We start from the raw sequence: 57,671 nt of genomic DNA, 5'->3' as shown, positions 1-57,671 counted from the left end.
GGGTTCGGTTTTGAATTCCGGCTTCGAATTTTCAGTCAATTCGAGAAACACTGTTGGAGCAATTTCCTGGAGCACCAATTTCAATATTTCATTTAATAAAAATGAAGTATTGGATATAGGTACAAATTCTATTGGAGAGTCACTGGAAATTCCAGGACAAAATATCCCTCTTTCTAACCAACCTGCCAATCTATCCAGGGCTGGACATCCGGTTGGATCCTTTTACATGTGGCAATATGATGGGGTCTGGCAATTGGGAGAAGAAGATGAAGCCTCAAGCTGGTCTGGTGCAGTACCTGGAGATCCCAAGTACAAGGACAATAACGGAAATGGAGTATTCGATGCAGGCGACAAGACCTTTGTGGGAAATCCCCATCCAAAATATTTTGGAGGAATAGATAATACTTTCAATTATAAGAATTTTAATCTTTCCGTGTTTTTTGATTTTGCCGGCGGATACCAGGTTTATAATACGGCAAGAAACCTTTTGGCCAGAGGAGTGCCTTTTGTTCAAAACTTTGCCGAGGTAAATGGTTTCTGGACACCTGAAAACCCAAGTAGCACAATTCCCAGGCCTTCACAAGGTGGAAATACCACCACGCTTGTAACCATGGTGTCAGACCGGTTTTTGGAAACGGGAGATTTTGTTAGGTTAAAAAATCTTAGTTTATCCTATAATTTCCCCTTGGAATGGTTTGTTGGAAAGTCCATTCAAAGTACCAAACTAACCTTGACTGGTACCAATTTGTTAATGTTTACTAACTACACGGGACTGGATCCGGAAGCTTCCAGCAGGACCAGTTTGTTATCATCTGGAATAGATTATACCCCTTATCCACAAACCAGATTGGTTTCGTTGTCTGCCCAGGTGACCTTCTAAATTTTCTAATTTTCCATAAAACTAGAAATCAAAAATACGATGAAAAGCAATAAAATTTTCAAAAATATAGGAATAGTATTAACTGCTTTTTCCATGAGCTGCGAATCTATTCTGGAACCAGCACCTGAGGGCCTTGTTCCTATGGCCGATCTGTTTACGACAGAAAGTAATATCATCACTGCCGTCAATGGTGTTTACCAGCCTTTAAATCCTTTGTATCAAAACGTAATGTTTCAACTTACTGATCTGGCTAGTGATGATGGCTGGACCTGGAGGAAGGAAACTGAGCCGGATATTTTTAACGTAGATCCAACTTTAGGCTATATCGAAACAACCTGGGGTTTGCACTATACTGGAATTACCCGTGCCAATACTGTCCTGGATAATATATCCAGGGTCGAAGATTTCTCCGGTCCTGTAATGGAAAACGCCATAGAAGGTCAGGCTAAATTCATGAGGGCTTTGTATTATTTTAATTTGGTCAGGTTATTTGGAGAAGTACCCTTAATTATCAACGAAATAGAAACAAGAGAGGACGCTGAATTACCAAGGGAAAGTTTATTGGATATTTATAACCAAATAAAATCTGATTTAAACGATGCCATAAACTTATTGCCAGAAAATTATTCCGGTGGTATAGGAATGGAAAACGGCAGACCAACCACATATTCGGCCATGGCACTTCTTTCCGCTGTACATTTGGAATTGGAGGAGTGGAATGAAGTCTCCCAGGTTACCAGTAGCCTCATTGGTGCCGGTTCCTTGTTAGCGGATTATGCTGATCATTTTAATGGCTCCCAGGAAAATAGCGAAGCCTCTTTTTTTGAAGTGCAATATGGTGGGGTAATAGGGCAAACTACCTCCTCCAAGAGCGTTGCCTTTGCGCCACCTGATTTCCTCAATGGTTTGGCTTTCATTTTACCAACAGATGATAATTTAAATGGTGAAGGTGGAGGATTGTCTTCAGGAAATGGTATCATTCAACTATTCGAAGCCGGTGATAACCGCAGAGCAGTAATCGTCCAGGATTATGGATTGTCTAATTTCATAGATCCTTCCAAGCCAGATGGCAGCCTCAATTTTGTCAATAAGTATTTTAATACGGATGATCCCCAATCGTTAAGTACCTGGAATTTTCCCTTGATCAGGTATGCTGAAATTTTACTGAATCGGGCTGAGGCGTTGAATGAAATCGGCTATCAGGCTGATGGGGAAGCTTTTGAATTGCTCAATCAGGTCAGGATCAATGCCGGTCTTCCTGCCCTTGATGCTGTTGACCTTCCTAATCAAGATGCTTTTAGGAATAGATTACGGGATGAAAGAAGAATAGAGTTGGCTTTTGAAACCAAAAGGTATTTTGATTTAAACCGGTATGGGATTCTTAGAGAAGTCATTCAAAACCAGATGGGATTTACAGGACTTAATTTCCCTCAACAACGCTTGATAGACCATCCTATTACGGGCAAGAAATATTTTCTTTACCCGCTTCCTTCTATAGAATTTGTAAATAATGCTCAATTGGGAGAACAAAACCCGGGATATTAAAGAAAGGCAATATGAGAAAAATCATTTATGGGATGGGTCTATTGGCTTTACTGGGTTGGGGATGTAATTCCCAACCCAGTAAGGAGGCCCATTACAACCCAGAAAGGACCCTACCCAATGTAGTGCTTATTATGGCTGATGATATGGGTTTCAATGACCTGGGCTGTTATGGAAATTCTACGGTCCATACCCCAAATATTGATCGTCTGGCCGCTTCGGGGATAAGGCTCACCGATTACCATTCCAATGGGGTGGTGTGTAGTCCGACCCGGGCCGCTCTTTTAACCGGCCTTTATCCTCAGGAAGCTGGAGTAGAAGGAGTTGTAACTGCCAAAAGCCATAGGAAGAGCGGTATGTCTCCCGATAAACTTACATTGGGGGAATATTTAAAAGAATCTGGCTATGCAACAGCTATATATGGAAAATGGCATTTGGGTTATGAGCCGGAATTTGGGCCCAATATACAAGGCTTTGATCAATTTAAAGGATTCGTGAGTGGGAATGTGGATTATTTCAGCCATATCGATCAAGAGGGATATGAAGATTGGTGGATCAATCAAAGCCTTCAAAAGGAAACCGGTTATTTGACTGACCTGATATCCGATAATGCCATGGCGTTTTTGGAAAAAAAAGAAGCTGATAAACCTTTTTTTCTGTATTTGGCCCACGGAGCTCCACATTATCCCTATCAGGGACCCAATGATCAGGCAGATAGAACGGTTGGCGGTAATTTTCAAATACAGGGAAGCCGTGAAGATAAAGCAGCTGCCTATAAGGAGATGATTGAATCATTGGATGAGAATGTTGGAAAGTTAATGGAATATTTGGAAAAGAACCGGCTGGCAGAGCAAACCCTTGTAATTTTCTGTTCAGATAACGGAGGCACTAAAAATGTAGGATCAAATGCTCCTTACAGTGGCTTTAAAGGTCAACTTTATGAGGGAGGGCACAGGGTGCCGGCAATTTTCTCCTGGAAAGATAAAATTACTCCCGGAGAATCTGATGCATTGGTATTGTCCATGGATTTATTTCCCACTATCGCCAGCCTGATGGGTTTGGAAGTACCAAAGGATTTGTCCGGAAAGGACATGTCAGAAATATTTGATGGGCCCATCCCTGATATTGAGGAAGAAGCGAGGACTGTGTTCTGGAGGTTTAAAAATCAGGCTGCTGCAAGAAAGGGACAATGGAAATTATTGATCATAGATGGGGAATCATCTTTATATAATCTGTCAACTGATGTTCAGGAATTAAATGATGTCAGCGATGAATATCCGGATATTTTTCAGGAATTAAATAAAGCTTATAAAGAATGGGAATCAGGTTTAAATGAAGAAACGATACTGACCTGATCCCTCTTAGACCTGCGTAACTAAAAGAATTATCAGTTAACAAATAATAACAAGCATGCTTAAATTAATAAAATTCCGGTTTTTATATTCTATTGCTTTTTTGCTATTGTGTTTTCAAATCAATGGGCAAACATCAAATTCGACGGACCATCCGAATATCGTATACATATTGGCGGATGATTTAGGGATTGGAGATGTGTCCGCTTATAATCCCGATTCCAAAATCATTACCCCTAATATAGACAGGTTGATTAAAGGAGGATTGCAATTTACTGATGCGCATACCAGTTCTGCAGTATGCACTCCTACCCGTTATGGGATCCTTACCGGAAGGTACAATTGGCGATCCACCTTAAAAAGTGGTGTATTGGGGGGGTATTCCAAACCGCTGATACCCACCGATAGACTTACGGTCGGAAAGCTGCTTCAGGAAAAAGGATACCATACCGCTTTTGTTGGGAAATGGCATCTCGGATGGGATTGGACATTTAAAGAAAATGCACATGGAATAGACAACCTTAACAATAACTTTGAAGTAGATTTCACCCAGCCCATCGAAAATGGTCCTATGGACCTGGGATTTACGTATTCTTATGGATTTAGCGGTTCTTTGGATATGCCCCCCTATGTATATGTGGAAAACAATAGGATTACGGCTGCTCCGGATAGGGTTACGGTCAATGTAGATGATAAGGGATTTTGGAGAGAAGGACCAACAGGAAGTAATTTTGATCATGTTCAGGTATTGCCTCACCTTACCCAAAAAGCAGTGAATTATATCCATGACCAATCCAATACTGCGGGCCCGTTTTTCCTGTATTTTGCCCTTCCTGCACCGCATACTCCGATTTTACCCACGACTGAGTTTATGGGGAAAAGTAATACCAATATGTATGGGGATTTTATGCTTCAGGTAGATGATGTGGTAGGCCAGGTGATACAAGCGCTGGAAAACCAGGGTGAACTGGAAAACACCATTCTTATTTTTGTTAGTGATAATGGCTGCTCTCCAAAAGCCAGTTTTCCCGAACTTGAAAAGGTAAATCATGATCCCAGTTATATTTATCGGGGTCATAAGGCCGATATATACGAAGGAGGGCATCGTGTTCCTTTTATTGTTCATTGGCCGGAAAAAATAAAGAAAGCGAAAACCACATCCAGCACCATATGTACCACCGATTTGATGGCAACGGTTGCAGAACTTGTTAATTACAAATTACCAGAACAGGCAGGGGAAGACAGTTTTAGTTTTTTACCACTATTGACCAGTACTGATGAGCCTGAACCATTGAGAGATGCAACTGTACATCATTCCATAGATGGGAGTTTCGCGATCAGAAAAGCCGAATGGAAACTTATATTATGCCCGGGGTCTGGTGGTTGGAGTTTTCCGAGAACCCCTGAAGAATTAGAAGGATTGCCAGCCATGCAACTGTATAATCTCGACAGTGATCCGGGAGAAGAGCAAAATCTTATCGCTAACCACCCGGGCAAAGTGGAGGAGTTGAAGTCCCTCCTTACTGCTTATGTACAAAATGGCAGGAGCACTCCGGGAGCACTTCAGAAAAACGATGGACCGGAAACCTGGAAGCAACTCTATTGGATGACGGATTGATCTGACTGGAAACAAAAAAGGATGTATATAAAATGGTACCAACTTAAGGCGTCAAAAATGTTAAAAAAAAATATTTTCGTTTCATTTCTTTTCGTGGCTACCGGTTTTCTGTCCTGTAACCTGGAAAACAAAGAAAAACAACTTCCCAATATTGTTATTATATATGCCGATGACCTGGGTTATGGTGACGTCCAATCCTATAATCCGGAGAGGGGAAAAATACCTACTCCCCATATTGACCGATTGGCTTCGGAAGGAATGTCTTTTACAGATGCTCATTCTTCATCGGGGGTGTGTTCTCCCTCGCGATACACACTGCTTACAGGCCGGTATCATTGGCGTAGTAGGTTACAGAAGGGAATTGTAGGATTGTTTGAAAAACCTTTAATCAGCCCGGAAAGGCTAACTTTTGCTGGATTGGCACAGCAATACGGATACCAGACTGCTTGTATCGGTAAATGGCATTTGGGCTGGGAATGGCCCATTCCTGATGGACAGATGAATTTATTTCGGCCGGAAAAGAAAGATGTTAGGGCCACAGATGAGCACCGCAAAGCCTGGCAAGAGGTTTTTTCCCTTCCCATTCCGGGAGGACCTTTGGCTGTTGGGTTTGATGAGTATTTTGGAACGGCGGTCCCCAATTGGCCTCCCTATTGTTTTATCGAAAACGACCGGACTGTAGGCATCCCCACTGAATTCGGAGCTCCCCGTTTATTTGGACGTAACCATGCCAGTACGCAGGGACCGGCACGTGAGCTTTGGTCCCTTGAAGATATATTACCTGCTTTGGTTGCCCGGTCGACCGCTTATATTGAGCGGGAAGCGGAATCCTCCCATCCCTTTTTGCTGTACCTCTCCCTAACATCACCCCATACACCACTTTCTGTTAATAATGAATGGTTGGGTGAAAGCAACCTTTCGCTTTATGCTGATTTGGTGATGGAGACTGATGCGGTGGTGGGCAGGGTGCTCGAAGCATTGGAAAGAAGTGGGGTAATGGAAAATACCCTGCTGGTCTTTACCAGTGATAACGGTTGTGCTCCCTATGTGGGTAATACCACCCCGGAGGAAGCCAATGACCTGAGCATGAAAGCATGGCCCTGGGACCGTACCCATCCTCCTGTTGCCGCCATGGAAGAGAAAGGCCACTATCCCAGCGGACCTTTCCGGGGATATAAATCGGACGTTTGGGAAGGCGGACATCGTGTCCCTTTTATAGTACGTTGGCCTGGCAAAGTACAATCCGGGAGTTCTTCTGAACAGTTGGTTCATCAGGCTGATCTGATGGCGACTATTGCAGAGATCATAGGAGCCGAGATTCCCGACGATGCAGGCGAAGATAGCTTCAGCCTGCTTCCCTTGTTAATGGGAGGTAATCAGGCTGTACGTCAAAATGCAGTAAGCACTTCGATAAGCGGCTTACCTGGTTTGCGCCATGGCAATTGGAAATACATCGCAGGTCCGGGATCTGGTGGATGGACACCCGGGGAGAGCGAGCAGCCCGTACAACTCTATAACCTGGATGCTGACCCAGGTGAATCCCAAAACCTGGCCGATCAGGAACCCGAGCGGGTAAAACAGCTGGAGGAACTTCTGGAAAAACTCATAACGGAAGGTAGAAGCTCTCCTGGACCCATCCAGCAAAATGACGTAGAAGTGATCCGTTATCCTGAAAAACAGTAAATTAGGAGTTTCGAAGATTAAACAATTTTAAATAATTGAAAAGAGGTAATATATATGAAGTACATGGAAGTAGTAATTTATACTTTCTTCATTTTTTGTTTTAATAGCATTGGTTCTTTTGGCCAAACCCCAGATCCCCCCAACATCATCCTGATCATGGCCGATGACCTGGGGTTGGGGATTTATTCTGTTCACCCACATTCAAAAATAAAAACCGTGTACCTTGATTCTATGTATTTTCAGGGAATGCGTTTTACTAATATCCAATCTTATGCCTCCATTGGAATGTGGCTCTGATATGCCCATTACACCCGCTACCAATTTTAAGAATATAAGTGACCACTTAATTTTCAAATGCAAAATTGAATTGAATAGATGGCAGGCCTTGTAAACAATTTCATTGCAGGTCCTGCCGGGAATCAGCGCATGTAAAGTTTAAGCACAATAACCATAAAATGAAATGATGAGTAGCGGTGAAGATGGATGATTGCCTTGGACGTGCCATTCCTTTTCCTATAATCTATTTTTTTGGGTTTAAGCATTTTTGACCTGCATGTGAACCTTCTAAACAACCTATTTGGTGAATCAAAAGTACTTCCTTTTTTTAAAAAACTACTTTACCACAAATAATATTGGTATCTTACCAAATTTTTTTCTACTATTGAATAGTAAACCCAAATTAACTCAAAAGTGAGCCAACCTCATTCGCATATTGTTGATAGGACTGTTGCTGAAAGCAAGGATTGCTGGATGCGTATTCAGCAGGATGATAAAACGGGTTTAGAGGGTCTTTATGCGCTATTTGCCAGTGAAATGATGGCTTTTGGCCTTTCCATTGTCCCTAACCGGACTCTGATCAAGGATTGCATTCAAGAACTTTTTATCGAGATTTGGCGGTACAGGAGAAACGGGGCAGCCGTCAAAAATGTGAAAGTTTATGTCTTTAAGGCCCTTTCCAATAAAATCAAAAAGGAATTGGCCAGAGAAAAAAAGAGACATGCCAACGATCAGGAACTGGGTGCAAATTCGCTTTATTATCAAAATGAAGCGGAGTCTGGGATGATCCACATCCATCCGGAAGAAGCCAACAACCGGAGATTGTCAGAAGCCCTTTCCAAACTTTCACCCAGACAGATGGAAGTAATCCGCTACGTGTTTTTCGAAAACCTTCCCAATGAACAGGTTGCCAAGCTGATGGGGATCAATGTTCAGTCCGTATATACACTGAGCTGGAAGGCCTTATGCAAGTTAAGAAAACTTTATATCCTCTTTATTTCACTTTATTTTTCCCTTTTAAGCAACTTCAATTAATTTTTTTGAAAATAGTCCAAAAATAAAGGATAGATTTTTGGTTTGTTTGACACCTATCCATGAAAACATGCCTAAATGGATATTTACAACGATACAGTCAAAGGCCTGGTGCTAAACCCGGAGTTTAGGAAATGGGTATTAAATCCAAGTTCCGAACGTAATAAGATCTGGAAGCAGTATTTGTCCGATAATCCCACCTCTGTGAAGGATGTGGAGCTGGCCAGGGAGCTTATTTTGGAGTTGTTTTCAAATCAATACCCGCTTCAGGATAAGGAATATAAGGAGATCTGGGACAATATAGAGACCAAAACCACTAAAGAAGACCAACAAAAGCAACTTACAAAGGTGGTGCCTATCAGGCAAGGGGTTGTAAAAGAGAAGCCCAACAGTACTCAGGACTCTTTTCAGGTAGGCTATTTTTGGCGAATTGCCTCCATATTGCTGATAGCATTGGGGGTAGGTTTTTTTACGAGCCGCTATACGCTTCCTGAACCAACGGTAGAGATTCCCCAACCCGTGAAGAAGGTCGTTTTCAATAACCCTCCAGGTGTAAAATCTAGTATTTCCCTGGCTGATGGAACAAGAGTAATGCTAAATGCGGGAAGCAGTTTATCCTATGAGGAGAGTAGATTCAAAGAGGCTCGGGATGTCTTTTTGGAAGGGGAAGCCTTTTTTGAAGTGGCACATGACCCAGATCGGCCCTTTACGGTAAATGCAGGAGGAGTCAATACCACTGCCTTGGGTACTTCCTTTAATATCATGGCCTATAAAGATGAAAAACAAATGGTTTCTCTGGTTGCTGGAAAGGTATCCATAGCGCTGCCAAATTCAATAGATGAAAAAATTTTATTGGCTCCAAAAGAGGCGATAAGTATCAGTCCGGATAAAATGCTGGTTTCCAGGACTAAATTTGATGAGGATGCCATCCTGGCCTGGACTAGAAAAACCATTGTGTTTGAGGATACGAAGTTGGCGGAAGCCATCAGGGCTTTGGAAAACTGGTACGGGGTCAGGTTTCATTTTCAAAACCAACCGAAACCCGGAAAGCGCCTTTCGGGGAAATTTCATAATGAGACGCTGGAAAACGTGCTGGCAGGCCTGAGCTATACGGCAGGGCTTGATTTCAGGATCGAAAAGGACCAGGTCAACATAACATTCAACTAGTAAACCAAAACTTCACTGCCCATGGAAAACTAATTCAGATTGAAAGTAAAAAAAACCGAAGGTGCTGTAACACCTTCGGAAGTAGTAAAACATCGGGCCATTTGACGCTAATCAGTACCCGATGCCCGTTTATTCAACCATTTACACAATAGCCAAAATAAACCATGTAAAGATATGAAAAATCTTATACTTAGGCATGTTATACGCATGAGCAAATTATTTACCTATGCTTTTCTTTTCCAGTGTTTGACCATGGGCTTTTTAGTTGCCTCGAATGGCAATGCCCAGATCAAAAGTATAGAAGAGGTGGTGGTCAGGCTGCCCCTGGAAGGAGTCCCGGTCAAGGATGCATTCAAGAAGATTGAAGGAGTATCCGATTTCACCTTTGTTTATCTTACAAAGGAAGTCAGGAGTTTGCCTCCCATTTTCGTTGAGGACAAGGACCAAAGCCTTTATGAGGTATTGGTGGAGATAGCCCGACAATCCGGATTGGATTTCAAGCAAATAAACCATAATATCCATGTAAAGGCGGACCGAAAAGGACAGGAGAAACCCGTTGTGTCCGTTTCTACCGTAGCGGTAGAAATAAGGGGAACCGTAACCGATGAAAACGGGGAGCCCATTCCCGGGGCTACCGTGCTGGTAGAAGGAACCAATACAGGCACGGCGACCGACATCGATGGAAAATTCAGTTTGGATGCGGAGGAAGGAGCTGTATTATTGGTTTCCTTTATCGGCTATGAATCTCAGCGCATCACGGTGGGGAATCAAAGTAACTTTTCCATTACGCTGGTAGAAGATCAGGCATCGCTGGAAGAAGTAGTGGTGGTGGGGTATGGAGCTGTGCGAAAAAGGGATTTAACCGGGGCCATTGCAAGTGTTGATGTGGAACAACAACTTGAACTACCGAATGTCAGTGTGCTTCAGTCGCTGCAAGGACGGATACCGGGACTAAACGTAGGGGCCATCACCCGATCCGGTCAAGATCCAAGGATTGAAGTGAGGGGACAAAATACGATTTCAAGCAGTGCGGGAGACAATGCCCCATTGATAGTGCTCGACGGCATAATTTACCGGGGAAATATCATCGATATAAACCCTGCCCAAATCCAGTCAGTAGAAGTGCTGAAAGATGGGAGTGCTGCGGCTATTTATGGCTCCCAGGCAGCAAATGGTGTTATATTGCTTACTACTAAAAAGGGAGTTGATATGGGTAAGCCTGTTATCAATTATTCCGGCCAGTATACCGTTCAAGTGCCAACAAAAAATATACGGCCCAGGAATACCGCTGAAAACAAAGAATTTTTACCTCATATTTATTGGGAACAGAGCCGACTGCCTCCAGATTATCTGCAAACGAACCCAGACTTTACGGTTGTCCCATTTTTGAAAACCAATGATCTTTCACAGGGCTTTCAAAACGATTTGGATAATGATTGGTGGGGAATGTTTACAGGAAATGGCCATATCCACACACATGACCTAAGCATAAGGGGTAGGACAGAAAATTCAGGGTATTTTGTAGCTGCTGGGATTACAGATCAAAAAGGCTTTATAAAAAATGATCTTTTCAATAGAATAAATCTCACAGCAAACTTTGATACCAAAATCACGGAATGGTTGCATTTTGGGATGGAGACCTTTTTGACCTCGAGTGATTATTCAGGCCATTCCCCATCTGTTCAAAATATATTTCATTTGCAGCCTTTTGCACCCATTTATGACGAAAATGGGGAATTTATCCCTCAACCTGAGGGTTCATGGTTGAATCCTTTTATGCAGATTGAGAGAGAGGATGAAAACAAAAGAATTAATCTATTTGGCAATTTCCATTTTGATGTAAAACTCCCATTTTTACCGGGCTTTAATTATCGGGTAAATTATGGTCATAATTACAGAAACAATACCCACAATCAATTTGACCCCCATGGGGCTAATTTTACTGGTTCAGGATTTAAAAACTCCAATCATTACTACAGTTATATTCTGGATAATATTTTTAGTTATGACAATACCTTTCGAGACGACCATAGGTTGAGTTTGACCTTTTTGTACGGTGTTGAAAAAATACAAACCAGTTTCACCAACACTGCTGCGCAAAATTTCGCAAACCCTACTTTGGGGTTCCATCGAATGCAAGCAGGTGACCCCTCCCTGAACGTCATTAATTCAGGAGCTGAAGAAGAGACGAGTTTGTATAGTATGGGAAGAATCCTTTATGGTTATAAGGATCGGTACTTATTAACGGCTACCCTACGAAGGGATGGGTTTTCTGGTTTTGGAGAGAACAACAAATTTGGAATTTTCCCATCTGTTGCCCTTGGCTGGGTACTTAGTGAAGAAGGATTTTTTACCGCCGATATTGTAGAATTCCTTAAGGTAAGGGCCTCTTACGGGCAGACTGCCAGGCGGGGTGTGGGAAGGTATGAAACCCAGGCAAGAATGAACGCTGCCCCCAGCAGGGTGTTTGGTGACGGGGGATCGGCAACTATTGGACAATGGATTACCACCATGGCAAATCCAAATTTGGCCTGGGAGACCACTACCGGACTTAATTTAGGAGTTGATTTTGATATGTTGAACTCCAGATTGTTTGGGAATATAGAATATTACAACAATAACACCGAAGATATTCTTTACAATATCCAGATTCCTCAAACAACTGGTTTTTCTAATATTGCCACTAATATCGGAGAAGTTTTTAATTATGGTATTGAATTTTCTCTCACAGGGGAATTGGTTAGAACCGGAGATTTTTCCTGGCAGTCTACTCTAAATTTCACCAGAAATAGAAACCAAATTAAGTCTATTTTAGGAGTAGACAATGATAATGATGGAGTGGAAGATGATATTGTTACCAACCAACTTTTTATTGGAGAACCTCAGAATGTTGTTTTTGATTACGAGGTGGTCGGTATGTGGCAGCTGGAAGATGAAGTCCCACAAGGATTTTTTCCAGGAACTTATAAGTTAAATGATGTGGATGATGATGGTATCATTACACCGAATGACAGGAAAATCCTTGGATACCGGGACCCCTCCTATCGGTTTGGGATTGGAAATACCCTAAAGTATAAAAATCTATCCCTTTATGTGTTTATCAATTCCATTCAGGGGGGGAGTGATTTCTATTATGCCGACGGAAGTCCCTACGCTTCAGGAGCCTTTTTCAAAAGGGATCAACTTACCTACTCCAATGCCATGCCTTTTGATTATTGGATGCCTGAAAACCCCAATGCAAAATACAGAAGATTGGATACGCCATCAAGTTTCGAAGCTAGACCTTATGACCAAAGAAGTTTTATAAGACTCCAAGATATTTCATTGGCCTATTCTTTTGACCCTGGATTCCTCGAAAAATGGAAAGTCAGTAATCTGAAGGTAAATCTAAGTGCCAAAAACCTGATTACCCTGACCAATTGGGAGGGATGGGATCCCGAAACCGGAACAGGGCTGGTGGCAGGACTACCAGTTATGAGGACCTTTACCTTGGGATTGAATGTTCAATTTTAACCATTATTTGTCATGAAAATAAAATATATTTATATATTAACCTTCTTCTTATTTACATCATCTTGTAGCGATAGTTGGTTGGAGGAAAAGCCCCTTGATTTTTATTCACCGGCCAATTCTTTTACGAATCCCAGTGATTTTAATGCAGCTATTGCCCGATTATATGAAAATGTACACAATGACCTTTATCAGGTAAATGATCTAACGGTTAGATCCATGTTTTATCCTACCGATGTGGCTGTTGATGCTATTGACCCAACCCATCAATTGAATCTTTACGCTGATAGGCTTACACCTGTTACTGGGCAAGTCCAGAATATGTGGTCCAATTTGTATCGGATTATTTTCGATGCCAATGTGATCATAGAAAGGATCGAAGATGAAAGTGTGGTTTTTACTCGCAGTGAGCAACGCAATGAATTTAAAGCTGAAGCCATGTTTTTCAGGGCATTTGCCTATCGAACCTTAGGTATAATGTATGGGGGAGTACCCATCGTTTTGGAAGAAACCCAGGAACCCAAAAGGGACTTTGTTCGTGCCAGCCGTGAAGAGGTTTTTCAGCAGATTATTAGCGATTTAACCTTTGCGTCTACCCATTTACCTGGAATCAATGAAGTTCCTCAAGAAGGCCGTATATCCAAAGCTGTCGCGGATCACTTGATGTCCGAAGTATATGTCATTTTAGAAAATTGGGATGACGCAATAGCAGCAGCCACCAGAGTCATTGACGACCCAAATTTCCACTTAATGACAGAAAGGTTTGGTTCCAGAATGAATGAACCGGGAGATGTGTATTGGGATCTGTTCCGCAGGAACAATCAAAATAGATCCAGCGGTAACCGGGAAGGGATTTGGGTCAGCCAATTTGAATATTTGGTAGAGGGAGGAGGAACGAGCATAGGCTGGCCGAGATTTCTTGTACCCCTATACTGGCAATTATCCGATCCCGATGGGGTAAGTTTGTTTACAGGGCCTATGAATCAGTATGGAGGCAGAGGGATCGGCTGGTTTGCACCTACTCCCTTTTTGATGGATGAGGTTTGGGAAAGTGATTTTGACAATGATATCCGAAATTCAGAGCATAACATTATTCGAGATATTAAAGCCACCAATCCCAATTCCGAATATTTTGGGCAGTACATTGTGGAAAGCGGTGCCATTTCAAATTTCCCCAATATCTGGGATCGCTGGTGGAACGTCATTTTTGCCAAAATTGCACCCATCAACAATTTCCCCGATGAGTTTGTACTGAATGCAGAATCAGGACTTTTGAACAACCAATCCAATGATATGATGACAGATAATTACATATTTCGTTTAGCGGAAACCTATCTTTTGAGAGCGGAAGCCCATTTGGGCAAAAGGGATATGGCCAGTGCAGCGGCAGATATAAATGTGGTTAGGGAAAGATCGAATGCCAATCCTGTTTCTGCTGCAGAGGTGAATATCGATTACATTCTAGACGAAAGAGCCAGGGAATTGTGTTGGGAAGAATTGCGGTTGCTCACACTCATGAGGTTAAATTTATTGGTTGATAGAGTAAAAAGATACAATACCATGACAGGCGACAATATTTTAGACCATCAAAATTTGTGGCCGATTCCTTTTAGAGAGATTGAAACCAATACCGAAGCTGAATTGACCCAAAACCCTGGGTATTTCTAATGATATCGGACTTGGTATCGGTGGATCAATGTATTTGGGATCTTCGGAAATAAGGACTTCTCGGGTGCATTGATCCTAACTTTTAGGAGAAATCAGCACTTATGGATATTTCCACGGTGGAGGACAGCCATGTTTTTGAATTCAACTCCAAAAAAAATATTTGATTGTGGGAGGAAAGGTTAACCTGAAATAAATCAGTGATGCCTAGTAAATTACAACGAAAATTAATCAAAATCCATGAACTTGAAATATGATCTTCTGGTCTTTTTAATACTGTGCATCCATATCATCGGATGTCAAGGTCAAAAGGCAGATGGAATTGAAAACCGAAATTTGCCCAACATTGTATTGATCGTGGCCGATGATATGGGCTACGGCGATCCGGGCTGTTATAATCCCGAATCCAAAATACCGACCCCCAATATGGACGAATTAAGTAAATGGGGTGTAAGGTATACGGATGCCCATGCTGCCGCCTCGGTATGTACCCCGGCACGATATGGTATTTTGACCGGTCGGTATTGTTGGCGATCTCGCCTGAAAAAGGGGGTTTTGTGGTCCGGTTATGATGATCCGCTTATCCCTTTGGAGAGGGAGACCCTTGCCTCCTTACTCAAGAATCATGGATATAAAACCGGTGTGGTGGGGAAATGGCATTTAGGGATGAATTTTCTTCAAAAGGACCAAATTTCTTTTGTTAATCCAAAGGATTACCATTTCAGTGGATTGAACGGGACCAGGGATGTCGATTTTTCTGCCCCCATTTATAACGGGCCTAATTATTTGGGGTTTGATTATTCCTTTGTCTCTGCCGCGGGACATAATATGGAACCTCATTGTTTTATTGAAAATGATTTTGCTTTGGGCATTCCAGATATTTGGAGAGAGGCAAAAGTACCACTTTGGCAAGGGGTATCCGCTTCAGAGGTGCATGAGGGTTGGATGGTTGACGGATGGGACGACAGGCAAGTCGGTCCTGATCTCACCGAAAGTGCCATGAATTTTATAACCACCGCTCATACGGAAAATCCCGATGAGCCTTTTTTTCTTTATTTTCCTACCGTCTCTCCCCATAGACCTTGCACCCCTCCGGATTTTATCAAAGGGAAAAGCCAAGCCGGTGAAAGGGGGGATATGGTCGCTGAATTTGATTGGAGTGTCGGAGAAATCATGAAAACATTGGCCAGGTTAGGAATTGAAGATAATACCATCCTAATCGTTACAAGTGATAATGGGGCTACGCGGGTAAGTGACGATGGTAAAGATTATGGCCATAAGAGTTGTGGGGACCTCCGCGGTTACAAAGGAGGGCTTTATGAAGGAGGACACCGGGTGCCTTTTATCGTTTCCTGGCCTAATCAATTGCAAGCTGGCACGGTTGAGGATCGGCTGGTATGCCAAACCGATTTTTATACCACCTTTTCAAAAATTGTTGGAGAACCCGTAAAAAATGGCAGTGGGGAAGACAGTTATGATTTTCTATTTACGGCCAAAGATGATCGGGAAGCTCGAAATTCATTAATCATGCAAAATTATGGTGGTGATTTTGCCATTCGACAGGGAGATTGGAAATTATTATTGAACGGAAACCAAACCGTAGGAAAAAATGAGTTGTATGATCTCAAAAATGACCCCAACGAATCAGTCAACCTGGTACTGGATAATCCCAAGAAAATCAATGAACTTACAAGCCTTTTAACCCGCCAAAAACGGAAGGGATACAGTAATGAAATCCTGATAGCTGGAGATAATAATCAATTTTCAAAATTTAAAGCACCATAAGTATATAAAAGTCATGAATAATGAGAATATCATTTCCCTGTTTTTTAAAAGAAGGGCTCCTTTCGTTTTCGTATTACTGAGTCTGGGATATCTTACTTTTAACATGGCTTGCAGTCCTGAAACGGAATGGAAACAAATTCCGAATCCCTACACGATCACCTGGAATACCCAAAGTAAAAATGCTTCCGAATCCATGCCGCTGGTCGGAGGAGATATCGGTTGTAATGTGTGGGTGGAAAATGGGGATTTGCTTTTCTACGTTCAAAGAAGCGGCAGCCTGAGTGAAAACGGAGAATACCTGAAACTGGGTCGGTTCCGTGTTCAGATTAATCCAAATCCGTTCGCTAAAGGCAATTCATTTCAACAAGAACTAAAACTTCAAGATGGTTACATTGAAATTGAATCGGAAAGTGATGAACTGGATAATACCAAGATCAAACTTTGGACGGATGTATTTAGTCCGGTTGTTCATGTGGAGATAGAATCGGCGAAAAAAGTGGATGTTAATGTTGCTTACGAAAGCTGGCGTACGGAAGATAAGGAATTGGCCTTCGGAAAAGGCCGTTTTGGGGCATTTGGTCTGGAAGGTTATCCAGGTAAGGTAATCCGTTCAAAAGACATCATTGCGCAAAATGATGATGGGATTTTATTCTATCACCGAAACCCAAAAGAAAAACTGGTTCCTGAAGTTTATATCAAATTGCAGGAACTTGAAGAATTCGCTAATGAAATAAATGATGACTTAGAAAAGTTGACTTTTGGCGGATTATTATCAGGCCAGGGTTTAGTTTTTGATGGGATAGAGGATGGAGTTTATCAGGGGACACCTTATAAGTCTTGGAAACTGAAAAGTGAATCACCGCGAAACAGATACCAAATTCGTATCGCTACTCACATTGAAAAAGCGGAGAAAATTGAAGACTGGAAAGATGGGTTATTAAAAACGGCAGATCTGTCTGTACAGGCACCGGAGAAAGCATTCAAAAAAGCGGTTAACTGGTGGAGCGATTTCTGGAATCGAAGTTACATTTATATTCAACCCGATAATCCTGATCAAGAAAATCCAGTTTGGCAAATGGGGCGAAACTATCAACTCTTTCGTTACCAGCTCGGCGGAAACGTTTTTGGGAAATATCCTACCAAATTTAACGGTGGTAACTTAACCTACGATGCGGTTCTGGTAGATTCAGCGAAGGTACACGATCCGGACTGGCGACAATGGGGTGGGGCCGTCTTTACGGCACAAAACCAGCGGCTTTTGTACTGGCCGATGTTAAAGTCAGGTGATTTTGATGCCATCTTACCCCAATTTGAACTGTATCGGAAAGGATTGCCGGGCGCAAAGGCCAGGGTGAAAAAACATTTTGGGCACGAAGGTGCGGTTTATTGCGAATATACAAGTGTTCCGGGAATTGCGTTTGGTGACGGCTGGGGCTGGCAAAATGAACAGAATTACCGTATACGGGGTGAAGAGATACCTTTTGGCGACCCGCGCGCCAATGCAGCCACCGGTTTTAATGACCCTGTAGAAAAAGGAGTGATGGCGAATGGTGCCATTGCATACCACTGGGAGTCACAGATTGAACATTCATATATGATTCTGGAATATCACCGTTTTACAGGTAATGATGTTTCTGAATACATGCCTTTCATCGAGCAGTCGCTAATATTTTTTGACGAACATTACCGTACACGCCAGAAAATGCGCAACGGAAAAGAGCTGGATAAAGACGGCAAACTAGTCATTTATCCTTCGACTTCATGTGAATCTTATCGCGGGGCAGAAAACCCGGCTGATGTACTTTCCGGACTCAAGGCTTGTTTAAACGGACTGCTTGAATTGGATGAAAAGTACCTGTCGGAGGAAAGAAAAAAATACTATCGTGAATTCTTGAGCAGCGTTCCTGATTTTGATTATGAGGAAATTGACGGGTTGAAAGTGATTAAACCGGCAAAAAGCTGGATCAGGGAATCCAACCAGGAACTTCCCCAGTTTTACCCACTTTTCCCTTTTAACCAATTTCAGTTAGGCGATGAAGAGATTCCGTTTTTCAAAAATGCCTATGAAAAAGCAGATGATTTCAGAAAGGGTAAAGTACAGAGCTGGCATCAGGATGGAATTCAGTTTGCCCGAATGGGCATGACACAGGAAGCCGCTGATTATAACACCAAAAAACTACAGGACAGTCCCCGCCGTTTCCCCACTTTCTGGGGCCCAGGACATGACTGGGTACCTGATCATAACTGGGGTGGATCGGGTATGATTGGCCTTCAGGAAATGCTGATGCAGACCATCGGTGACCAACTTGTGCTGTTCCCGGCCTGGCCAAAAGCCTGGGATGTAGATTTTAAATTGCATGCGCCAGGCAATACTATCGTTGAATGTAGCTTAAAAGAAGGAAAGATTGTCCGCTTAGACATAACTCCCGAGTCGAGAAGGAAAGATATTATTACCTCTTTTTTATAAAAATTGTGTTATGATTAAATCAATTTTATTAAATTATTGTGCTGGGGCGGCATGCCTTCTTCTGACCATCGTTTCCTGCATGGGACAAAACGATAAACCCAATATTGTAATTATATATGCCGATGACCTGGGTTACGGCGACGTTCAATACTATAATCCGGACAGGGGAAAAATACCTACTCCTCATATTGATCTTCTTGCGACTCAGGGCATGTGGTTCACAGATGGGCACTCGTCTTCTGCAGTCTGCACCCCTTCCCGCTATTCAATCCTCACCGGGCGCTATCATTGGCGTACTCGGCTGCAAAAGGGAGTGATGAATGGTTTTGGCAAGCCGATCATCACATCAGACCGCCTGACTCTGGCCAGCCTGGTCCGGAAATGCGGTTATGAAACGGCCTGTATCGGCAAATGGCATTTGGGCATGATAATGCCCGATCCAATAACGGAAGGAAGCATCGAAGAAGGTCCCACAACGATCGGTTTTGATTATTTCTTCGGCATCAGTGCCTCTTTGGACATGCCACCTTATGCGTTTATCGAAAACGACCGCTTCACGGAATTGCCTACCGCTGAAAAATCACTTCTGCTGATCAGAGGTAATGAGGAGCGGCGTCGAGGACCTGCAGCCCCAAATTTCGAATCCGAACAGGTATTGCCTGCCTTTGTACGAAAATCCGTCGAATGGATTAATGACCAAAAAGAGGGTCCATTTCTTCTCTACCTGGCACTTAATTCACCCCATACCCCGCTTGCCCCGACCGAGAAGTGGAAAGGTAGGAGTGGAATGGGGGATTATGCTGATTTCGTAATGCAAACGGACGCGGCAGTCGGTGAGGTGATGCGGGCGATAGAAGCTGCCGGGATCGTCGGGGAGACCTTGGTGATTTTTACCAGCGACAATGGATGCGCTCCTTACGTTGGCACCGGAGTTAGCGCAGATCCCCGTTACTCCCATGACCGGATGCATGCGGTGGGGGATTTGGTGGATATGGGACATTTCCCGAGTGGACCCTTTCGCAGATATAAGTCAGATGCTCTGGAGGGCGGACATCGAGTTCCTTTTATCGTCCGATGGCCAAAAAAGGTTCAGCCGGGAAGTGTCTCCGATCAATTGGTTCACCAAACAGACCTCATGGCAACTTTGGCCGAGATCATCGGAATCAAGCTTCCTGAAGATGCAGGGGAGGACAGTTTCAGTTTACTCCCATTATTTGAGGGAAGCAATAAGCCTGTCCGGGAAAATGCTGTAAGCACTTCGTTAAGTGGTTTACCCGGTCTGCGCTATGGGAACTGGAAATACATTGCTGGTCCAGGTTCAGGTGGTTGGACACCCGGGGAAAGCGACCTACCGGTACAACTCTACAACCTGGCTGCTGATCCCGGTGAAACCCAAAATATGGCCGGCCAGGAACCCGAGCGGGTAAAACAGATGGAAGAACTTCTGGAAAAACTCATAACGGAAGGTAGAAGCTCTCCTGGACCCATCCAGCAAAATGATGTAGAAGTGATCCGTTATCCTGAAAAACAGTAAATTAGGAGTATCGAAGATCAAACAATTTAGAATAATTGAAAAGAAGTAATATATATGAGATACCTGGAAGTAGTAATTTATACTTTCTTCATTATTTGTTTTAATAGCATTGGTTCTTTTGGCCAAACCCCAGATTCCCCCAACATCATCCTGATCATGGCTGATGACCTGGGCTGGGGTGACGTGGGGTTTAATGGAAATCGGTACCTGCAGACCCCTGAACTGGACCAAATGGCTCAGAATGGGCTAAAGCTGAATCGGTTTTATGCCGCTTCTGCCGTTTGCTCCCCCACCCGGGGAAGTTTCCTTACCGGCAGGCATCCGGAAAGGTACGGCATTACCCATGCCAATACCGGTCACATGAAACCGGAGGAAATTACCCTTGCTGAACTGGTAAAAAACCAAGGGTATACCACCGGGCACTTCGGAAAATGGCATCTGGGAACCTTGACGGTGACGGAAAAAGATGCCAATCGGGGAGGCCCCAGGGGAGCGGCCCATTATTCCCCGCCCTGGGAAAATGGTTTTGATGTCAGTTTCTCCACCGAGTCCAAAGTACCTACCTGGGATCCCATGGTTACGCCTGACCCCAGTGCGCAGGATATAGGCAATCGGGTTCCCGGAGAACACTTTGGCACTTTTTATTGGACAGGGGAGGATGAAAAGTTTACGGATAACCTTTCCGGAGATGACTCCCGAATCATCATGGACCGGGTAATCCCTTTTATCGATCAGGCGGCTGAATCCAACCAGGCCTTTCTATCCGTTATCTGGTTTCATACGCCCCACCTTCCCGTAGTGGCAGGGCCTGCTTACCGTAGTTTGTATGCTGATTTTTCTGAAGACAAGCAACACTATTATGGCAGCATCACTGCTATGGACGAACAAATTGGTAGGTTGAGGAATTTCCTTCGGGAGAAAGGACTGGCAGAGAATACCATTATTCTTTTTTGCAGCGACAATGGACCCGAAGGTCCGGAACAAATCAACCGGACCCAGGGCTCAGCCGGACCGTTTCGTGGAAGAAAAAGAAGCCTGTACGAGGGGGGTATCCGCGTTCCGGCACTGATCGAATGGCCAGCAAAAATTGAGGCGGGAAAGAAAACCAATTTACCCGTTTCCACCAGTGATATTTTCCCAACCCTATTGGGTATATTGGGCATTGATAATCAAAATGGAGTAAAACCTCTGGACGGTGCCAATGTTTTTCCCTTAATTCAAGAGAATAAGCAAACGAGAGCATCCACCATCGCTTTCCGGTTTCAAAAACAACAGGCCATTATGGACAACCAATTCAAATTGTATTCGGCGGACAATGGAGAAAATTTCGCTTTATTTGACTTGCTGAATGATCCTTCGGAATCTACCGATATTGCTTTGGACAATCCCCAAAAAACAGCGGAATTGTCTCAAGAGCTTGAAAATTGGCTGATTTCCTGCGAGGAAAGTAATCAGGGAATGGATTACCAATAGAACTTCTAAAAAATAACCTAAATATGAAAATTAAAATTCTCTTTCTAGGGATTACCCTGTTACTGACCGGACTTGCTCAGGCCCAACAAGCCAGCGATGAAAAACCCAATTTCCTATTTATCTTTTCGGATGACCAACGCTATGACCTGATCGGTGCGCTCGGACATCCTGAGGTGCTTACGCCCAACCTGGACCGCTTGGTAAACAATGGTTCTACTTTTACGCATGCCTATAACATGGGTGCCTGGAACGGTGCGGTCTGTGTGGCCAGCCGGGCCATGATGATCAGTGGGCTTTCGGTATGGGATGCCCGGGAGCAGGAGAAAAACTTTCAACAAATGGCCGATGACGGCAGGTTTTGGCCCCAATTGCTGGAAAAAGCTGGCTACGAAACCTATATGACCGGAAAGTGGCATGTAAAAGCAGATGCTGAAAGCGTTTTCCAGAACGTGGTACACGTACGACCGGGCATGCCCAATCAAACCCCTGAGGGCTACAACCGCCCCAAAAGCAAGGCAGATACCACCTGGCAGCCCTGGGACCAAAGCTTTGAAGGATTTTGGAAAGGCGGTAAGCACTGGTCGGAGGTTCTCGCAGAGGATGCCCGTGGGTTTCTGGATCAGGCAGGCAAAAGTGAATCTCCCTTTATGATGTACCTGGCCTTTAATGCGCCACACGACCCCCGGCAGGCACCAAAGGAATTTGTGGACCTGTATCCGGTCGAAAGCATTGCCTTACCACCCAGCCACATGGATATGTATCCTTATAAAGACAGCATAGGACTCAGCGAGAACCTGCGTGATGAAGCCCTGGCTCCCTTTCCCCGTACCGCTTATTCGGTTCGGAAGAACATTCAGGAATACTACGCCATCATCAGTCATATGGATGCCCAGATTGGTAAAATTCTGGATGCCCTGGAGGAAACAGGCAAAATGGAAAACACCTACATCATCTTCACTGCCGATCATGGCCTGGCGGTGGGCCACCACGGCTTGATGGGTAAACAAAACATGTTTGACCATAGTGTGAGAGCACCATTGACCATCCTGGGTCCGGGCATTCCAAAAGGCAAAAAGTACCATCAGCAGGTCTACCTGCAGGATGTCAGTGCCACCATGATGGACCTGGCCGGGATAGAAAAACCCGAAACTACCGTGTTTAACAGCCTCATACCTTATATTAAGGACGATGCGCCAAGTGCCTATCCCAGCATATACAGTTCCTATCTTAACCTCCAACGGATGGTACGGACCGACCAATATAAATTGATTTTTTACCCGAAATTGAATAAAATTTTGTTATTTGACCTGGAAAAAGACCCGGCAGAACTGAGGGACCGTTCGACCGATCCGACGTATCAGGGGGTAAAGCAGCAGTTGCTGACCTTGCTGGCGATGCAGCAACAGACTTTAAATGATCCATTGGGACCGATCAGCTTCTAAGTGTGGGACATGGATACATTAGGATAGGTAGTCAGTGCGTGGTAGTTTGCCCGGGAATCTTTTTTAGCTGAAAGAAATCCTAAATGCATTTAATCGCTTACCCATGAAGAAAATATACGTTCTGATTTACGTTTTCCTTGCGATCCACTTGAATACCCAGGCACAAAAGGGTGTCGCAGAAGTTAGAAATGATCATTTGTCTTCTGGAAATGACTGGCTCCTCTACCGGTCCAATCAGCCTGCCAGGGTGCAGGCCAACAAAGAAGGACACCTGGTGCTGAGCAATGGTCTGGTGAGCCGTACCTTTGCCACCGCGCCGAACGGAGCTACCATCGGACTGGAACAACTGCAAACCAGGGAGTCCTTTTTGCGCTCCGTGCGACCAGAAGCGGAAATTCAATTGGATGGGATTCGGTTTGAAGTAGGTGGTCTTACCGGCCAACCCATTCACAATTATTTGCTGCCGGAATGGATCGCTTCCATGAAAGCTAATCCGGGGTCCTTCAAACTGGCAGCTCATACCGTGGAAAACACCAAAGCCCGTTTTGCCTGGAAGAAGCGAGCCGAATGGATGCCCAAAGACATGCCCTGGCCTGCACCCGGAAAGGAACTTGTTTTTAGCTACCAATTGGACGAGGAGGCAATACAGGAGCTCTCGGATCGAATGATCACGGACGAAAGCCGCAAAATCCTGTTTGAGGATGCTTTTGCCACCTTACACGAAAATTGGAAGCGGGTTGAATCGGCTGCCCATGAACGAAATTCCTTTATCAACGAAGGAAAGGCGGGTGAAATCATGGCATTGGCCAATACCGCGGTGTATGCCGAGCAGCCGGTGCTTCCGGATGCCAGTGTTTTTCTGGCTAAAATTGATCCAGGCACGGACCAGAGTAGCAGTTGGGGGCCGGGGCTCGGACTGGTGTTTTCCGACAAGGTGATCAAACTCAACCTTCGTCCTGGTAACCAGGAGATCGGGTTTTACGATGGGCAGCAGGAACAACGCATGCCAGGCCTGGAAGGCGGGAAACCGGTCTGGCTGAGGATGGAATTAGGGGAGGGGAAGCTGTTGGCCTCCTGGTCTTACGACAAACACGACTGGCAGCCAGTGGCTGCGGTCCCAATTCAGCAAGCTCCGCAAACAGTCCGCATTGGCAAAACGGATGCATCGGGCACCGATAAGGACCACACCGAAAAGGGGGAATTCGGGCGCAGTAAAATCGAAGTGTTTTCCATGCTGGGGGAAATTTCTCCCGATGCAAAAGCTGCCGACCTGGCATCCTACCGCTACCTGTTGGATATTACCGTGAACGTGCATTACGAATTGTACGACGGCCTCCCGGTGTTTAGCAAATGGGTGACTGTTGAAAATAATTCCGACCAGCCGGTAACTGTCAATTCCTTTACCAGTGAAATCCTGGCAGTGATGGAACCCGAAAGCACCGTTGATAGCCGGGAGCAGTGGCAGCTTCCCAATTTGACGATCGAAACCGATTACAATTTTGGCGGAATGACTTCCGAAAATGTCTTGCGTTCCAGCATTGCCTGGAAACCGGATCCCCTGTACAAAACCCAGGTCAACTACGAACGTACCATGCCCGTTTTGCTGGAAGTTTCGCCCAAGTACGGCCCGGAGCAGGAGCTCCAGCCGGGGGCTTCCTTTTCCTCCTATCGGGTATGGGAATTGCTTCACGATAGTTGGGATCGGGAACGAAAAGGGCTTGAGCACCGGCGGATGATGCGTTCCCTTGCTCCCTGGGTGACCGAAAACCCCATATTGATGCATGTACGGTCTGCGGATACAGAGGCGGTGAAAAAAGCCATAGACCAAAGTGCTGAAGTGGGGTTTGAAATGGTGATCATGACCTTTGGAAGCGGATTCAATGCCGAAGATGCAAGCAGGGAAAACCTGGATCGCATGAAGGGCCTTGCCGACTACGCCCATTCAAAGGGGATCGCCCTGGGCGGTTATTCTTTGCTGGCCAGTCGCCGTGTTGGCGGTGGAAACGACGTGGTGATGCCCGAGGGGATGACTCCCCGTTTTGGCAATTCGCCCTGCCTGGAAAGTGAATGGGGACACGATTATTTTGAAACCCTTTATAATTTATACAGCACAACCGGACTCGATATCCTGGAGCATGACGGCTCTTATCCGGGCGATGTGTGTGCGGCAACTGATCACCCCGGACACAAGGGATTGGCCGATTCGCAATGGAACCAGTACCGGCGGATTGCTGAATTTTACCAGTGGGCCCGTTCCAAAGGGATTTACCTGAATGTACCGGATTATTATTTTCTGGCGGGGAGCAACAAAACCGGGATGGGTTACCGCGAGACCAATTGGTCGCTGCCCCGTGCTCAGCAGGAAATCATCGAACGCCAAAATATATACGATGGTACCTGGTCCAAGACTCCCTCCATGGGGTGGATGTTTGTACCGCTGGTACAATACCATGGGGGAGGAGAAGCAGCTACGATCGAACCATTAAAAGCGCACCTGCCCCATTACGAGCAGCGCCTGGCCAACCTATTCGGTGCAGGCGTACAGGCCTGCTACCGGGGGCCGCAATTGTACGATGCGCCCGAAACCAAGGCATTGGTAGAAAAATGGGTGGGCTTTTATAAAAAACACCGGGAAGTGCTGGATGCAGATATCATCCATCTTCGACGGCCAGATGGCCGCGATTGGGACGGTATTTTGCATGTAAACCCGAGGGGAGAAGAAAAGGGCTTGCTCATGCTTTACAATCCCTTAAGTGAGGAAATTACGCGCACCATAAATGTTCCGGCATACTATACCGGCCTGCATGAAGAGGTAGTGTTGGAAGATCAATGGGGAAAATCACAGACCCTGGCTGTAGGCCGTGAATTTAGCCTTCCGCTTGAGGTCACCATACCAGAGCGTGGGTATCGGTATTTTGTTTTAAAATAAACTACCTTCTAATTATTTCAGTAAGGTGGTGATAATCAATATTTTTTTCCCCTGGAATACGGCTATTTTTCCATAAAGTAAATGAGGGACCTACTGGAAAGTTACCTATCATTTGATCAAGGTATTTAGATGATCAGTTGGTAAGAATAAAGTACATAACATGCTTTTATCGAAATGAACTGTATCCAAGCATTAAAGAACAGCATGCCATTATGCATATTGGTTACATTCGGTTAACCTTCCGTTGCATTGAATTGGGCAAGCGTCCATTTTCCGTGGAGTAGAATTACTCATCCCTAGATTTTAAAGGAGTTATTATTTTATTCAGTTATTTTTTATAAATTGGATAATTGTAATTGAATCCTATTAAACCAAATTGGGTAAAATAACTATCTTTCTGTTATAGTTTATTTGAAGTGTTTGCCATCAATTAACCTAAACCCTGATTTTGAGACCACTTATTAACAAAAGTGAGAAGGACTTGGTATGTTCCCTTAGACAGGGGGATATGAAGGCCTTTGATGAATTGTATTACCGCTACCTTCCCAGGCTACTCGGATTTGCTTACCGTTACATTAGCGACGAATTAGAGGCTGAAGAAACGGTACAGGTAATTTTTATCAAAATATGGGAAAAAAGAAGTAGCCTGAATGAAAATCAAAACTTCAAATCTTATTTGTTTCAGTCTGTTAAAAATCAACTACTTAATAAGCTTAGGAATCAAAAGAAAAATTGCACCATAGAAGAAATTCCAGAGAGGTATTTCGTCAGTTCAGAGGATGTCTTCGAAAATATAACCTATAAAGAACTGGAAAATACTGCCACGGCACTTATCAAAAACCTACCCAAAACCCAACAAAAAGTTTTTGTTTTAAGCAAAATAGAAGGCCTGAGCCATGATGAAATCGCCTCCCGATTGAGCCTATCTAAAAGGACAGTAGAACACCATGTTTATCTGGCAACCAAGTTTTTGAAGGGGGAGTTGACCCAAAGAGCTTCACTGTACGGACCACTGATCCTGGTTTTAATTGCCGGTTAAATCTTGATTTTAAACCTTATTAATATTTATAGTTCGTGATGAAGCGTAAATTTGAATTATTTTCTATACTGATTTTGTTTACAGGAATCACCACTACTTATTGTCGAAGCACGCATCTACCAAATATTGTAATTCTACTGGCGGATGACCTGGGATACCGGGACCTGAGTTGTTATGGGAGTACCCAGGTCCAAACCCCAAATTTGGATCGCTTTGCCGCCGAAGAAATGAGGTTTACCGATTTCTATGCCGGTTCTGCGGTCTATTCGCCATGCAGGGTATCATTGATTACAGGGCGGTCTTCAGTCAGGGTAGGTATTTACTACTGGATCCATACCTCTCAAAAATGCATTTGGTAAAGTAAGATTATACCATTGCCGAATAGCATCATGAAATGTAAAAGAAGCCGTCGACTGGAGAGCGTTCTCCTGGCCGGAAGAATAAATTTAGTAAAACAAACAATTCTTGATGATACACCAAAACTTAGGTATTATATCGGTTTTCTGCTTATTATTTCATGTCATGGAGGTTTTTGGCCAATCAGATACCCAGGTAGAGAAACCCAATATCTTATTCATATTTACAGACGATCAAGGGTACCATGATGTGTCTTATTATGGTACAAAAGACATTCGTACCCCTCATATAGATGACATAAGAAACGACGGTATGCGCATGGACTTTTTCTATACCAATTCTCCAGTCTGTGCCCCCACCAGGGCTTCTTTGATGTCAGGCCGTTATCCGGATCATGTTGGGGTTCCTGGATTGATAAGATCTACGCCGGATAACAACTGGGGATATTTGGACCCTGCAAGCCTGCTGATGCCAGCCATGCTCAAAAGAGCAGATTACCATACGGCGCACATCGGAAAATGGAATTTAGGGTTTGAAACTCCCAACCTTCCCAATGAACATGGATTTGACTATTTTCATGGCTGGTTGGAAGACATGATGGACGATTACTGGGCCCATAGAAGGCATGGGAGAAATTACATGCGCCTTAACGAAGAGATTATTGATCCGGAGGGACATGCAACTGATCTGTTTACCCAATGGTCTGTGGAATACATCAAATCTCGCAAGGAAAGTAAGGATCCATTTTTTCTTTACCTGGCCTATAATGCCCCTCATTTTCCTGTTCAGCCTCCGGAAGAGTGGTTAAAAAAAGTAAAAGATAGAGAACCAGGCATTCATGATACAAGAGCCGAATTGGTTGCCTTTATTGAACACATGGACAATGGTATAGGAAAAGTAGTGGAAGCGCTAAAGGAGACCGGCCAGTATGAGAATACCCTGATTATTTTTACAAGTGATAATGGGGGACATTTACCGTCTTTGGCCAATAATGGCCCAATTAGAGATGGGAAACAAAGCATGTATGAAGGGGGATTAAGAGTACCTACAGTTATTTCCTGGCCTGAAGTAATTGAGCCTGGGTCTGTTTCGGAACAGGTTAATCTGTCAATGGATATTTATCCTACCCTTGCGGATATAGCAGGTGTTGAATTGGAACATGGGGTTAATGGCAGAAGTTTTTTACCGACCCTTATGGGTCAAATAATGGAGGAAAAAGAAAGACCCCTTTATTTTGTCAGAAGAGAAGGAGGAACCCGATATGGCGGAAAAGCTTACCATGCCCTTAGACTGGGCGATTGGAAATTGCTCCAAAACGACCCTTACCAGCCGATGGAGTTATATAATCTTAAGGAAGACCCGAAGGAGGAAAATAATGTAATAGAGCAAAATCAGAAAACTTATCAAAAATTAAATGCCTTGTTGATGTCCCATATTCAGGAAGGAGGCAAGACTCCCTGGCAAAAACCTGAATAGTATCGAACCGATATTAACCCAATTCGGGAATACGAATTCGCTTATTTGTTTCGATTAAAAACATTTGAAATTCAGCCTTCTGTGTTTTTTTGCCTTTAATATTGGGTATATCGATACGGGACTCAGGGGACAAGCCTATTTTCGGAAAACCATAAGAAATCTTGCCGTAAGGCCTAAATGGCACATAAAATAATTGCCTGACTCTGGCAGAATAAAATTTTTTTAGATTTTTTTAAGTAATAAGTTGGTGTCAGGTGTATTGCTTAAAATGAAATGATATTTTGAAGGAAAGAAAGCTAATAAGATTTTTAAATAACCTTAGCACACCTAAAGAAAATAGGGAGGTGATGGATTGGCTGAAAAAAAACGGTTCTGAAAATGATTTTTTGGACCTGCTTGAAAAGGACTGGCAATCCGGGAAGCCTGCGAATGTGAGTCAATCCAGGCAGCAACAATTACTGGATCAAATTCACAAAGCCACACTGAAAAATGATGAGGGGCATAATAGGGAAGCAGTTTTTTATCAATTGCTGAAATTTGGAAAGGTGGCTGCGACATTTTTATTGTTGCTTTTTTCCGTTTATTTTCTTTATGAGTTGGGTTTTTCAACGAAGGGTGAACCCACCTTGGCTGAGGTTTCCCCAACGAAAATTGAGAAAAGCACAGCGGCAGGGGAGAAGTTACGACTGTTGCTCCCTGATAAGTCTGAAGTGGTGGTCAACTCCCTTTCCACCATCACTTTTTATTCCGATTTCGGGGCCAGCAACAGGGAAATAACCTTAGAGGGTGAAGCATTTTTTTCAGTAGCTCCGGATAAAGAAAAGCCCTTTATCGTAAAAACGGGAGCTGTGATAACTACTGCCCTTGGTACGGCTTTTAATGCTTATTCCAGAGCGGAAGGCATTAAAATTTCTTTAACAGAAGGAAGGGTCAATGTAGCCAAAGATGCTCAGGTAATTTCTCTTTTTCCGGGAGAGATGGCCTCAGAGCAGCCCGACATGGCTTCCAGTTTGACCAAAGAAAAATTTGACCCGGTTCAAATTACGTTATGGAAGGAAGGAAAGATTAGGTTTCAGAGCAAACCCTTCAGGGAAATCCTTGAATCTCTTGAAGATTGGTATGGCGTCCGATTCGAAACGGAAGCCTTTGATAATAGAAAAGTCACCGGTTTATTCAATAATGAAAGTCTGGAAGACCTATTGACAGGTTTGAGTTTTTCCCTCGGATTTGAATACCAAATCAATCAAAAAAATGTACTGATAAAATTCTGATTGCCTATGAGATAAAACAAAAAGCAGGATAAAATTCCCATCGCCAAATGAAACATTTTACCCTGCCCGCTTTAAAGAAATCAATTCAATAAAACACCTAAAATTATGAAAAGAAAAATACTATACCTAATAAAGATGGTATCCAAAAACCTGTTTTACGGCTGTATACTGCAATGTATGTTTCTGACTACCTTGCTTGCCAATGATTCCGAGGCCCAGATCAAGCCGATTGATGAGACCTTCCTTCGTATGGGCGATAAGGAGTGGAGTTTAAAGGAAGTTTTTCAAATCCTGGAATCCAAAACAGATTATGTATTCATTTTCCCGGACGATTTGCTAGCTGGCAGGGGTCCGGTAAGCCTGAAGGCTGGAAGGCAATCTGTCAATGACATCCTGATTCAGGTAGCCCAATCCTCCAGATTGAAATTCAGGCAAGTCAACAATTCCATTTATGTCGGGGGCTCCAAGTCCTTAAACCAAGGCCAGGAAGTCACCATTGAGATGGATTTTATAGAAATTACCGGGAAAGTCGTAGACCAGGATGGTAGCCCCATACCCGGAGCTACTGTGCTGCTGGAGGGAACTTCCACAGGGACAGCTACCGATATTGATGGCAATTTTTCCATCGAGGCAGCGGAGGGATCAGTGCTACTTTTTTCCTTTATAGGATATGAATCCCAGCGGGTAACCGTAGGCAATCAAACCAGCCTGACCATTACCTTAACCGAAGATCAGTCATCATTGGAAGAAGTGGTAGTAGTGGGTTATGGAACCCAGAAAAAGGTGAACGTCATCGGTTCTGTTTCACAGATAACCGCTGAAAATATTGAGAATCGCCCGGTTCAGCAGCTTTCGCAGGCCATCACAGGACAAATGCCCGGGGTGACGGTTATTCAAAGGTCTGGCAGGCCTGGCCAGAGTGGCGGCAATATTAGGATCAGAGGGGTAGGTTCCTTTGGAGCCACTCCGAATGCATTGATTTTGATTGACGGTATTCCGGGAAATATGAATGATATCAACCCTGATGATGTACAGTCCATTTCTGTTCTAAAAGATGCTTCCTCCGCTGCGATTTATGGGGCAAGGGCTGCCAATGGGGTTATCCTGGTAACCACCAAAAATGGGTCTGATAAAAAAATGACGGTAAGCTACAATGGCTATGTGGGCTTTAATCAGCCGACTCAGCTACCTCAGTTTGTAGATTCCTGGGATTATGCTGCCATGTACAATATCGCCTCAGGAAGCAATAGTTTTACAGAAGAGGACATAGCCAACTACCGGTCACAATCTGACCCGGATAATTATCCCAATACCCGGTTTTTGGACCATGTGTTTGCCGGAGATGGCATACAGACCGGCCATACCCTAACCCTGAACGGAGGAGACGAAAACAACAAATATTTTCTTTCAGGAGGTATATTAAGTCAGGAAGGAATTGTACCGAAAAATAACTACAACAGGTATAATCTGAGGCTGAATCTTGAAAATAAGTTGGGAGAAAATTTTACATTGACCACCAGATTATTTGGATCCATAGAAGAACGCAATGAGCCCCAGGCCACCGCCAATAAAGGAGGTGAACTTAGTGACCAGCTGATTCAAAACGCCATCAGGTACCCTGCTGTGTATCTGGGGCAAGCATCAAATGGGGATTTTGGCATTGGCCCGGAAAGTGGAGGAACTCCCGTATCGTGGTTGCATTCCGATTCCTACCTGACCAATCCCAGAACGCGAACTGGAATAAACATGAAATTGGATTGGAAGCCGATAGACGGCCTGGTTTTTTCGGCTATTGGGGGTTATAATTCATTTTTATTGGAGCAGCGCTCTTACCTGGCCTCTCAGCGGTTGAATGATGATGTTTTTCATGCACAATCCTACCTGAACCAATTCAGCAATAAGGAAATATTCAAGACAGCCCAGTTAATCGGAGAATATTCAAAAAGTTTCAATAAAAACAATTTGGATTTCTTGTTGGGCTATACCTTCGAAAACCAAATCAATACCTATTTCAACGGCTACCGGCAGGATTTCCCCAGCAATGATTACACAGTAATCGGTATGGGAGGGGCGGATAATCAGAGAGTAGGCGGTTTTGATGAGGAATGGGCCATTCAATCCCTTATTTCAAGGGTGAAATTCAACCATGATGAAAAATACCTGTTTGAAACCACTTTGAGGTATGATGGTTCTTCCAGATTCCCTGAAAATAATAAATACGCACTATTTCCTTCCATGGCACTGGGCTGGAGACTCTCAGACGAACTTTTCCTGGAGAACTGGAGCTGGCTTTCAGATTTTAAATTAAAGGCCTCCTGGGGAATTCTGGGAAACCAGAATATTGGAAACTACCCCTACCAAACCGTACTTAACTCCGGTAGGAATTATCCATTTGGTGGAAGTATTTCCACGGGCGCGGCCTATTCAGATTACAGGGATGCCAATATACGTTGGGAATCTACCGAAACTTTGGATTTTGGAGCTGAAACGAGCTTTTTAGAAGGTAAATTATCATTTAATTTTACCTATTTTAATCGGAATACCACAGATATCCTTTTCCAACCTACTGCAAGTGTATCGTCCATTTTAGGAGTAGGTATAGGAGAGATCAATACAGGAGCAGCTAGAAATAAAGGCTGGGAATTCGATTTTGGGTATAGAAACCAAATCAATGAATTTCAATACAATGTTTCAGGAAATTTTTCCATCATCAATAATGAGGTGGTTACTTTAGGCCTGGGAAATGTGGAACAGCCCAATGGAATGGTAGGAAATGGGTCTTCCTTGTTTTTAGGTTTCCCAATGGAAATGTATTACGGATATGAATCGGACGGTGTTTTTTTAAATGAGGAGGATATATCCGGTTGGCCCAATCAATCTGCCATCACACCCAATCCCCGGGCAGGTGATGTCCGATACAAGGATATCAGTGGTCCCGACGGGGTACCTGATGGAAGGGTGGATCCCACCTATGACAGGACCTTTTTAGGAAGCAGGATTCCGAAGTATACTTATGGATTGAATTTTGGATCCAGGTACAAGGGATTTGACATATCCGTCTTCTTACAAGGTGTGGCTGGTGTAAGTGGGTTTTTAAATAACTACGCCGGTTGGGCATTTTTTAATCTGGGCAATATCCAGAAATGGCAGATGGATGGCAGGTTTAACCCGGACAGTCCCGAACGGTACCCGGCTTATCCCCGACTGGAGGTCATTACCAATAGCGGAACTCCCAATACCGTCATTTCCGATTTTTGGGTAACAAATGCTTCTTACCTCAGGGTAAAAAACCTTCAGCTGGGATATACACTGCCCGCAACTGTACTTGAAAGGATTGGACTTCAAAACTTAAGGCTCTATTTAAGTGGAGAGAATGTACTTTCATTCACTTCCTATGCAGAAGGTTGGGATCCTGAAATCAATACGGGTGGGGCCTATTATCCCATTTTGGCTACCTATACCCTGGGTGTAAATGCCAGATTTTAAGTACAAATGAATTCAATAAATAAAAGGAATATTCTTATGAAAATGATATATAAGCCATTGCTAGTCATGTTCCTGTTACTTACGGGTATTTCCTGCGATGATAAACTGGAACAATTTCCCACCGATGCCTTTGCCAGCGGCACATTCTGGACTTCAGAGTCCAATGCCCTGATTGCATTGACCGGAATGTATAGGGGTAATATCAATTATGGAACCCAGGTAGTCCCCTCAGATTGGTGGACTTACTGTGGAATAGTTTTTTTGGAATTCGCTACGGACAATGCCTACGATAGGAGAGGAGATAATTCGACCTATAACCGCCTGACAGATGGTACCTTGTTGCCTAACAACAATGTAGTGAACGGTTATTGGCAGGGATCTTACAGGAGGATAGCCATTACCAATGATTTTCTGGAAAACATAGATAACGTAAACATGCCCGAAGAAAACAAGCAGAGAATGAAAAGCGAAGCGCGTTTTTTAAGGGCAACCCAATACTTTTATCTGTCCCAGTTTTGGGGAGATGTGCCTCTGGTTACCAATACCCTTACACCTGATGAGGCCAACAATGTGGAAAAATCAAGTAAATCGGTTATTGTAGATTTTACGATTCAGGAGTTAGAAGAAGCAGTAGATGGACTGCCCAGATCCTCAGATATTACAGCTTCTGAAATAGGAAGGGCAAGCAAACAAGCTGCACTGGCCTTTTTGGGTAGGCTATACCTGGCTGAGAAAAGATTTGACGAGGCATCCGAAGTGTACCAGGAAATCATTAATTATGGGGATAATATCATAGATACGGAATATGGCCCCCTATTTACCACGGAAAATGAAGACAGCCGTGAAAATATTTTCAGTGTGCAATTCGTATCGGGCCTGGCACCTAATTCCATGCCGCAACATGCCTTTCCTGCTGCTTCCAGTGGATGGCATATCATTAATCCCCTGGGAAGTCTGGCTGAAGAATACGGTTTTGATGACGGAACTCCGTTTTCTTATGATGACCCGAAATTCGTTCAGGAGGATATGGGAGCCAACCGGGACCAGCGTTTCAGGGATACTTTCATTTGGAATGAATCCACCTTTCGGGGCAGGAGATATGTTTGTCATCCCGATTCTACCCAGTCTGTTGATCAATTGACTTATTCCAAGCAGGCCACCCGTACCGGGTTTGGGTTTAGAAAATATTTTGATGAATCATTTAGCGGAAACCTGGTCAATGATTATGGTGGCAATATTCCGATCATCAGGTATGCCGAGGTCTTGTTAAGTTACCTGGAGGCAGAGCTTGAAGCGGGAAACCCCATTACGCAAGAACTATTGGACCAAACGATTAATGAAGTAAGGGGAAGGCCCTCAGTAGACCTGCCACCAGTTACTGAAACGAACCCGGATGCCCTGCGGGAAATTCTAAGAAGGGAACGAAGGATAGAATTGGCCTTTGAGGGGACCCGCCTATGGGATATATTGCGATGGGAGATAGGAGAAGAAGTTTTGAATGGGGATTTTTGGGGAGCGCCCTTCCCTAATTCTGTCAGGTATCCCACTACTTCTATTAAACTGGACCCTCAATCCAGGTGGTATGTCACTACCAAAAATTTCAGGCCCGGCATTGATGATCAATGGCCTATTCCTGAATCAGAAACCAACATTAACCCAAATCTGGCAAATTAATCATTATGAAAAGAAGACATGCAGTAAAAGCAATCGCCCTTGGATCTGTTACTCCCCATTTGCTCTTGGGTGGGACTACGGGCTTTGTGCCGGCACCAAAAGTTAAAAATAAAGTAACCCTTTCGGATTTTTCCAGTGCCTGGCAGCAATGGCCCGATATGCCCTGGGTGGGTCCTGAATATTGGGGTAACCGGCTGCAGGACTGGGAAATTCGTGATGGTAGAGCCGTTTGCGTAATCTCCGACAAAAACCGTTCTCTTCATTGCCTCACCCATCAACTGGGCAGCGGTAGTGGTAACTTTTCCCTGCAAGTTAATTTGCGATGGCTCAACTCCGACTCCAAGGGCCTCCCTGAAGCCCATACCGGATTCCGGCTGGCAGCCAAAGGGAAATTTGAAGATTACCGCTCTGCAGCTGTTTTTGGCCAGGGGCTTGATGCCGGTATCAACGGACAGGGCTTCCTTTTCATTGGAGAAAAAACCGGTACCCAACAGCTCTCCCTGGATGGGGAAATTACCCTCAAACTGGAAGGAAGCGGGAATGAACTCCAACTCAAGGCTCAGCATCCGGAAAACGGTAAATTGTTGGCCATGTTGACCTATAGCCAGCCCGAGGCTACATGGGAAGGCAACCTGGCCCTGCTGGCTCATATGCCGGTGGATGACACAGCTGCTCCTTCAGTATCATTTTCCGATTGGCAAATTTCGGGAGATAAAATCACTGGTGATGAAGCACAGGCCTTTGGCCCGATCTGCTTTGCGCAATATACCCTGCATCATGGCATATTGAAACTCGCTGCCCAATTGGCTCCTGTAGCCGGTATACCGGATCTTCAGTTAAGCCTGCAGACCCAACAAAATGGCCAATGGGAGACATTGCAGCGAGCCATCCCGGATCCTTTGGGCAGGGTAGCCCACTTCAGGCAGGAAAACTGGATAGCCGAAAAGGCTACCCCTTACCGGGTAAAACTGGACCTTCCTTTAAAATCCGGGATCAAATCTTATTATTATACCGGAACCATAGCCCGGGAGCCAGGCGAACAGGACCAGGTAAAAATGGCCGTATTCAGCTGTAACGCAGATTATGGTTTTCCGGATCAGGAGGTCAGCCTCCATTCTCTCAAGCACCAGCCCGACCTGGCCGTTTTTCTGGGCGACCAGTTTTACGAAAGCACCGGAGGTTTTGGCATTCAAACGTCTCCCCTGGAAAAATCCAGCCTGGATTACCTGCGCAAATGGTACATGTTTGGCTGGTCTTACCGGGAAATTTTCCGCCACATCCCCAGCGCATTTATTCCTGATGACCACGACGTTTACCATGGCAACGTTTGGGGGGAATCAGGAAAAAAAGCCCCCACGGATGAAGGATGGGGCTATGCAGCACAGGACCAGGGTGGATATAAAATGCCGGCAGAATGGGTAAACATGGTGCAACTGACCCAAACCGGTCATTTGCCGGATCCGTTTGACCCCAGCCCGGTCAAGCAGGGGATAGGTACCTATTATACCGATTGGGTTTATGGAGGGGTGAGTTTTGCCATCCTGGAAGACCGGAAATTCAAGTCCGCACCCAAAAATGTATTGCCAGAGGAGGCCATGGTGACCAATGGATTTATTCAGAATCGCGAGTTTGATATCAAAGCCCACTATGATGTGGAAGCCCAGTTACTAGGCGAGAGGCAGCTTGAATTTTTAAAGCACTGGTCTTCAGATTGGAGCAAAGGGGCTGAAATGAAGGCGGTATTGTCTCAAACCAATTTCTGCACGGTAGCCACCTTGCCGGAAGGCAGTATCATTGACAGTATTGTACCTAAACTACCTATTCCCGAACCTGGAGAATATGTACCTGGAGATGCCCCTACATCAGACATGGATTCCAATGGCTGGCCACAAAAAGGCAGGGATGAGGCATTGAAAATCATCCGGAAAGCCTTTGCCTTGCATGTGGCTGGTGACCAACACCTGGCTTCTGTTGTTCATTATGGGGTGGATGAGTTTGGGGATGCAGGGTTTGCCTTTGCCGGACCGGCATTAAACAACCTTTTCCCCAGGCGCTGGTGGCCTCCGATAAGTGAAAAACAAGGAGAGCTTCCCGGAAAGCCAGCTTATACAGGTAATTTTCATGATGGTTTTGGAAATAAAATGACGGTACATGCAGTAGCCAATCCCAGAAAAACGGGTCAGGAACCCGCTTTGATCCATGACCGATCCACGGGCTATGGATTGGTGACCTTCGATAAAGCACAAAAGACGATGAAATTGGAGTGCTGGCCCAGGTATGTAGATCCTGAAAAGCAACCCGATGGTCAGTTCGAAGGTTGGCCGATGACCATTGCTCAGCAGGATAATTATGCCAAAGCAAGCCTGGGTACCTTACCTGCACTCGATTTGAGCAATTACCACAAACCCATTGTCCAGGTAATTGATGAGGAGAGCGGTGAGCTGGTATATGGGCTTAGGGTAAGGGAAAAAACTTTTCGCCCCAGGGTATTCAAGGATAGCAAATACATGGTGAAAGTATGGGAAGAACATCAGGATAGTCCCCAAATTTTTGGTGGATTGGCCTTGGATCATGAGCAAAAAGATACCGTATTTGTGAATTACCGGGTTTAATCCGAAAACTAAATAATTGTAACTCCATGACCTTCAGGATTATTTTGTTGATTGCTTTTCTGGCCATTTCATGTACTGCAGAAAAGCAGGAAGTGCAGACCCCACCCAATATCATCTACATTCTGGCAGATGATCTGGGTTATGGGGATCTGGGTTGCTACGGGCAGGAAAAGATCGAGACGCCTCATATCGATGCATTGGCTGCCTCCGGTATGTTATTTACCCAATACTATTCCGGTTCTCCGGTATGTGCGCCGGCCAGGGCTGTTTTACTGACAGGCCAGCACAGTGGCAGGGCACAGGTCAGAGGGAACGATGAATGGGGAGATAGGGGAGACGTATGGGATTATATGGCCATGCTGGCCGACTCCACTCTGGAAGGGCAACGACCCATAAGGGAAGGAACCACTACATTGGGTACGCTCCTGCAGGGAGCGGGGTATACGACGGCCATTGTTGGTAAATGGGGATTGGGTGCTCCTCATACAGTTGGTGTACCGAATAAGCAGGGTTTTGATTATTTTTTTGGCTACAATTGCCAACGACAAGCCCATACCTTGTACCCCGTTCATCTTTGGGAAAATGACCGGCGGGTGTATTTGGATAACGATACCGTTCCTCCCAATACCCGACTGGTAGAAGGAGCTGACCCCTATGCAGAAGAAAGCTATTCAGATTACTTTCTGAGCGATTATGCACCAGAAGAGATGTTTACCCGCATTCAGCAATTTGTAAAAGAAGAGACTGTTCATCCCTTTTTCCTGTATTGGGCAACACCTATTCCGCATGTTCCCCTACAGGCACCAGTTAAATGGATCGATTATTATGTCGAAAAGTTTGGAGAAGAAGAGCCTTATCTGGGTGAGAGATCTTATTTTCCGGCCCGCTATCCAAGGGCCACCTATGCGGCCATGGTCAGCTACCTCGATGAGCAGGTGGGGCAATTGGTACAGCAGCTCAAAGATCAGGGTATTTATGACAATACCCTGATTATTTTCACCTCCGATAACGGGCCCACCTTTAATGGAGGTACGGATTCACCCTGGTTTAATAGTGGAGGACCATTCAGGGAGGAAAGAGGCTATGGAAAGGGTTTCCTTTATGAGGGGGGAATCAGGGTACCCATGATTGCATCCTGGCCGGCAGAAATTGAGAAAGGAACCCAAAGTGATCATGTTTCGGTATTTTACGATGTGATGCCTACCTTGGCTGAAATTGCCGGAGTGGCGGAAACTTACGATTCAGATGGTGTCAGCTTCCTGCCTACCTTACTTGGAGAGGATCAAAAGGAGCATGAATACTTGTATTGGGAATTTCCTTCCTATGGTGGTCAGATGGCGGTCAGGATGGGAAACTGGAAAGCCATGAGGCTAAACATGCAGGAGGAGGAATCGGAATGGCAACTATTTGACCTGAGCAGTGATCTTTTGGAAACTAATGATCTGGCTGCCGATCATCCGGAGATCATCAGGAAAGTGGAAGAAATCGTTTCTGAAGCCCATGTTCCTGCCTCTAATCCTCGCTGGCGGTTTGCAGCTTTGGGAGAAGAACCATAGTAAAAGCAACCCTGAGAGCCTCTGGATAAAGCGTATGGTCTCCGGAATATTTTATTTTTTCCTGCAATTCCCCGCTAATCGATTTCTGCATTGGGAATTTAAAGGATATTTGGTATCTTAAGCAGCTTATTAACCAAATGTACTCATGCATTTAAAAGTGTATCAATACCTGTTGGCAGGCCTGGTGGCCCCCATATTGGCAAGTATTCTATTATACAGCTGTAATGAAGGAGGGGCTAAAAACAGTGCTGAGATCCCGGATGTAGTCAGTTACAACTTCCATATACGTCCCATATTATCCGACAACTGTTTTGCCTGCCATGGCCCGGATGCCAACAAGAGAGAGGCAGGTTTACGTTTGGATAACGAGGAGGGCGCTTATGCTGCGCTAAAAGAAAATCCGGGAAAGCATGCCGTTATTCCCGGAGACCCAAAGCAATCCATGTTGATTCAGCGGATTTTTTCAACCGATCCCGGACAAATGATGCCCCCTCCGGAATCCAATCTAACAATTACAGCACATGACAAAAACCTGATCAAAAAATGGATCGACCAGGGAGCAAAATACGAAAAACACTGGGCCTTTGTTCCCCCTGAGAAACAGGAGCTCCCCAAAAATGAAATGAAGGGTTGGTCTGACCATCCCATTGACCGTTTTACCTTGGCAAAAATGAAAGCCAATGGCCTGTCGCCCAACCCGGAAGCGGAAAAAGCACATCTGCTGAAACGCCTGAGCCTGGATCTTACAGGCCTGCCGCCGGAAATGGAAGAAGTTAAAGGTTTTTTGAACAATGAGCGAAGCTGGGAGGAAATGATTGCCCATTATTTGGCAAAGCCTGCATTTGGAGAGCGGATGGCATTGCTTTGGCTGGATATTTCCAGGTATGCAGATTCCTTCGGCTACCAGAACGACAATATCCGGACGCAATGGCCCTATCGGGACTGGGTCATTCATGCTTTTAACCAAAACATGCCCTACGATCAATTTCTGACCTGGCAATTGGCCGGCGACCTGCTGCCGAACCCGAGTAAGGAGCAGCTGCTCGCTACCGCCTTTAACCGCAACCATAAAATTACCGAGGAAGAAGGGGTGATAGATGAAGAATACCGCGTAGAATACGTGCTGGATAAGACCAACACCTTTAGCAAGGTAAGTCTTGGTATTACCATGGAATGTGCCCAGTGTCATGACCATAAATATGATCCGGTTTCTCAAGAGGATTATTTTTCACTCTATGCCTTTTTTAACAATACACCGGAGAAAGGATTTGAAGGTGGGGCAGGTTCTCCGGTAAGGGCTAAAACTCCCCTGATTTGGGTGGAGGAAGCAGATACCGAAAGCATCCTGTCCTTCGTCAACCATCCTGATACCAGCAGGGTGGCCGTTTCTATCATGGCCGATCTGCAGGACTCTATCCGGCCTACCCGTGTTTTGGAAAGGGGATTGTACGATGCTCCTTCAGGTGAGCCATTGTTGGCAGCAACACCTGAGGTGATCAAGCCCTTTGACCCGGAATTGCCTAAAAACCGGTTGGGTCTGGCAAAGTGGGCGTTTACGGATGACCACCCCCTTACTTCCCGTGTTTTTGTTAACCTGATCTGGCAGGAAATATTTGGCAGCGGGCTGGTACCTTCTGCGGGAGATTTTGGGATGCAGGGGAAATTACCTACGCACCCGGAGCTTTTGGATTGGCTGGCAGTAGATTTCCGGGAGCATGGTTGGGATATCAAAAGGCTTATTCGCTTGATCGTTAGCTCGGCTACCTACAGGCAGTCTGCTGAAGTGAAAGCCAGGCACCTGGAAATGGATCCAGAAAACACCTATTTGGCCCGGTTTCCCAGGCTTCGTTTGCATGCCGAACTCATCCGGGACTTTGTGCTTTCAAGTAGCGGCTTGTTGGTTCCTGAAATAGGAGGCCCGAGCGTAAAACCCTATCAGCCGGCTGGCTTATGGGAAGCATCCAGTTCGGGCAGGGGAGAATTGAATGTTTACCGGCAGGATAAAGGCGATAAACTGTACAGGAGGGGTATTTATACCTTCATCAAGTTGACCTTGCCTCCTCCATCCCAACTGATTTTCGATGGCAGCAACCGGGACATTTGTCAGGTGGGGAGAAACAGGACCAATACCCCCTTGCAGGCCCTGGTCATGCTCAATGACCCTTTGGTTTTGGAAGCCTCCCGGGTATTGGCCGAAAGATTGAGTACGGCACATGACAACCCTGAGCAGGCCATAGAAGAAGCTTTTCTAAGGATATTGTCCCGCTTCCCAAGGGACGAAGAAAAGGAGGTAATATTGGCATTTTATGAGGAGGAGCGCGCCCGTTTTGATGAAAGCCCCCTGGCTGCAAAGCAGTCAGTACAAATCGGGGAATTCCCCTTGCAAAAGGAGCAGGAAGCCCGCGAATCAGCAGCATTAATGCAGGTAATAGTAGCATTATATAACCTGGAAGAGGCCATCACAAAAACCTGAAGAAAGAATTAACAGCGAAAATTAAGGGTCAAAGAAGACGTTAGAAAATGATTCGGTATTTTTAATTTAACATAAATGTGACCGTTTTCATTTTTAAAAATAGCAGGTAAATTCTCTATGCGGGGATGCGTATTTGTTAATTTAAACCAACCCAAAATAACTCAAGCATGAAAAAAGAAAATTCCGTTTCCAGGCGTAAATTTTTAATCACCACAGCTACGGCAGCACTGGCCCAACCGCTTTTGTTAAGCCATGCCAGCCTGGGAAAAAGTAAAAGAATCCCACTCAGGCATGTTTGCATCGGTGTAGGGGGAATGGGGTGGCATGATTTAAACCGCTTTAAGGCTCATCCGGAAGTGGAGATTGTGGCCATTTGTGATGTGGATGAGAATCATTTGAACAGGGCAGCAGAAGCTGTCCCCAATGCAAAAAAATATACAGATTGGAGAGAACTGCTGGAGGTAGAGGCAGGTAATTTCGATTCCATCAATGTGAGCGTTCCTGACCACAACCACTTTGCGATTGCCTATCAATCCATCCAGCTGGGCAAGCATGTCTACTGCCAAAAACCCATGTGTCATGATGTGGCGGAAATCAGAACACTTACCGCCGCTGCCGAAGAAGCAGGGATTGTCAGCCAGCTGGGCACCCAGCATGCTTCGGGCAAAGGAGACCGAACGGCCGTACAATGGATCAAGGAGGGACATATCGGTAAAATCAAACAGGTGTACCTCTGCTCCAACAGGCCCGGCGCCACAGAGGCTTACCGATTTGAAGGTCCCAGACCTGATCGGGGTGAAAATCCGCCTGCCCATGTGCACTGGGATTTGTTTATTGGCACAGCGCCGATGAGGCCCTATGCGCCTACCATTTACCATCCTTCCAAATGGAGGGCCTGGCAGGATTTTGGCACAGGTTGGTCCGGTGATATAGGCTGCCACATACTGGATGCGGTCTGGAAAGGTTTGGAATTGAAGGCTCCCAAATCTGTAGTAGCCAAAGTGCAAGATTCCTGGGAAAATTCTCCTGCCCGAAGAGCAGATACCTGGCCTCAAAGCAACCACATCACCTGGGTATTTCCGGGTAATAAAATGACTGCAGCCGGTGAGTTAAAAGTAGAGTGGTTTGATGGAGAATTTTACCCTCCGGAGGAAGTGAGGGCATTGTTTTCCGTAGAAGACTACCCGGCAGAATCGGCCATGCTGATTGGTACGGAAGGAGCGCTATTGATCCCCCATACCCAAATGCCTGTTTTGTTACCCGAAGCACAATTTGCGCATGTTGCCCCGCCCAAATTGGAAGAAAGGGATCATTACCATCACTTTGTGGATGCCTGTTTAGGAAAAACCAATACGGAAAGTCATTTTGCCATTTCCGGCCCCATGTCTGAAACCGTAATTTTGGGCACTGTGGCCATCAGGCAACCCAATGAAGTATTGAATTGGGATGCCAGTAACATGAAAATACTAAACCAGGACGCCGCTAATCAATATTTATCAAGGGATTACAGAAAAGGCTGGCAAGTGAATGGATTTGATGCAAAAAAATTCAATTCCTGAATAAATTTTACCCCTATGTTCTTAAGAGAAATTTTATCCATTTTGATTCTATGTTGGATGAATGGTTCCTTGTTGGCACAGGAAAGCAGGAATACCAAAGAAATGAATATCCTGTTTATCGCGTCGGATGATCTCAATAATGGTATCAGTAGCTATGGGCATGATTTGGTAAAAACCCCTAACCTGGATCGGTTGGCAAAAATGGGAATTCAGTTCAATAAGGCCTATTGTCAATACCCTCAATGTAGCCAAAGTAGGGTTTCGATAATGACGGGACTTCGACCAGACACAACTCAGGTATTTGATCTTAAAACAGATTTTAGAGACATTATTCCCACAGTCACGACATTACCCGAACTTTTCATGGAAAATGGATATTTTTCTGCAAGGGTTGGAAAGATTTACCATTATGGGGTCCCCGGGGACATTGGCACGAATGGTTTGGATGATGCAAAATCCTGGAACCAGGTCATCAATCCAATTGGCAGGGATAAATGGGAAGAAGACAAAATTATCAACCTCACCCCAAACAGAGGGTTGGGAAGTTCTTTAAGTTGGCTAGAAGCAGAAGGTACTGATGCAGAACAAACAGACGGGATGGTCGCCGATGAGGCCATCAGGTTAATGGTAGAAAATAAAGACAAGCCTTTTTTTATCGGAGCAGGATTTTTTCGACCTCATTGCCCTTATATCGCCCCGAAGAAGTACTTTGATATGTATCCTTTGGAAAGTATTGTCCTTCCGGACGAGCCGGAGGATCATTTCAAAGAGATTCCACAGGCCGCCTTTTGGACCAATCCCCTGTATTGGGGGCTGGAGGAGCATCAACGCAAGCAAGTGATCAGGGCGTATTATGCTTCCGCCACTTTCATGGATGCGCAGGTAGGTAAACTATTGGATGCCCTGGAAGATTTGGGGCTTGCAGAAAATACCATTGTGGTGTTTTGGAGTGACCACGGGTACCACCTTTCCGAGCATGGTCAATGGAAAAAGCAAAGTCTTTTTGAGGAATCGGCACGGGTTCCCCTGATGATTGCGGCACCGGATATGGAGGGAAATGGCAAGGTTTGTGAGCGCGTGGTAGAATTGGTAGACCTTTATCCTACTTTGGCAGCGTTGTGTGGCTTAGATGCCCCTGAATATTTACAGGGTCGTGATCTTTCAGCGCTATTGAAAAACCCAGATGAGACCTGGGACCATGGGGGATTCACACAGGTGAGGAGAAAGGGACCTTATATGGGGAGAGCCATAAGGACAGAACGCTGGCGATACATTGAGTGGGATGGGGGCAAAAAAGGAATGCAGCTTTATGACCATCAAACCGATCCCAATGAATACGTCAACCTGGCCGGGAATCCGGATTATATGGACACCCAAAATAAATTGAAACAACGCCTGGATGCCAAATTCAGTAACTAAGCATTTGCTTTAGGAAGAGGTGGATTTATACACATGTATTAATGGTGGGTAGAAGCAATTTTTAACCGCTGTTTCCTTAGCCATAAGCCAATAAATAAATAAAGTGCCGCTGGTAGGATGCCGATTATGGGTGAAATCCAGATTTCCTTTTGGGATGCAATTTGAATATGGCCATCAATGACCAAATGGTTGATCAGGGCATCTTCCACGGCATGAAGCAAAATCACAGGCCAAATGGATTGAGTTATTCTGAAAATTTCTGTAAACATCACTGTCCATACCAGCATGTTCAAAACGGCAATAATTGTAAACAGGTACCGGTTTACAGGCAGCACTGCGTTGATGGATTCATCTGGTAAAAAATGGAGGTAGTAAGGCGCATGCCATAACCCCCAAACCAGTCCCGCAATCAGGTAAATGGTCAGATCATTTGGCCTGAGATAGATGAGCCTGGCGGTAAGGTAGCCCCTCCAAACCGTCTCCTCAAAAAAATTCTTTATAATATTGACCAAAAACAGTCCCAGTAGGACTGAAAAATAGTCTTTCACCTCAAAAGCTGAAAAATCGGTCCATCCTGTCAGCTTTCCCACTATCAAAGTAATACTGGTCACAAAGGGAAAAATGAGCAAGGCGATACCATACCACCTATAGTTATTTTTAAAATTGGGCTTGAGCCCGGCATCCTTCCAGCCATCTCCCCCAAAAGTCCGCAGGACAACTACCGCAATTAATGGGGTGATCAGCCATATGGCCATTCCGAGGCTTTCCTCCCCTTCTTGCTCTGGAACAATGCGATCTATACCCACTCCTGCCCAGCCAATACTGAGGGCAATCAGACCGAAAATTATTAAGTTACGGATGGTTTTAGCGTGCTTCATTTTAGGTTATATGAGATAGATAAAGGAAAACTCCCCAATTTTTTTGGACGATTGTCTCGCCATTTTTCAGATTTTTTTCCTTCAAAAATATACAAACGATGGATAGAAAACGTCTATTTCCCCGGATTTTGGGAGAGAATGTGGGAAGCACGTAAGGGCAAAACAGTATGAACCATGGTCAGTAGCCAGGCTTTGATTCCTTTTTTTATGAAGAGGCAAGAATGCTTTCTTGGAGTACCTTGATTCAGTTTATCGCACAGCATCCCGGTCATCTGCCTGAAAATCCTGCATCATTTTCATCAATTCTGCTACTTTTTCAGGGTGCCGGGCTTTCAGGTTGCGGGTTTCCCTGAAATCCTCCTTCAGGTTATAAAGTTCCACTTCATCATTGTCGTGCAAAAGCAGCTTCCAGTCCCCCTCCCTAACGGCCAGGGTATTTCGGATCTTCCAATACATGCGCCTTGGATTTTCAGGGGCCTGGTTGGCTGCGATTTGCGGCCAAACATTTCTTCCATCCAGACCGTCAATTTTTTCATTTTCATTTCCGATCAGCTTATTCAAAGTAGGCAGCCAATCGGATATATGGATGGGATGATCAACGATTCCAGGCTCCAAATGACCCGGCCAATTGACAAATCCCGGTACCCTTATGCCTCCCTCATGTAAACTTCCTTTCCAACCCCGTAAAGGATAATTATTCCCCAAAACCAGGTGTGGCTTATCGGCATACCTTCCTTCGTATTCGGTATTACTTTGCCAGCTTTGCTGTCCACCATTGTCACTAACAAATACGATCAGGGTATTCTCTCTTTTGCCGGTACGTTCCAGGGCATCGATGATCTGACCTATGCTTTCATCCAGGTGGCTGACCGATGCGGCAAACAGTCGGCGGGATGGATGCATCATTACCTCGTCCCTGTACAAGGCATGGTATTCCTCTGGTTCGGAAAGGGGATAATGGGGTACATGGTGGGTCACATAGAGGAAAAAGGGTTGGTCCCTGTCCTCCTCGATGATGCGTATGGCTTCGGCTGTAATCAAATCGGTCACATGGGTGCCACTTTCATCCAGGTATTCATCATTGCGGTGCCAGGACCTGCGTTCTGTCAGTTCGGTTTCTGTCTTATATTCATGGGTATAAGGATCAATCTGTCCATCAAAGTAACCGTAGGAGGATTGAAACCCATATTTTAAAGGGGTATAAGGCGGCGATCCCATGTGCCACTTTCCGGCAATGGCGGTATAATACCCGTTTTCTGCCAGTACGGAAGCGATTGTAGGATCTCCCAGGTCAATGACCTCCCCATAGGCCGGCGCCAGTACCCCGTACCGGCTGGGATACTTGCCTGTCATCAGGCTGACGCGGGTAGGCGTACAGGTGGGCATGACGTAATGCTGACTTAGAATTTTCCCGGTCCTGGCCAGTCTGTCAATATTGGGTGTTTTGATATCAGAGCCATGGTACCCCACATCCGCCCAACCCAGGTCATCCGGTAGGATAAACAGGATATTGGGTTTGTCAGGGAGGCTTTCTTTTTTTTCTATTTTGGCATCAGTCCAAAAAAAGGAAGCTCCCAAAAGAAGTAATATTTGTATCAAAAGCAGTTTTAAATACATCATGTTGGGTTTATTGTCATGGATACTTTCAATTTACATAAGAATGGTTAAACTGGCAATGGATTCACCACAGATGGCTGCAGATTTTCACAGATTATTCTGGGTGTGTTGTCCTGACCTTAATTTCCCGATCATTTTCTATAGTACCCCTTTTGCAGCTTCACCAATATCATAAGCACTTTCCCATGAAATGCCCCCATCCGTACTTTTCCGGATGCCCCCACCATTGAAAGTCAGCATACTGCCATCTATTGCGGCCACCATGCTCCGGCCACCTCTTCCATTGAACAATTTCTCGGTGTGAAAAAAAGGAGTTTCATCATTTTGGTAACTTTGCAGCGCCATTCCCTGAAAGCAGCAAATAAACAAACCACATAAGCACCCAATCTTTAGTAAAAATGATTTCATTTTAAACTGATTTTTTCCCAATTTACAAAATGTAATTGATCCGGACATTCGGGAAATAAAGGCATTCTTCAAACCAATTGGTTCATCCGCCAGGTTTTCATCAATAATAAGCTAAAAATTGTTGTTTAATCTAAAATATCCATGAGAAAAAATAACCCAAAATCAATCGCCCTTATTTGTTTGCTACTAAGTGGAATGGTCACTTTGCCAGGCCAGATCCTTGCCGAAAAGGGAAAGCCCAAAGCCGATCCGCCAAATATCATCGTCATCTTTGCGGATGACCTGGGTTATGGAGACCTGGGGGTATTTGGTCATCCCAGCAATCAAACTCCTCACCTGGACAGGATGGCGTTTGAAGGACAAAAATGGACCAATTTCTATGTTGCCGCTCCGGTATGTACGCCCAGCCGGGCAGGTTTGCTTACGGGAAGACTTCCGATCCGGTCGGGAATGAGTAGCGATAAGAGAAGGGTATTGTTTCCCGACTCCAATGGCGGACTACCCCAAAGTGAAATTACCATAGCGAGGGCCCTGAAGGAAAGCGGGTATCAAACCGCAGCAGTAGGCAAATGGCACCTGGGGCATCAGTCTCCCTATCTTCCCACCGATCATGGATTCGATAGCTATTTCGGAATACCCTATTCCAATGACATGGACAAGGTAGAGAAAACCGATCATTTTACCCTGGCGGAAACGGAAAGGTATCAGGCTTATAATGTCCCCTTGCTAAGGGATAAGGAAGAGGTGGAAAGGCCTGCAGATCAGCGGACCATTACCAAACGCTATACCGAAGAGGTAGTGGGAAAAATTCAAAACATGAAGGATAAGGGCCCTTTTTTCATTTACCTGGCCCACTCCCTTCCCCATATTCCCTTGTTTCGTTCAGAAGCCTTTAAGGATGCCTCTATTGGTGGTATTTATGGCGATGTGATTGAAGAAATCGACTGGTCGGTAGGGCAAATCCTGGAGACTTTGAGGCAGGAAGGTATTGCCGAAAACACCCTGGTGGTGTTTACCTCCGACAATGGCCCCTGGCATACATTCAAAACCCATGGTGGTACCGCAGGTTTACTGAGGGGAGCGAAAGGAGGGACCTTTGAAGGAGGCATGCGGGAACCCACCATTTTTTGGTGGCCGGGGAAAATTAAACCTGCAGTGGTGGCGGATATGGGTACCACCATGGACTTATTGCCCACCTTTTGTGCATTGTCCGGGACAAGTCTTCCTGAAGATCGGGTATATGACGGCTATGACATCAGCCCTTTGCTGATGGGAACAGGTAATGGAGAAAGGGAGACGGTATTTTATTACCGGGGCCAGCAAGTCTATGCCGTCCGCCTGGGAGATTACAAAGCCCACTTTATTACCCAGTTGGAATATGGCAACCCAACCGCCCATCCGGTGACCAATCCGGCCGTACCACTGGAAAATGGACCGACGGTGCTGGAAGAGCCCTTATTGTATAATGTGAATATAGACCCAGGCGAAAGGTTTAACATTGCATCCGATCATCCGGAAGTAATTGCTGCCATCAGGGAAGTGCTGGCAAGGCACAAAGCCGGAATCGTTCCAGTTGAAAACCAGCTGGAAAAATAAGTTTTTGTCTATAGAATTCCTTCTTACCAAAAAATTGAAACGATGAAACTTCTTTGCTATGTTACTTTAGGCTCGATGCTGTTATTCTCCCCCCGCTGTAGCAATGCCTTTCAGGAGGATCGGCCCAATGTGATCCTCATCATAACAGACGATCAGGGTTACGGCGATCTGGGTATTCATGGCAACCCTCACCTGCAAACACCTCACCTGGATCAATTTGCCAGGGAGAGCATACGGTTGAATCAATTTTATGTGTCCCCTGTCTGTGCCCCAACCCGATCCAGCCTGATGACAGGTAGGTTTTCCCTGCGTACCGGAATGCGGGATACCTATAATGGAGGAGCCATCATGGCGACAGCCGAAGTGACCATTGCTGAGATGTTGAAAGAAGTCGGCTATAGTACGGGTATTTTTGGGAAGTGGCATTTAGGGGACAATTACCCGTTCAGGCCCGCAGACCAGGGCTTTGATGAGTCCCTGATCCACCTTTCCGGTGGCATGGGGCAGCCGGGTGATTTCACCACTTATTTCAAAGGGGACAGCAGCTATTTTGATCCAGTACTCTGGTACAATGGCCAACAAAAAGCCTACGAAGGGTATTGCTCAGATATTTACACCAGTGAAGCCATCTCTTTTTTGGAAAATAACCGGGACAACCCTTTCTTCCTCTACCTTTCTTTCAATGCCCCGCATACCCCGCTGCAGGTACCAGAGGAATACTACAATATGTACAAGGACATTGACCCGGCTTCCGGATTTGAGGCAGATGAAAGGCCGTTTCCTGAAATGAGCGAAAAGGACAAGGAAGATGCGCGGAAGGTGTATGCCATGGTTTCCAATATTGACGATAATGTAGGGAAATTGCTGGAAAAGTTGGAGGAACTGGATATAGCCGACAATACGCTGGTGGTTTTTATGACCGATAACGGGCCCCAGCAGCCCAGGTACCTGGCCGGCATGCGGGGCAGAAAAGGAAGCGTGTTTAGGGGTGGAGTCAGGGTGCCTTTTTTTCTTCGCCTTCCGGATCGATTGCCGGGAAACAAGGATGTTTCCACTACCCTTGCCCATATCGATGTATTGCCTACGCTGGCAGAAATATGTGCTGCCCCCCTTCCCGAGAACCGGAAAATAGACGGGAAGAGTTTTCATGCCTTGCTTAGGGGAGAAGCAGCGGATGAATTTGAAAATCGGTCCCTGTTTTTTTACTGGACCAGGCGGTATCCTGAATTGTATAATAATGTGGCTTTGCATAAAGGGGATTTTAAATTGGTCGGGCACACCGATCATGATGCGCCGGTGGAGGCCTTTGATCTTTTCAATGTGAAGGAAGATCCTTACGAACAGCATAACATGGTTCACGAAAATATCCCCCTGGCGAGGTCCCTGAAAGCAGAGATGGATGAAATGATGGCTGAACTGACCCAATCTCCTCAACTCAACCAGGCCCAGCGAATGATTATTGGCAGTGAACATGAGAATCCGGTATTTCTCAACCGTAACGATGCCGGAGGGGAACGGGGCATCTGGACCCAGGAAGAGGTATTCGGGATGTGGAAGGTCAAAACCCTGGAAGGCAGGTACAATATCCGCTTCAAATTTATCAAACCCCTGGAGACCCAGGGTAGAATGGTACTGGAAACGAATTCTGTCATCCTGCAGGAGCAATATGAAGACCTTCCCACAGACGAAATCAATATGGAGGATGTTTATTTGCCGGAAATGGAAGTAGACCTGATTCCCCACTATGTGACGGAAGGCCGGAGTATTTTTCCGTTGTGGGTGGAGCTGGAAAAAATTACTGGTCCATGATATCCAAAAGCCCAGATTTAACAATTTTGGCAACTATTCTTTCAATAACCTTCTCTATTTTCGAGGGTTTATCGGAAAATCCTGGCCTGAATGGCCTGAACAACAATAACCGTGAGTGCAGCCCACGGAAAGCTAACAAAAAAGTGCCTCCAACCCCGAAAGGGGTTGAATCTGATGTAGATGCCTTTTTAAGATCAAATATTCTTGCTGGTACACCACCATTTCGAAGCTGATGGCATAGGAGAGCTTATCTCTGGATAGGACAGTTGGTTTGCAGTACCTTGTTCAACCCACTCCGGGGTTGTATGCAGGATGAATCAGGCCCGTATACCCCGGGTTTCGCCCGGGGTTATTGTTGTTGAAGCCCTTCAGGCTTCGGAGTCGAATAGGAGCATGTTTCTGGGGAGGTAATTTGGTACTACATTAAAATATGATTGGACCAAATGAACAGTAATTTTAGTAGATGCCAAATAAGACTGTTGAAGCTTTTCTCAGTAAAGGCAGGCCTGAAGGGCCTGAACAACAATAACCGTGGGTGCAGCCCACGGAAAAAAGCTAACAAAAAAGTACCTCCAACCCCGAAAGGGGTTGAACATTAATTATAGGAAAAGATAACGCTCGTCGAATTCAATACCATTTTCTTTCAGCAATCGTTTGTATTCCTCCAAAAAGGATTCCTTTTTGTGATGTTCTTTCTGCCTTTTGATATAGGAAGTAATACGGTCTTTTTCTCTGTAGGTACAAGTAAATGCACCGTATCCCTTTCCCCACGCATTCCACTGGGAAAAACTCGTGTGTTCCTTCATCCATAAGCTGCTTGCAACTTTTATGTCTTTAATGAAATCGGATAGTGACAGGGTGGGGTGTAGATCAGTTAAGAGATGAATATGATCTTCGATCCCGTTTATCTGGTAAAGCGTACAGCCTTTATTTTTAACTATACCCCCAATGTAGCGGTATAGTTCTTCGCAGTGCGTATTGGGGATTGTTGCGTTTCTGTTTTTAGTTCCTAATACTGAATGGTAGAGTATTTGTTTGTAACTGCGCATTAGGTTAAGGAGTTAGCGTTTAAAGAAAGTTACGAAATATAATTCTTTTTCGAAATGTTCAACCCACTCCGGGGTTGCTGGAAGGATAGATTGGCTCGTATACCCCGGGTTTCGCCCGGGGTTATTGTTGTTGAAGCCCTTCAGGCTTCGGAGTCGAACAGGGGCTGGTTTCTGAGGTATAAAAGGGGTTCAACTTATTTTTTAATACTACTACAGGTGTAGTTTTATAAAAATTCCGTATATTTTAGATGAAAATGTATGAACGCTAATATGTTGATCTGTCCGAGGATACAAAAAGAAATGAAGGGCTTTCAAGTTGCATAACTTTAAATCGAAGAGCAATTGAAATAGAAATCACTTAAACACCGGAGAAATGCGAAAGTTGAAACCATTTAGTTTGGAGCTTATTAAAATACCATATAAAAGTCAGTTGACCAGAATACCGGAATTCCAATGTTGGAAATATTTACTGTTTTCAATACTACTCTACACATCCTTTTCTTGTCGGGAGGAGGGTTCCGAACAAGGTAGGCAGATAACAGCATACACGGTAGATACAGTTTTCATTGCCTCAAAAGAGCGATTATTGGATGTGTCGGGGTACATGAAGGTTTCAGACCTGGATGATGATGAAAGATCCTTTTTCCTGTATAATCACCATGATCATTCCATTGACGAAATCAACCTCGATACAAAAGACTTCGTCAAAACCTTTCCATTAGAAGCAGAGGGACCCAATGGGGTAGGACAGTATGTCTTTGGTTTGCAGTGTTTGAAGGATAACCTATTGTTTCTAAAATCAGTGCCATTCTCCTCGGTGATTGATACAAGCGGGCATGTAATTCAAAAGATCAATTGGCTAACTGCAAAGGATTCGATAGGAGATCCATTTGGTGCTGTACCGCCGAGATCGGAAGTAGTAGTAGACACCAAAGATTGGCGGGTGATGGGAACCAATCTGGACTTCTCAAATACGACAGCTTTTTTGGGCGTTCTTTCAGTTGAAAAGAAATTGGTAAAAAATATCGATGTAGATACCAAACTTTCTTTTTCAAATTATTTCTTGAAAGCTGGCAACAACTATCGTCCCCCATGGGTATTTCTCCATGCTGAGGAGCATTATATTTATCTAAGCCACCTATATTCCAATGAAATATTCCTCTTTAATCCAGAGGGTGAGCTTGTAAAAGTAGTTGATTACGAACCAAAATTGACGCCTGCCAGAGCAAAAGAACCGGAGCTTTTATCTGGCACTCGGGAACAAGTCCGACACGAAAGTCGCATGCTTATGGAACAAGTCAGTTTTGAAGCCCCGGTATGGGACAAAGTAAACCGGCGCTATTTCCGATTGTCCGCACAGCGGATATTCGGAGATGAATCCGGATCTGATGAAACTGCGGCAACTACGAAGACCAGGGTGTTTTTGTCGGTGCTGGATCCCGAATTTAATCTCGTATCGGAGGTGGAACTTGAAGAGGTACCTGGTGCGGGGTACAAATACTTTGCCAAAGACGGGAAGCTTTGGGTATGTCAGAACTTCTCAGATGACCTTGGATTTTTGCTCTTTGATCTGTAAGTCGAGAAATTTCACCCTGTTGTTTAGAAGGCTTGTTTTGTTGCAATGCTGGAAAAAGTTCCGGAAAGTAAGGTATGATGGTTTCCTGGATCACCAAGGAGATGGAATTCTGTAAGGTGTACAAGGTAGAAGGCAAAAATGGCACTCCATTGGATATTCCGGTGATAGTGCCCCACCTTTATAAGTTTTTTGAAACGTTGATTCTTCAATGGCTCTGCTAGGTCTTCAACTGAGGTTACCATGAAGTTACCGTTATCCACGTTAACAATAAAATAATCAAAGTTACCAGGGAAGGCTCGCAGCCTTTGCTTAACGAATCACAAATTCCGGATGATGAACCAAATCTACAATGGTGCCGTTCCAACCCGAACATGCTTCGTGCGGTAATCGGCAGGTGACATACCGGAATATTTTCTAAATACATTCCGAAAAGCTTTGGTATCCGTATACCCTACATCAAACATGATCTCATAGACTGTTTTGTGGCCGTTTTCTAACGCACGCTTTGCTCCTTCAACCTTTACCCGTTGAATGTATTCGACCACGGTGTTGGTTGTAGCCTTCTTAAATCTTCGTTCCATCGTCCTGCGGACCAGGTTGAATCGTTCGCACAATCCTTCTACCGTCATTTTATCCTGGTAGTGAGACTCGATGAAATCCTGAACTTGTTTTATTTGCTCATCTCCATGATCTTTCTGGCCCGTAAAAATGATGAAAGGTGACTGAGTGTTCCTACCCATATCAATCTGGAAGATTTTGGAGCAATAGATTGCGGCCTCTTTTCCTACATGTTTTTCAATTAAATATAAAATCAGGTTGGCTGATGAAAAGGCACCACCACCGGTATAAATACCATCTTCATCCGTGAGTATTTTGTCCGGAACCACATTGATTTCGGGGAACAGCTTTTGAAAATCAGCAGCGGCCCGCCAATGAGTTACACAACTCTTGCCATTTAGTAAGCCGGTGGATCCCAGTATAAAGGCCCCAAGGCATAAACTGGCCACCTGTGCACCCTTGTCGCGCTTATCCCTGATCCACGGGCAAAATCCCTGGTTCTTTTTTATAGCTTCCGCAGTTAAAAGCTTTTGAACTGGTGGGATGAGAATCATATCTGTCTCCTGGACTTCATTCACTAACCGGTCGGCTTCAATGGTGTAAAGACCACGATTTAACCTGACTTTACAGTCCTGGCCCACAATCTCCACGTCAAACATGGGTGATTGACCTTGCTGCTTCAGGTAAGTATTGGCCTCAAGGAAACCCTGACGTGCATTCTCCATTCCCGCCAGATTTACATGATGCAGGAGTAAGATTGAAACATGTTTCATGGTGCAAAATTACTATATTCTGTCGCATTCATCCCTTTTCTTTGTCGTTTTTACACGCTATAATTCTAAAGTAGAAAGCCTATTTTTGTATAGAAGGAATGTAAAAATAATTTGTTATTATCTATTAAAAAAACATAGAATGAGCGAACAAAAACTCACTTCCTGTCTTTGGTTTGACCAGTAGGTAAAAGAAGCCGATCTCCTTTTCAATGCTCTTTCCGAGGGTGGAGAAATGGAAACGGCACTTGAAAAGCAGTTTTGGGGTGACTACTTCGGTTGCTTTATCGATAAATTTGGGGTGATGTGGATGGTAAATTATAATGAAGGACAAACGTAAACAAAACCGAAGCATAAGGCAGCTTATCTAATGAATAAAGCGGAAAAGCCAGAAAATTTGTGGAAATACTCTCGGTTTGGAGGCTAGTCCGTTGATAGGCACGGGAAAAATTTGGCTTGCCAGTGCGTTTTAAAGCAAGTAGCACTATTTCTTAAACAACGTCTATTGACGAGGCGCCTTTGCGCCCAAATAAAAGGTTGAAACGTAACGACTACTGGGTATATGAAAAATAAAATTCTAATGATCATTAGTCTACTTTTCGGATTAATATTCATCAATTCAGGGCTCAACAAGTTTTTCTATTACATGCCTATCCCGGATGACCTGCCTGAAAAGGTCCTAAAAACCATGGAAGCTTTCAACAGCATAGGGTGGGTGAACCCACTGGTGGCGTTAGTAGAGATCCTGGGAGGGCTTCTCTTTATACCGGGGAAGACGCGAGCACTCGGGGCTATTGTCATTTTCCCGGTTATGGTAGGAATTATCGTCCATCATCTGGTGGTGGCTCCTTCAGGATTGGCGGTGCCGCTTGTGTTGTTTGGGATCTTGCTTTGGCTAATCATTGAAAACCGTAAAAGATACTTTCCGATGGTGAAATCATGAGCTTCACGAGAACTTATCCTAAAAACACCAAATGGTAGAAGTCTTTAAAACCAACGTAAACAATCCAAAAAATGCCAAATCGTTGGTCGATATAATTCACGGGCATTTTCCTGCTTACAAAGCCAACTTTGACCTGGAGGATTGTGATAATATCCTCCGGGTGGAATGTACCGGAACGCAACCCGATGCCGTATGTATTATTGAAGTGCTGGAACGGACAGGGTACCAGGCAGAAGTGTTGCCTGATGAAATGGAAAATCATTAAGAGACCAAGAAGTAGGGCAATCACTCTGATTTAAATGTGGGCGATATTGGTATTAATTAAGTTGTTATGAGAAAAATAATTGTGCTATCATTTGTTACATTAGATGGCATCATGCAAGCACCCGGCGGTCCGGAGGAAGATACCTCAGGCAGTTTTAAATATGGCGGTTGGATGGCACCTTTTTTTGATGAAACCTACGCCAGGGTCATGGAAAAGCAGATGAGTCCCGCAGATCTTCTTCTGGGCAGAAAAACATTTGAAATTTTTGCGTCTTACTGGCCGGAGCGGAGCGATCAATGGCCGGGTATCAATGACGTAACAAAATACGTGGTATCCACGACCCTGCAGAAGTCGGTTTGGCAAAACTCGACTTTCCTCCATAGCGTGGAGGACATCAAACAGCTTAAAACTACTGAAGGATCTGATATTCAAGTACACGGCAGCGGTGAGCTTATTCAACTATTGCTTGAACATGACCTGGTGGACGAATTCTGGCTCAAAATTCACCCCTTGACACTAGGGAAAGGTAAAAAGTTATTTGACAAAGGTTCGATCCCAGCTGCATTTACATTAACAGAAAGTACAGTGACACCCAGCGGCGTGATTATTGTCAATTACAAGCGAGTTGGTGAAGTGGAAACGGGAACGGTGGGAGCATAGGTCTTCAGCATTGGTAGGGAGTGCTCGTAGACATTAAATTGATTAAAATGAGCTGCGACCTTCCCGACGCGTCGGGACAATCTACCCAGCTGTGATTGAGTTAGGGAAGGGGTTAAAGCAAAAAAGCCCGGGAAACCCCAGGCTTTTGAGCGGAATGGACGGGACTCGAACCCGCGACCTCCTGCGTGACAGGCAGGCATTCTAACCAGCTGAACTACCACTCCAATATTTTTATTCTATAACTCGAACCGGCGACCTTCCCGAC

Annotated in this window: 38 protein-coding genes and 1 tRNA gene (1 of these 39 running past the window's edge); 33 read left to right on the top strand and 6 right to left on the bottom strand. The window is 44.7% G+C overall.

The annotated features are described in order from the left end of the window. From GL182_RS11065 to GL182_RS10940, 26 genes are all read left to right on the top strand, one after another. Nucleotides 1–880 carry the 3' portion of a SusC/RagA family TonB-linked outer membrane protein gene (locus tag GL182_RS11065; protein WP_163379748.1) on the top strand. The gene continues 2,486 nt to the left of window position 1, outside the view, so the window shows 880 of its 3,366 coding nt (coding positions 2,487–3,366); the start codon falls outside the window, past its left edge; the stop codon is at nt 878–880. Between the two features lie 39 nt (nt 881–919). Further along, nucleotides 920–2,425 carry a RagB/SusD family nutrient uptake outer membrane protein gene (locus GL182_RS11060; protein WP_163379747.1) on the top strand — a complete coding sequence of 502 codons (1,506 nt, stop codon included), beginning with the start codon at nt 920–922 and terminating at the stop codon, nt 2,423–2,425. An 11-nt stretch (nt 2,426–2,436) separates the two neighbouring features. After that, the gene (locus GL182_RS11055) at nt 2,437–3,777 is read left to right on the top strand and encodes a sulfatase (protein ID WP_163379746.1); all 1,341 of its coding nucleotides are present in this window, start codon (nt 2,437–2,439) and stop codon (nt 3,775–3,777) included. A 55-nt stretch (nt 3,778–3,832) separates the two neighbouring features. Continuing rightward, the gene (locus GL182_RS11050) at nt 3,833–5,392 is read left to right on the top strand and encodes a sulfatase family protein (RefSeq protein ID WP_163379745.1); all 1,560 of its coding nucleotides are present in this window, start codon (nt 3,833–3,835) and stop codon (nt 5,390–5,392) included. A 57-nt stretch (nt 5,393–5,449) separates the two neighbouring features. Continuing rightward, on the top strand, nt 5,450–7,075 hold the full coding sequence (locus GL182_RS11045) for a sulfatase family protein (RefSeq protein ID WP_163379744.1): 1,626 nt from the start codon (nt 5,450–5,452) through the stop codon (nt 7,073–7,075). A 690-nt stretch (nt 7,076–7,765) separates the two neighbouring features. Next, a complete protein-coding gene (locus GL182_RS11040) occupies nt 7,766–8,386 on the top strand; it encodes an RNA polymerase sigma factor (protein WP_163379743.1) in 621 nt (206 codons plus the stop codon). A 75-nt stretch (nt 8,387–8,461) separates the two neighbouring features. Then, on the top strand, nt 8,462–9,550 hold the full coding sequence (locus GL182_RS11035) for a FecR family protein (protein WP_163379742.1): 1,089 nt from the start codon (nt 8,462–8,464) through the stop codon (nt 9,548–9,550). A 174-nt stretch (nt 9,551–9,724) separates the two neighbouring features. Further along, the gene (locus GL182_RS11030) at nt 9,725–13,063 is read left to right on the top strand and encodes a SusC/RagA family TonB-linked outer membrane protein (protein WP_163379741.1); all 3,339 of its coding nucleotides are present in this window, start codon (nt 9,725–9,727) and stop codon (nt 13,061–13,063) included. A gap of 12 nt (nt 13,064–13,075) precedes the next feature. Next, complete coding sequence (locus GL182_RS11025) at nt 13,076–14,728, top strand: RagB/SusD family nutrient uptake outer membrane protein (protein WP_163379740.1); 1,653 nt, start codon at nt 13,076–13,078, stop codon at nt 14,726–14,728. A 237-nt stretch (nt 14,729–14,965) separates the two neighbouring features. Beyond that, nucleotides 14,966–16,510 (top strand): sulfatase family protein, encoded by a 1,545-nt coding sequence (locus GL182_RS11020; RefSeq protein WP_163379739.1) that lies wholly within the window; start codon nt 14,966–14,968, stop codon nt 16,508–16,510. 13 nt (nt 16,511–16,523) lie between these two features. Then, nucleotides 16,524–18,977 (top strand): DUF5703 domain-containing protein, encoded by a 2,454-nt coding sequence (locus GL182_RS11015; protein ID WP_317167801.1) that lies wholly within the window; start codon nt 16,524–16,526, stop codon nt 18,975–18,977. Nucleotides 18,978–18,987: 10 nt separating this feature from the next. Beyond that, nucleotides 18,988–20,511, top strand: a complete 1,524-nt coding sequence (locus tag GL182_RS11010) for a sulfatase family protein (RefSeq protein ID WP_205603633.1) — start codon at nt 18,988–18,990, stop codon at nt 20,509–20,511. 54 nt (nt 20,512–20,565) lie between these two features. Further along, nucleotides 20,566–21,984, top strand: coding sequence for a sulfatase (locus GL182_RS11005; RefSeq protein WP_163379737.1), 1,419 nt, complete (start codon nt 20,566–20,568; stop codon nt 21,982–21,984). Between the two features lie 23 nt (nt 21,985–22,007). After that, nucleotides 22,008–23,426 carry a sulfatase-like hydrolase/transferase gene (locus tag GL182_RS11000; protein WP_163379736.1) on the top strand — a complete coding sequence of 473 codons (1,419 nt, stop codon included), beginning with the start codon at nt 22,008–22,010 and terminating at the stop codon, nt 23,424–23,426. Nucleotides 23,427–23,529: 103 nt separating this feature from the next. Then, nucleotides 23,530–26,355, top strand: a complete 2,826-nt coding sequence (locus GL182_RS10995) for a hypothetical protein (RefSeq protein WP_163379735.1) — start codon at nt 23,530–23,532, stop codon at nt 26,353–26,355. 448 nt (nt 26,356–26,803) lie between these two features. Beyond that, nucleotides 26,804–27,394 carry an RNA polymerase sigma factor gene (locus GL182_RS10990; protein WP_240469786.1) on the top strand — a complete coding sequence of 197 codons (591 nt, stop codon included), beginning with the start codon at nt 26,804–26,806 and terminating at the stop codon, nt 27,392–27,394. A 38-nt stretch (nt 27,395–27,432) separates the two neighbouring features. Continuing rightward, nucleotides 27,433–27,753 carry a sulfatase-like hydrolase/transferase gene (locus tag GL182_RS10985; RefSeq protein ID WP_163380083.1) on the top strand — a complete coding sequence of 107 codons (321 nt, stop codon included), beginning with the start codon at nt 27,433–27,435 and terminating at the stop codon, nt 27,751–27,753. Between the two features lie 109 nt (nt 27,754–27,862). Beyond that, complete coding sequence (locus tag GL182_RS10980) at nt 27,863–29,227, top strand: sulfatase-like hydrolase/transferase (protein ID WP_163380082.1); 1,365 nt, start codon at nt 27,863–27,865, stop codon at nt 29,225–29,227. A gap of 347 nt (nt 29,228–29,574) precedes the next feature. Continuing rightward, nucleotides 29,575–30,498 (top strand): FecR family protein, encoded by a 924-nt coding sequence (locus GL182_RS10975; protein ID WP_163379734.1) that lies wholly within the window; start codon nt 29,575–29,577, stop codon nt 30,496–30,498. 105 nt (nt 30,499–30,603) lie between these two features. Further along, nucleotides 30,604–33,984: a TonB-dependent receptor gene (locus GL182_RS10970; RefSeq protein WP_240469785.1), complete on the top strand. Its 3,381-nt coding sequence runs from the start codon at nt 30,604–30,606 to the stop codon at nt 33,982–33,984. Between the two features lie 36 nt (nt 33,985–34,020). After that, the gene (locus GL182_RS10965) at nt 34,021–35,658 is read left to right on the top strand and encodes a RagB/SusD family nutrient uptake outer membrane protein (RefSeq protein WP_240469784.1); all 1,638 of its coding nucleotides are present in this window, start codon (nt 34,021–34,023) and stop codon (nt 35,656–35,658) included. A gap of 5 nt (nt 35,659–35,663) precedes the next feature. Continuing rightward, complete coding sequence (locus tag GL182_RS10960) at nt 35,664–38,270, top strand: alkaline phosphatase D family protein (protein ID WP_163379733.1); 2,607 nt, start codon at nt 35,664–35,666, stop codon at nt 38,268–38,270. A gap of 26 nt (nt 38,271–38,296) precedes the next feature. Continuing rightward, on the top strand, nt 38,297–39,826 hold the full coding sequence (locus GL182_RS10955) for an arylsulfatase (protein WP_163379732.1): 1,530 nt from the start codon (nt 38,297–38,299) through the stop codon (nt 39,824–39,826). Nucleotides 39,827–39,971: 145 nt separating this feature from the next. Further along, the gene (locus GL182_RS10950) at nt 39,972–42,299 is read left to right on the top strand and encodes a PSD1 and planctomycete cytochrome C domain-containing protein (protein ID WP_163379731.1); all 2,328 of its coding nucleotides are present in this window, start codon (nt 39,972–39,974) and stop codon (nt 42,297–42,299) included. Nucleotides 42,300–42,466: 167 nt separating this feature from the next. Then, nucleotides 42,467–43,858, top strand: coding sequence for a Gfo/Idh/MocA family protein (locus GL182_RS10945; RefSeq protein WP_163379730.1), 1,392 nt, complete (start codon nt 42,467–42,469; stop codon nt 43,856–43,858). 15 nt (nt 43,859–43,873) lie between these two features. Continuing rightward, nucleotides 43,874–45,277 (top strand): sulfatase, encoded by a 1,404-nt coding sequence (locus tag GL182_RS10940; protein WP_163379729.1) that lies wholly within the window; start codon nt 43,874–43,876, stop codon nt 45,275–45,277. A gap of 38 nt (nt 45,278–45,315) precedes the next feature. Here GL182_RS10940 and GL182_RS10935 read toward each other — a convergent pair whose 3' ends face one another. The 3 genes from GL182_RS10935 to GL182_RS10925 all read right to left on the bottom strand — a co-directional run bounded on the left by GL182_RS10935 (nt 45,316) and on the right by GL182_RS10925 (nt 48,180). Further along, a complete protein-coding gene (locus GL182_RS10935; protein WP_163379728.1) occupies nt 45,316–46,155 on the bottom strand; it encodes a CPBP family intramembrane glutamic endopeptidase in 840 nt (279 codons plus the stop codon). 249 nt (nt 46,156–46,404) lie between these two features. Continuing rightward, nucleotides 46,405–47,775 (bottom strand): sulfatase-like hydrolase/transferase, encoded by a 1,371-nt coding sequence (locus GL182_RS10930; protein WP_163379727.1) that lies wholly within the window; start codon nt 47,773–47,775, stop codon nt 46,405–46,407. A 135-nt stretch (nt 47,776–47,910) separates the two neighbouring features. Continuing rightward, nucleotides 47,911–48,180 carry a hypothetical protein gene (locus GL182_RS10925; protein WP_163379726.1) on the bottom strand — a complete coding sequence of 90 codons (270 nt, stop codon included), beginning with the start codon at nt 48,178–48,180 and terminating at the stop codon, nt 47,911–47,913. A 141-nt stretch (nt 48,181–48,321) separates the two neighbouring features. On the opposite strand from GL182_RS10925, the gene GL182_RS10920 reads away from it, so the two are divergent. Genes GL182_RS10920 through GL182_RS10910 form a run of 3 tightly spaced genes read left to right on the top strand, consistent with a single transcriptional unit; the run spans nt 48,322 to nt 51,818 of the window. After that, nucleotides 48,322–49,776 carry a sulfatase gene (locus tag GL182_RS10920; protein ID WP_163379725.1) on the top strand — a complete coding sequence of 485 codons (1,455 nt, stop codon included), beginning with the start codon at nt 48,322–48,324 and terminating at the stop codon, nt 49,774–49,776. A gap of 42 nt (nt 49,777–49,818) precedes the next feature. Further along, nucleotides 49,819–51,585, top strand: a complete 1,767-nt coding sequence (locus GL182_RS10915) for an arylsulfatase (RefSeq protein ID WP_163379724.1) — start codon at nt 49,819–49,821, stop codon at nt 51,583–51,585. Next, nucleotides 51,582–51,818 carry a hypothetical protein gene (locus GL182_RS10910; protein WP_163379723.1) on the top strand — a complete coding sequence of 79 codons (237 nt, stop codon included), beginning with the start codon at nt 51,582–51,584 and terminating at the stop codon, nt 51,816–51,818. Before GL182_RS10915 ends, GL182_RS10910 begins: the two co-directional genes overlap by 4 nt. Nucleotides 51,819–52,184: 366 nt before the next feature. Here the strand turns inward: GL182_RS10910 and tnpA are convergent, their stop codons facing one another. Continuing rightward, on the bottom strand, nt 52,185–52,634 hold the full coding sequence (gene tnpA, locus GL182_RS10905) for an IS200/IS605 family transposase (RefSeq protein ID WP_163379722.1): 450 nt from the start codon (nt 52,632–52,634) through the stop codon (nt 52,185–52,187). Between the two features lie 373 nt (nt 52,635–53,007). On the opposite strand from tnpA, the gene GL182_RS10900 reads away from it, so the two are divergent. Beyond that, nucleotides 53,008–54,210, top strand: a complete 1,203-nt coding sequence (locus GL182_RS10900) for a DUF4221 family protein (RefSeq protein ID WP_163379721.1) — start codon at nt 53,008–53,010, stop codon at nt 54,208–54,210. A 344-nt stretch (nt 54,211–54,554) separates the two neighbouring features. Here GL182_RS10900 and GL182_RS10895 read toward each other — a convergent pair whose 3' ends face one another. Continuing rightward, complete coding sequence (locus GL182_RS10895) at nt 54,555–55,541, bottom strand: GlxA family transcriptional regulator (RefSeq protein ID WP_163379720.1); 987 nt, start codon at nt 55,539–55,541, stop codon at nt 54,555–54,557. Nucleotides 55,542–56,118: 577 nt separating this feature from the next. Here GL182_RS10895 and GL182_RS10890 point away from each other — a divergent pair. From GL182_RS10890 to GL182_RS10880, 3 genes are all read left to right on the top strand, one after another. Next, nucleotides 56,119–56,481, top strand: coding sequence for a DoxX family membrane protein (locus GL182_RS10890; RefSeq protein ID WP_240469783.1), 363 nt, complete (start codon nt 56,119–56,121; stop codon nt 56,479–56,481). Between the two features lie 31 nt (nt 56,482–56,512). Beyond that, nucleotides 56,513–56,746, top strand: coding sequence for a hypothetical protein (locus tag GL182_RS10885; protein WP_163379718.1), 234 nt, complete (start codon nt 56,513–56,515; stop codon nt 56,744–56,746). 66 nt (nt 56,747–56,812) lie between these two features. Next, nucleotides 56,813–57,406, top strand: coding sequence for a dihydrofolate reductase family protein (locus GL182_RS10880; protein WP_163379717.1), 594 nt, complete (start codon nt 56,813–56,815; stop codon nt 57,404–57,406). A gap of 150 nt (nt 57,407–57,556) precedes the next feature. Here the strand turns inward: GL182_RS10880 and GL182_RS10875 are convergent. Then, nucleotides 57,557–57,630, bottom strand: a tRNA-Asp gene (locus tag GL182_RS10875). Nucleotides 57,631–57,671 lie beyond the last annotated feature (41 nt).

The sequence above is a fragment of the Cyclobacterium sp. SYSU L10401 genome, from assembly GCF_010993705.1.
In the GTDB taxonomy this organism is placed as follows: domain Bacteria; phylum Bacteroidota; class Bacteroidia; order Cytophagales; family Cyclobacteriaceae; genus Cyclobacterium.
Note: the sequence above shows the minus strand (reverse complement) of the source record. Positions and strands in the feature narration are given on the sequence as shown.

Bases quoted from the DNA above. Each gene is read 5' to 3' on its own strand.
- GL182_RS10950 (WP_163379731.1), top strand. From the start codon at position 39,972: ATGCATTTAAAAGTGTATCAATACCTGTTGGCAGGCCTGGTGGCCCCC.
- GL182_RS11025 (WP_163379740.1), top strand. From the start codon at position 13,076: ATGAAAATAAAATATATTTATATATTAACCTTCTTCTTATTTACATCA.
- GL182_RS10980 (WP_163380082.1), top strand. From the start codon at position 27,863: ATGATACACCAAAACTTAGGTATTATATCGGTTTTCTGCTTATTATTT.
- GL182_RS10955 (WP_163379732.1), top strand. From the start codon at position 38,297: ATGACCTTCAGGATTATTTTGTTGATTGCTTTTCTGGCCATTTCATGT.
- GL182_RS10925 (WP_163379726.1), bottom strand. From the start codon at position 48,180: ATGAAATCATTTTTACTAAAGATTGGGTGCTTATGTGGTTTGTTTATT.
- GL182_RS10915 (WP_163379724.1), top strand. From the start codon at position 49,819: ATGAAACTTCTTTGCTATGTTACTTTAGGCTCGATGCTGTTATTCTCC.
- GL182_RS10935 (WP_163379728.1), bottom strand. From the start codon at position 46,155: ATGAAGCACGCTAAAACCATCCGTAACTTAATAATTTTCGGTCTGATT.
- GL182_RS10910 (WP_163379723.1), top strand. From the start codon at position 51,582: ATGATATCCAAAAGCCCAGATTTAACAATTTTGGCAACTATTCTTTCA.
- GL182_RS11045 (WP_163379744.1), top strand. From the start codon at position 5,450: ATGTTAAAAAAAAATATTTTCGTTTCATTTCTTTTCGTGGCTACCGGT.
- GL182_RS11055 (WP_163379746.1), top strand. From the start codon at position 2,437: ATGAGAAAAATCATTTATGGGATGGGTCTATTGGCTTTACTGGGTTGG.
- GL182_RS10940 (WP_163379729.1), top strand. From the start codon at position 43,874: ATGTTCTTAAGAGAAATTTTATCCATTTTGATTCTATGTTGGATGAAT.
- GL182_RS10885 (WP_163379718.1), top strand. From the start codon at position 56,513: ATGGTAGAAGTCTTTAAAACCAACGTAAACAATCCAAAAAATGCCAAA.
- GL182_RS10985 (WP_163380083.1), top strand. From the start codon at position 27,433: ATGAAGCGTAAATTTGAATTATTTTCTATACTGATTTTGTTTACAGGA.
- GL182_RS10920 (WP_163379725.1), top strand. From the start codon at position 48,322: ATGAGAAAAAATAACCCAAAATCAATCGCCCTTATTTGTTTGCTACTA.
- GL182_RS11015 (WP_317167801.1), top strand. From the start codon at position 16,524: ATGAATAATGAGAATATCATTTCCCTGTTTTTTAAAAGAAGGGCTCCT.
- GL182_RS10895 (WP_163379720.1), bottom strand. From the start codon at position 55,541: ATGAAACATGTTTCAATCTTACTCCTGCATCATGTAAATCTGGCGGGA.
- GL182_RS10970 (WP_240469785.1), top strand. From the start codon at position 30,604: ATGAAAAGAAAAATACTATACCTAATAAAGATGGTATCCAAAAACCTG.
- GL182_RS11020 (WP_163379739.1), top strand. From the start codon at position 14,966: ATGAACTTGAAATATGATCTTCTGGTCTTTTTAATACTGTGCATCCAT.
- GL182_RS10880 (WP_163379717.1), top strand. From the start codon at position 56,813: ATGAGAAAAATAATTGTGCTATCATTTGTTACATTAGATGGCATCATG.
- GL182_RS10900 (WP_163379721.1), top strand. From the start codon at position 53,008: ATGCGAAAGTTGAAACCATTTAGTTTGGAGCTTATTAAAATACCATAT.
- GL182_RS10960 (WP_163379733.1), top strand. From the start codon at position 35,664: ATGAAAAGAAGACATGCAGTAAAAGCAATCGCCCTTGGATCTGTTACT.
- GL182_RS11035 (WP_163379742.1), top strand. From the start codon at position 8,462: ATGGATATTTACAACGATACAGTCAAAGGCCTGGTGCTAAACCCGGAG.
- GL182_RS10930 (WP_163379727.1), bottom strand. From the start codon at position 47,775: ATGATGTATTTAAAACTGCTTTTGATACAAATATTACTTCTTTTGGGA.
- GL182_RS11030 (WP_163379741.1), top strand. From the start codon at position 9,725: ATGAAAAATCTTATACTTAGGCATGTTATACGCATGAGCAAATTATTT.
- GL182_RS10975 (WP_163379734.1), top strand. From the start codon at position 29,575: ATGGATTGGCTGAAAAAAAACGGTTCTGAAAATGATTTTTTGGACCTG.
- GL182_RS10995 (WP_163379735.1), top strand. From the start codon at position 23,530: ATGAAGAAAATATACGTTCTGATTTACGTTTTCCTTGCGATCCACTTG.
- tnpA (WP_163379722.1), bottom strand. From the start codon at position 52,634: ATGCGCAGTTACAAACAAATACTCTACCATTCAGTATTAGGAACTAAA.
- GL182_RS11010 (WP_205603633.1), top strand. From the start codon at position 18,988: ATGATTAAATCAATTTTATTAAATTATTGTGCTGGGGCGGCATGCCTT.
- GL182_RS11005 (WP_163379737.1), top strand. From the start codon at position 20,566: ATGAGATACCTGGAAGTAGTAATTTATACTTTCTTCATTATTTGTTTT.
- GL182_RS10890 (WP_240469783.1), top strand. From the start codon at position 56,119: ATGATCATTAGTCTACTTTTCGGATTAATATTCATCAATTCAGGGCTC.
- GL182_RS10965 (WP_240469784.1), top strand. From the start codon at position 34,021: ATGAAAATGATATATAAGCCATTGCTAGTCATGTTCCTGTTACTTACG.
- GL182_RS11000 (WP_163379736.1), top strand. From the start codon at position 22,008: ATGAAAATTAAAATTCTCTTTCTAGGGATTACCCTGTTACTGACCGGA.
- GL182_RS11060 (WP_163379747.1), top strand. From the start codon at position 920: ATGAAAAGCAATAAAATTTTCAAAAATATAGGAATAGTATTAACTGCT.
- GL182_RS10945 (WP_163379730.1), top strand. From the start codon at position 42,467: ATGAAAAAAGAAAATTCCGTTTCCAGGCGTAAATTTTTAATCACCACA.
- GL182_RS11050 (WP_163379745.1), top strand. From the start codon at position 3,833: ATGCTTAAATTAATAAAATTCCGGTTTTTATATTCTATTGCTTTTTTG.